Below are 44,595 nucleotides of genomic sequence, written 5' to 3'. Positions count from 1 at the left end.
TTTTAAATGCGTTAAAAGAGGCTTTCTTTTGCCCTCGTGCCTCCATACCTCAACAATCTCCTGAAGTTCGCGGGGGTCTCTGATTTTCCTGTCTTCAGCAATGCGGATAAAGATAATCCTATCAAGGAGTTTTTGAACAACATCGTTCAGGATTCTGATCCCGTTTAAAGACACAACGGGACAGGCATCAAGGTTTGGATTTCTCTTATGGATGTCCTTTGCAAGTTCTTCCCTCCATGCTGTCATGTCCTCAAGAAATGCCCTGTCAACAGGGATGCGGAGACGCTTGCTCTTGACATCTCTTGGAAGAAGTCTTTCAAGAGAGCCTTTCTCAACCTCTTCTTTTGAAAGAAGATAAAGTTTATCTATGTTTTCAAGATAATCGGTGTGCTTGAAATCAAAGATAAGCCCTTCGTTGGGATATTTGGGATTAGGTTTTAAAGATGCGTCAAAGAGTTTGAATTCCTCAAAATCGGTGAGTATGACAAAATAGACCTCTTTGGTTGACCAAGCGTATGTCTTTGCCTGAAGGATATGATGGACATTGTCTAGCGCAACAGACGGCGCCTTTGCCTCAATAAAGAATTTGGTTGCGCCGTCTATCCTGAAATTATAATCAGGCCTTCCTGATGTTTCTCCTTTTTCAAGGATGACATCTCTTTCAAATGGCGAAAGGCCTTTTTTATTTTCAATGTCCCAGCCGAGGGCCTCAAACAGGGGATTGATGAAATCCTGTCGAACCTGCGCTTCAAGATAATTTTTGGAGAGATAGTGGTGCTTGTCCTTTTCAAATTTGCTGATGAGGGAAAGGAGTTTTTCTTTAAAAGATTCTTTGGTCAAATGCTATCCCCTATTTCATGCCTCCACTGATGCCGCCGACCTGCCCAAGCCCTAATAGATTAAATGTTACCATAAAGAGCTTTTCTTCCAGTTTATCTGTAAATGTGACCGAAACACCCCAGCACTGTTTATGATAGTCAACCCCATATTCTGTTTCTATGCCTTTGCTGCCGCTGTATGAATACCTGTAATTGTATGTTAAATCTACAGTATCTGTTGCCTTAAACCTTGCGCCAGCGTCAAGATACTCTACATCATTTCTGATATATCGATATGAAAGATTCAAATTATCACCTCTCTTACTGCTAATCCCAAAAGATGTGTCTTGTTTTTCAAACCAATTATCATAGACATCATACTGCCTTTTCCAACTTGCTGACATCCAATCAAACGGCTTTAATATTGTCTCTAAAGTTACATCTGAAAATGGCTTTCTTTTATCAGTGGATGATGACAAATCCCTTGTGGCCTCGTTTATATCGTAACTTTGTTTAATATCCAGATATACAACATCCCTTGTATATGTTTTGTTATCCAAAGAAAATTTGCTGGTTAAGATTGTATTTACAGAATAGTTAAAGGTGTTGCTCCTAGTAATTCTGTCAACATCGTCAAATGAAGGTAGACTAGTTTGGTCATCATCAGGAATATATGTATATGTTATTTTTGGCCTGATTGTATGCTTTAATTTCTGTTCTTTACCATCAAGTGCATAAATCCGCACAAATGTTGTTGTAAGGTCTGCCTGCAGGTCATATATACCCCTGTCATAATAATGCCCTGTCATATTATCAACCCACCATAATGTTTCTCTGTAGCCAATAGATGGAGTAAACTCAAAATATCCATCAGGGGTTAATGGCAGAGAGATTCTTGGATGTATATCCAATCTCTGTCCTTTGGTGCCTCTGTCCCTTTGAAAATTAACAAATGATGATTCAAGGGAAAAATAAAACGGTGTTTTAATGACCTGCTGGTTTGTGCCTGTAAGGGTTATCTCAGGGAGTTTCTGTAGAACCGTGTCATCATCCGCACTTAAAAGATTATCAAAATACCTGAACTGTCCATTCAGATTAAATCTATCCCACCTTTTGTTTAATGAGATGTTGCTTTCAAGGCTCTCAAGCGACCTCCCCGTCAGTCCTTTGCTAAAATCTGTAAAATATTCACTGCTGTCAACTTTTTTATCTTTGGCAAAATCAATAAAGAATTCATCATCACTTACCCTGTTTATATCCACTTTCAAGGTAATGTTGTCAGGAAATGTCTGGTCATGTTTTAATTTGAGTATCCACCTGTTATCAGATGCCGTCTGGGGTTTTGAGAGGTTACTGCTTCCACTCCTAAACTGTCTGACCCTGTCTATATCATCCTCCTGAAATTGATAAACATAGAACTGCCCTTTTGTATTATTACTAAGTGTGTATCTGTATTCACCGCCCTTACCCAGTCCCCGTTTTGCTTCTACATCCAGATAGAATGTAGCATCTGTGTTATCAGATATTGCCCAGAAAAAGGCGTTATCCATTTTAAAGCCGCGAAGTTCAGAATAACCGAATTTTGGAAACAAAAACCCTGTCTGTCTTTCCCTTTTCACAGGAAGCACAAGGTATGGTGAATAAAGCACAGGTTTGTCATTTATATGGAGGAATACATTTCGTGCATTCATATACTGCCCGACTATTACATCTGCCTTGCTTGCAGAAAATTTCCATGCAGGTGATTCATCCTCTTTGCAATCACAGGTGGTAAATGCCCCGTTTCTTATATTGTATGACTCCTCACCCACCTTATTGATTTCACTTCCGCTTATATGTACATTTTGTTTTTTGTAAAACATCCTGCCGTTTTTGACTGTTCCTGTTTTTGTATCTATATTAAAATCAAGCCTATCTCCCTTTAATACATTACCGCCCTCATCAGTTAATTCCACATTCCCCTCTGCTGTGCCAAGACTTTCCAACATATCAATAGCCATCTTTGATGCCCTTATTGTTGAACCTTCCTGTGTAACAATCACATTGCCATTTGCATAATAGGTATTCTTTTCTCTATCATATGTTATACTATCTGCATCTATATATACAGGGAGTTTGGAAGATAGTTGAATGCCGTTTTCAGAAAAAGAGACACCATGGGTGAAGAAAAATAAGAAATGAGAAATAAGAACAGAAAAGAAAAAAAACCATAAATTAATCTTCTTGAAAAACATAAACATTATTAACCTCTTAACAGTTGGTTGCCTAAATTAACATATTACCAGCACCCTTACAAGAGGGAATTGACAGAAATCTTTAAAATCAGTAACTATTTCTGGATACCTGCTTTCCGCTTAAAACATGCGGGGACAATCTTCGCAGGTATGACGACTTTTTACAAGTTCATCATTTATAAATTGGAAAAAAAACAATATTGTGATAATTATAAATCCTAACTACCAAATTAAGGAGGTATTTTGGACAAAGATAAAATAGGTTCATTTACATTCGTTCTGCATTCACACCTTCCGTATGTCCTTTCCCACGGCAGATGGCCGCATGGAACAGACTGGCTCAACGAGGCTGCTGCTGAAACATACATCCCGCTCTTGAATGTCTTTAACCGCCTCATAATAGAGGGTATAAGCCCTAAGGTAACCATTGGTCTGACACCCATTCTTACAGAGATGCTTGCCAGCGATTCTTTTAAGACAGAGTTCAAGGCATATCTTGGACAGAAACTTGAGGCAGCAAAGAATGATATTGCCGAATTCGAAAGACTAGGACAGCCTGATTATTTAGCGGTTGCAAGAATGTGGCTTGATTTTTACAGGAACATATATAAGGACTTTGTAGAAAAATACAATCAGAATATTGTATCTACATTTGCGGAACTCCAGAGGGCCAACCACATAGAAATAATCACCTGCGGGGCAACCCATGGTTATTTTCCACTTCTCTCAAGGGATGAAAGCATTCAGGCACAGGTAAAGCAGGCAGTTTCATCTTATATAAGGCATTATGGCAAAAATCCGAGAGGTATATGGCTTCCTGAATGTGCCTATAGACCGCGGTATGAATGGAAACCACCTGTTCCGACAGAAAAAAATACAAAGCCATATATGAGAAAAGGTGTTGAAGAATTCTTAAGTGAAAACAATATTGAATACTTCTTTATTGATTCCCATCTTCTTAAGGGTGGAAAGGCAATAGGTGTGTATCTTGACAGGTTTGATGCCCTTAAGTCTTTATGGACAAGATTTTCAGAGCAGTATAAACCTCCGCCAGAGGATACTGAAAAGACGCCCTATAGCATCTACTGGGTTGGACCTGCAGTTGAAGGTAAAATGCCTGTTGCCATATTTACAAGGGACCCGAAAACAGGTGTGCAGGTCTGGAGCGGTGAACACGGCTATCCAGGAGACCCTAACTATCTTGACTTTCACAAAAAGAGGTTCCCTGGCGGACTGAGGTACTGGCAGGTAACTGATTCAAAGGCTGATTTGGCTGACAAAACAGAATATGTGCCAAATAGGGCACTTTCAAGGCTGCCCTGAATGGCTGTATCATGTAATCAAGGCATTTCATACTGACAGCAGGGTAGAAATGGTAACTGCTGGAGAATATCTTGATAAGGTAAAACCTTTGCAGGTTATATCCCTGCCTGAGGGCTCATGGGGCGAGGGCGGGTATCACTGGATATGGCTTAATGACACAAACCAGTGGACATGGAAGCACATCTACGAGGCAGAAGGCGAGATGATAAAACTTGCAAAAAAGTTTGCCGATAAAAAAGATGACAATCTGCTGCAGGAGATATTAAAGCAGACGGCAAGGGAACTCCTTATACTTGAATCTTCAGACTGGCAGTTCTTAATATCAACCCTTGCTGCGAAAGATTATGCAGAGATGAGGGTTGTCCGACACTATGACGATTTTAAGAGACTGTCACAGATGGCATGGAAAAAGGGTAAGGGGGAAGAATTGAGTAAAGAAGAGACGAACTTTCTTGAATACTGTCAGAAAAGGGACGATATATTCCCTGATGTGGATGTAAATTGGTATAAAGAATTATATGCGTGAAGAAAAGTGGTTTGAAAAGAGTATCAGGCAACTTGAGGTAGAAGATAATGCCATTGCACTCACACTCTTTGGTGAGCATGGTGAAAACCTGAAACGGCTTGAAAAAAAACTTGCCGTCAGACTGGATACCAGAGGGAATATCGTTACAATTCAAGGTGAAGAAGAAAGGGTTCTTCTTGCGGAAAGACTTCTGAAGGAATTAAGCAATCTCCTTTTAAAAGGCTACAATCTCCATTCCACGGACATTGATTATGCAATAAGGATGTGCAGCATTGAGAAGGATGCACATCTCACAGATATATTCATGGACACGGTCTATGTCTCTTTTAAGAAAAAGGTTATTGCACCTAAAAGTATTGCCCAGAAGGGATACATAGATGCTATAAGGAAATATGATATTGTCTTTAGCATAGGTCCTGCCGGAACTGGCAAGACCTATCTTGCAATGGCAATGGCTGTTGCAGCCCTTTCCAGAAAAGAGGTTGAGAGGATAATACTTACAAGACCTGCTGTAGAGGCAGGCGAAAAACTTGGTTTCCTGCCTGGTGATATTACTGCAAAGGTTGACCCGTATTTAAGACCCCTTTACGATGCCCTTCATGACATGATGGATTTTGAAAGGGCACAGAAGTTAATAGAGAGAGGGATTATAGAAATCGCACCGCTTGCATTTATGAGGGGCAGGACTCTCAATGATTCATTCGTAATAATGGACGAGGCACAGAATACAACAAGCGAGCAGATGAAGATGTTTTTAACAAGGCTTGGCTTTAGTTCAAAGACAGTTATCACAGGAGACATAACCCAGATAGATTTACCTCTTGCAAAACCGTCAGGGCTTGTGGAGGTTCAGAGGGTGCTTTACGGCATAGAAGGGATAGAGTTTGTATATTTCTCTGAAAAGGATGTTGTCCGACACCCGTTGGTTCAGGATATTATAAAGGCTTATGACAGGGTTGGGAAAAAACGGGAAAGGGTTTCTGAAGACGAAGAAGTATAAGATGGATATTATAATCTCATGTAAAAGGGTAAAGGTAAAAAGAGACAGCATAAAAGGAGTTATAGCAAAGATACTCAAAAATCTTGACTGTCCTGATAATGCTGAAATAAGCATACTGTTTACTGACAATGATTTTATCAGGGAATTAAACAAAAGATACCTGAAAAAAGACAGACCAACAGATGTCCTTTCCTTCCCAATGGATTCTGTAAGGGGAAAAAACGGTTCACGGTTCACGGTTCACGGTTCAAGGTATCTTCTGGGTGATATTGTCATATCCGTTGAAAAGGCAAAAGAGCAGGCAAAATCTATGAATGTCCCTATGGATATGGAGATTAAAAGGCTCTTGATACACGGCATTCTGCATCTGTTTGGATATGAACATGAAAAGGGCGGCATAAAGGCAAAGAAGATGAAAAGGGAAGAGGAAAGGCTTATATGCGACCGTACATAATTGTTACAATATTACTTTTAATCCATATCAGCAGCAACGGATATGCCTATGATGTTACTGCCTCTCCTTCCTTCTGGATAGATAGGCTGGATAACCATGATGCAGTTCTGATGGATGCCGATAAAATATATAAATTTAATGACTCCACCATTACATCAATTGACCAGATGGCAAAGATTGAAGAAATGTATAGAACAATATCAGGCAGCAAAATAAAGCAGTATCTCACTCACGACCCTTTGCCTGTTGATAAGAAGAGGTTTGATAAAAACGGCAGAAAAATAGGACAGCGGTTCTTCAGAGAATTGGAGGAAAACATAAACCTTGAAGGTGCAGAAGATATAACAGAAATAAGATTTGGCGTTATAACAAACACAGCCGACATAAGGGCATTCCCAACAATTGAACCCATTCGGGAATATCCGAATTCAAAAGACTTTGACACTATCCAATACTCAAAAATATATCCGCCTTCCATTGTTGCCCTGCTTCATGTGAGTAAAGACAAAAAGTGGGGGTTCTTCCAGGCCAGTTTTGTGAGAGGCTGGATTAGACTGAATGATGTTGCTTTTGCAAAAGATAGAGATGAAATACTTCCTGACAATAACCAATTCCTTATAATCACAGGAAGTTTTGTTGATGTTTATGAAGACCGTGAACTTAAAAAGATTTTGGAAAGACTGCCCATGGGCACACGACTTTCAATAACAGGAGAGGATGAAAAAAGATGGATTGTAGCATTTCCATACAAAACTAAAGACAGCAAACTTCTTATTCGGGGCAGTGCATACATCAGTAAGACATCAGATGTAAATAAAGGCTTCCTGCCATATACAAAAAAAAATATCATACAACAGGCATTTAAAACACTGGGTGAAGGATATGGCTGGGGTAATATACATGGCAAAAGAGACTGCTCCTCGTTTATTAAAGATGTATTTGCAACAGTCGGGATATACCTGCCCAGAAACTCAAGACAGCAGATTTCAACAGGTAAACTGCTTGGACATACTGACAATGGCAGTTCGGCTAATGACCTAAAGGAAGCCGTCAAATCCGCTGTCCCTGGTATAACACTGATAGGTCTTAATGGTCATATAATGCTGTATCTAGGAAAGTTTGACAACAGGGATTATGTAATCCATTCATTATTCGGTTATGGTGATGCAGATGGTTTCAAGGCAGTAAACTCTACAGTTGTCACTGATTTAAATCTGGGTAGCCGTACAAAAAGCGGTGCATTTATAAATAGACTAAAAGGGATAACCCTTGTAACCAATGAACCACAAACTAAAGACTCTCCTCAATAAACTCTACAAATCATTTGATATAAACTCCATCTCCCCTGACCCCCTTGAATTTGTCCATAAGTTTAAAGACCCAAAAGACAAGGAGATTACAGGACTGATTGCCTCATCCCTTGCATACGGCAAGGTGGAAGGCATCCTTAAAAGCATAAACTATATTCTGGATGTAATGGACTGGTCTCCTTACAGATTCACAGTAAGATTTAACCCTCAAAAACATACACAATTATTTAACAATTTCTCCCATAGATTTAATAAAGGTAGAGACATTGCCTGTCTTATATATTTTGTAAAACAGATGATAGAGGAAGGCGGCTCTATTAAAGGATTCTTTCTGAAAGGTTATAATCCTTATGATAAGAATATAAAACCTGCCCTTATAAGTTTTTCTGACAGGGTATTGAAATTAGATTCCATGCCTATTTATGGCAGGCGCAAACTTCCTCAAGATGCTGGCGTAAGATTCTTTTTCCCTTCTCCATCAGATGGGAGTCCTTGCAAAAGGTTAAACCTGTATTTAAGGTGGATGGTTAGGGAAAAGGATGTGGATTTAGGTTTATGGAAAGAGATACACCCAAACAGACTGATTATACCGCTTGACACTCACATAGCCCGAATATCAAAGTATATCGGACTTACAAACAGAAAATCCCCTGACTGGGAGATGGCAGAGGAAATCACAGAGAACCTAAAAAGACTAGATGCGGACGACCCTGTAAAATATGATTTTAGCCTGTGCAGGCTTGGTATTCTGGACAGATGTCCGAAAAAGAAAGATCCTGAAAAATGCAGGAAATGCCTGATAAAAGGCATATGTGTGATGTAAAAAAACTTACTATTTATTATGCCTGCGGGCATGTGGAGCATGCACTTGAAGAAGATGATGCAGCAGGGCATGATGAATCCTTTTCAGGACTCTTTTTAGATGGGTCATTCACCTTTGAGGCATAATCACTTTTATGCCAGCCGCTTCCCTTCAGCACAAATGCAGATGGTGAAATGACCTTTTCAATTTTGTTAGAAGAACAGCGCTGGCATTCTTTTAAGGGTTCATCAGAAATCTTCTGTGTTACCTCAAATTCCATGCCGCAGGATTTGCAGACATACTCATATATTGGCATTTATACATCCCTCCCTTTTATCCTTGATGCTGTTTAATGCACTGTCCCTTTCATATGCTCGTTTTCAAAGGTTTCCCTCTCCATACAGAATGGGTCTTTTACAAACCTTGCCTTACAGTCCTTACAAAGTATAAACACCCGTTCCTGATAAACATCCTCCTCAATCGTCTTTGTATCAGTATCTGACATATCTTCAAGAATGTCTAACATGCCGTCTTCTATATCACCTTGATATTCCTCAAGATAGCCATCAAAATCAGCAAAACTCTTTATCTCAATAACATATTTTATGCTGCCCGGCTGAAGTTCTTTGCTGCAGCATTGGCATCTTATCTTGTTCATGACCTGATTATTCCCTCTCTTTTTGGAATTTAGCGGTTTCAAATATATACACAAATATTTGCCTTGTCAAATTAAATATAGGTATGGTAGATAAAATCAAAACTCAAAAAGCAAAGTTAAAAATTACAAATCAAATTTTAAAAGTTTTGATTTTTTATGACTTCAACTATTGATACTATCTTATCAAGGGATGCCTTCCTCTTAACTACAGAACTGAGGATATTCTGGCTTATCGCTTTTTTTTACGGTGTGTGCCTTTTTTTATATCTGATATATCTCTTCACAAAAAAGAACTCTATCGGAAAGACGGCAGCAGGTATTTTATGGGCAGTGGTTGTTATCCATGCAGCGCTAATAATCTTCAGAACCATAGAGGCACAACGCGCACCATTCCAGACATTATATGAAAGCCTTTCATGGTTTGCATGGACTGCCTCTTTCACATACATTTATGTTTCAAGAAAATGGGAAGGCATACACCTTGCAGGGATACCTGTAACCCTTATGTCAATGGGCGCATCACTTTATGCACTCCTTTCAAGAAACCCTGCTGTAGAACCGCTTTCACCGCCGTTGCAGAGTTGGTGGTTTGAATATCATGTAATCCTTGCATTTCTCTCTTACGCTGTATTTGTGGTGAGTTGCAGTATAGAGATGGTCTATCTCTTTATAAATCCAAGACTGAAAAGAGGGAAGTCTTTTGATTATGGACTGGATATGAATAATATAGAGGTGTTTCACAGGACATCATTTAAACTCGTGCTGTTTGGCTTTCCCCTGCTTACATTCGGCGTATTCTCAGGCGCTGCATGGGCAAATGAAGCATGGGGAAGATATTGGAGTTGGGATCCGAAGGAGACATGGTCGCTTATAACATGGACCGTATTTGCCATGTACCTTCATGCAATGACTATCCCAAAGTGGAGAGGTCTGCCTGCATCCTTGCTGAATATTCTTGGATTTATATGTATGCTGATGACATTCCTTGGTGTCAACTGGCTTTCTAAACTGCTGGGCATCCCAAGTCTGCATATTTATGCAGTATGAAAATGCAAATTCGTAATAACTATCTATACAAAAAGTTCTCTTCCATAAAGACCTCAATTCTATTTCTGGGGATACTGGCTGTATTCTATCTTGCAGGGACTATATTTCCGCAAGGTGGAAATATTGAAGACTATATAAATGAGGGCGGCAGGTTTGTATTGCTTGTGAAGATATTCGGACTCATGAACCTCTTTTCAACCCCATTGTTCCTTATAGTCAGTCTTTTATTGTTTGTGAACCTTACAATATGCACATGGGAGCGGTTTCTTATACTATGCAAAGAAACACCTCTTGACACAGGATTTATCTCAACTCACATAATACAGTTAAATGGAAAAGATGAGATTGATGAAATATTCATAAAAAAACTTGGTTTTAGAAAATTGTATTCTGACACCAGCAAAACCATTATGATAAAGGGGTTATCTTATAAATGGCTTACATGCCTTTACCATCTTGGAATATTTCTCTGTTTCATCGGTTTTTTCCTGACATACCTTTTTGCATTTGAAGATGAGATTATAATATATCCTGATGAGATAAAAACAATCCAGCCATCTGTACAGAGCAGATTTAATAAACTATTCGGCAAAAAGGCAGAAGAACTGCCATTTAAGGTCAAACTGGCTGAGTTCACAACCGAATACAACCAGATGCCCTCTATAGACTATCCAAAAGAAAGACTGTCAAGGCTTGCAATTGCCCTTGGCTGGCAGGATAAACCAATAAAATATAAAATAAAGGATGAATCGCTATTTCCAAAAGACTGGAAGAGCAGGTTAATGGTGATTAGAGATGACAAACTAATCATTGAAAAGATTATTGAGGTAAATGACCCATTAGAATACGGCGGCTTTACATTTTATCAGGCGGCATTTGAGCAGAAGTTAAAGGTAACAATGGACAAGAGTCCTATTGGAATTGAGGTAGAGATAGGGAAAGAGGCAATACTTCCCGGCATAGAAGATGCCCTTGTTTTTAAAAATCTAAGGGTCGGCACACTGTTTAGAAAGGATGGCAGGACTGAAAAGATTATTCCCTCTGTAGATGTATATATGGTAAAAGGCAAAGGACTAATGGCAAATGGTATAAAGGATAAAGAAAAGATTGGGAAACTTGAACTCGGCGGTTATTTGACCATTGAGGACAGGGCAGTAGACATCAAGGAGTTTATGGAGGCAACAATATTGAGTTATCGCTATGACCCTGGTGTAGCAATACTCTGGTTTGCAGGTATACTGGTGCTTGCTGCAATGGCAATGAGGATATATATGACTTGGTATATGATTATGTACAGGATTGACAGGGAGTCCAAAGTGCCGCTATTAAGACTATCCATAAAGGCAAGGGGGCTTCTGGCAGATGAAGCAGGAATAATAAGACAGATAAGACATTTCACCCGAAAATACCAGTAAGTTAAAAGGCACCCATCCTTGTTTGCCAAGCATATTGTCTCCTGTGCCTCTGCTATTTATACAACCTTTCTGTCCAGACTCCTGTACTGAACCGCCTCTGATATGTGGGGCGACCCAATATTTTCACTTCCTTCAATATCTGCAATAGTCCTTGCAACCTTTAATATCCTTGCATACGCCCGCGCAGAAAGTCCGAGTTTATCTATTGCCATTTCAAGAAGTCCTTTGCTGTCACTGCCTATTTCACAGAATCTTTTGATATGTCTTGATGACATCTGGGCATTACAGTATATCCTTCTGCCTGATTTTGTATGGAGTATAGAAAACCTTTTATCTTGTATCTTCCTTGCCGTATTGACCCTCTCCTTTATTTCAGACGATTCTTCCCCTCCCCTTTCATCAGATAATTCCCTGAATTTGACTCCCGGTACATCCACATGGATATCTATCCTATCAAGGAGTGGTCCTGATAGTTTTGCCCTGTATCTCCTGATTTGTAATGGGGTGCACTGACATGTCCTGCTTAAATCTCCGAAAAAACCACAAGGACATGGGTTACATGAAGCAACCAGCATGATGGATGTTGGATATGTAATTGAAACGGCTGCCCGGGATATTGTAACCTTGCCGTCTTCAAGGGGCTGCCTTAATACCTCTAAAACATTTTTATGAAATTCAGGGAGTTCATCTAAAAACAAAACTCCGTTATGTGCAAGAGACACCTCACCTGGTTTTGGAATCTGCCCCCCTCCAATGAGACCTGCATCAGAAATAGTGTGGTGGGGGCTTCTGAAAGGTCTCGTTGTGACAAGCACCTGTTTGTTATTCAATAGTCCTGCAACGCTGTGAATCTTTGTTGTTTCAATCGCCTCATCCATAGTTATATCAGGAAGAATGGTTGGAATCCTCCTTGCAAGCATTGTTTTCCCTGAGCCGGGCGGCCCAATCATTAAGATATTATGCCCTCCTGCCACTGCAATCTCCAGTGCCCTTTTTACATGCTCCTGCCCTTTCACCTCATTTATATCCAATAAGGCATCGCCTTCCCTTTTGAAAAAGGCATTGACATCTACCTTACATGGTTTAATTTCTATGCCCCCATTAAAAAACTCTGCTAACTGGGAAAGGCATTTAACAGGAATAACATCTATACCTTCAACAATGGCTGCCTCTTCTGCATTTTCCTCCGGCAGTATAATACCTTTTAATCCTAAAGTCTTTGCAGTGATTGCCATAGAAAGCGCACCCTTTATAGGTTTAATATCCCCATTTAATGAAAGTTCACCAACTATGAGATATTGATTAAGTTTATCAGTCTTAAGCAGTTTCTGCGCGGCAAGTATGCCGATTGAAACAGGCAGGTCAAAACTTGTGCCTTCTTTTTTTATATCAGCAGGTGCAATGTTTACAGTAATCCTCATGGTCGGGAATTCATAACCTGAGTTTTTTATTGCTGCCTTGACTCTATCTTTACTTTCCTTAACAGCATTGTCAGGGAGTCCGACAGTAGAAAACACAGGTAGTCCGGGAGAGATATCTACCTCTACCTCAACAATATATGCATCAATGCCGATTATAGCACTGGATAGGATTTTAGAAAGCATCTCTTCTTCTTTTATTTGACATGTTTGGTAGTATAAAATCTTTTTTGTAAATTCAAAAATGGTATAATTCTCAAGCAGTTACAACACATCAAAAAAGGAGGATTATACCCCTGTCTGCCGACAGGCAGGCATAAGAAAGAGATTATCAAAGAAGGCAGAGAAAGTCATCAAGAAAAAGCACAGAAAAACAGAAAGGGCAGGAGGGCAGAAAAGGGGACGACAGAAAAGGACAGAAAAGGGGATTTATTTTCTTGGACAGAACTGTTGGGTCTGGAGTAAATTATTTTCATGCCAAGGACAGCCAGAGTAGTATTATCCAACTATCCCCATCACATCATTCAAAGGGGGCACAATAGACAGATAGTCTTTGCTCCCAAAAGAAAGAGGAAAATAAATCCTTTTTGTCCCCCATCTTATTTATTCTTAGTGCGTTTAATGCTATATTTATAATGGAGATGATGCTCAATCTGTAATCCCTTGCCAAAGTGTCAAGGTTTTTACCCCGACGCCTTGTTCCCTTTTCGCTTTTTACAGACGCTGATTTGCTGCCAGATTAAAATATACATTATTTTTCTTTTTTAATGAAGGGTTAAATTAGGCAGGTCTGCGACAAGCAGACAGGTTAGTTGCGGGGTTTATATTTATTTATGACAGCTGCAGTCCGCACCGCAATCTTTACTGACCTCAAGACCATGTTTTTTCATCTTTCGCCATAAGGTAATGCGGCTTAATCCAAGGAGTTGTGCAGCCATTGTCTTGTTGTTGGAAGAATTTTTTAATGCCAAAAGTATCTTGTATTTCTCATCATCAGGATTTGTCATCCCATTTTTTAAGCGGCCGTTTGTTTCATTCTCTTCATAGTTAAGACAGAGATGGTCGGGCTGTATGATTTCCTCGTCAGCGCTGCATACGCACGCGCTCTCCAATACGGATGTAAGTTCCCTGATGTTCCCATGCCATGGATGTGATAAGATTAGTCTCATAGCCTGCGAACTTATCCGTTTTTTACCGCCTAAAAAGTTGTTGACAAGCGTGGGAATATCCTCTTTCCTTTCCCGAAGCGGCGGCATGAAGAGCCTTATTACAGAAAGCCTGAAAAAAAGGTCCTGTCTGAACTCCCGATTCTTTGTCATCTCCCAGAGTGGTTTATTGGAAGAAGATATAATCCTTACACGGTTTATCCTCTCTTTTGTGGCGCCGAGCGGCTGATATCTTTTGGTGTCCAGAAATGTCAATAGTTTAGATTGACAAGTTAAAGGCATGTCCGCCACCTCATCCAGAAAGAGTGTTCCGCCGTCAGCCGCAGCAATATAGCCCTTTTCCTCAGTGTTAGCGCCTGTAAATGCCCCCTTTTCATAACCGAATAACTCTGATTCAAAGAGTGTCTCGGGGATGGTTGAGCAATTTATGTGGATGAACGGGCCCTCCCTTACCTGACTCTGCTGATGGATAAACTTTGCAAGAACTGTCTTTCCTGTTCCTGTCTCGCCGAATATGCTTATAGGGGAATCTTTTTTTGCAGCAATAATCGCCCTCTGAATCGTTATGCCCATGGTTTTATTCTTTGTTGCCCAGAATGACTCATCTTCCATTATATTGCAGCAACTGCTGCTCTGCCTTATAAAATTCCAGATACTCCCCACAATCCTGCCTTTCTCATCTTTTATAGGGTAATAGATAAATGTCCCTGCCATCTTGCCATTTGCGGTCTTCAAATTTCCGCTGGATACCCCGAAACTTTTGGGCGGACAGTCATAGAGAGGGAACCCGTCAAGAACAGCATCACACCACACTCCTCTGGCAATATCATTGTCATTCAACCTGCATTTCTCTTTAGCCGCACCGCTCATTGAAAGTATATTGCATTTTTCATCCATTACAAAAAAGATAGCGCTTTGAGAGATAGACTCAAAGGCAAATGGACTATTTGGACTAATGGCAGGGATACCCATATCATCACCTCTCTGTAAAATAGCGATTAAAACCCTCGCTATTTTACAAACCCAAAAATGAATGTCTATTTTTGGGACCTCTGTTTCAATTTATGTTGCATCATATGTTTCATCTGTAACAATGTCAAGAGATATTTTTAAAGAAAAAGTCTTATAAATCAACTAGATATACATTGGCATTATAATTGCTATTTTAATAACAAATGGAAAGGAGGTGAGGTTATACAGGTGTGTCTTATTTTAAGTAAAAAAATTAGCAGCAAAAAAACACGAAAGGAGGTGTCAGCATGTTTAGAAAAAAGACTTTAATCTGTGTTCTTCTCGCAGTGGTTTTCGGGAGTGTAGGGCTGGTAAAGGCAGCTGAAGATATGAAGGCAAGATACAATCCAGAAGCCTTTCACACAAACCATGATGAGAACGGAGTGGACTGTGAAAAATGCCATTTGCAGCCTTATAAGTCAAATGGCTGGGTGAGTGCAGATAAGAAAGGTGTGGGCGGAACTACCGTAGGAAAATCTGCCATGCCTCAGAATTTAAGCAGAAAGGTTGATAAGACAGAGTGTCTGGAATGCCATAGATGGGGCGCGGATAACGCAAGGACATTTTATGGCGGCGAACCTGCTGAAGCAGGCGACCGCTATAAAAAATAAGTAGAGGTTATAGTGTGCGGTGAAGCAAATGATTGGAGAGATAGAGAAAAAGAAGAACAAACAATACTTGCAAGTAAAATAGGAGGGGATGATATGTCTAAAAAGTATGGCTTTGCCATAGACTTAAGAAAATGCACAGGATGCTATGGATGCCAATCATCATGCAAGATGGAGAATAAAGTGCCTATGGGCAACTCCAGGGCAAGGGTCGGCATCTATGATGTTGGCGAGTATCCAAACAACAAGAGGTATTTCCTGCCTGTGCTGTGTAATCACTGCGAAAATCCGCCGTGTATCAAGGCGTGTCCTGTGCCAGGCGCTACATTTAAGCGGAGCGATGGGGCAGTGCTTGTAAGAGAAGACCTCTGTATCGGCTGTGGTTACTGTGCTACTGCATGTCCGTATGATGCCAGATACATAAATCAATCTACAGGCAAGGCAGACAAATGCACATGGTGCGCGCACAGGCTTGATGCAGGTCTGGAGGAGCCGGCATGCGTGAGGAACTGTATAGGCAATGCAAGGTATTTCGGAGATTTGAATGACCCGAACAGCAAGGTCTCTAAACTCCTTAAAGAAAATAAAACTGATGTCCTGAGGGCTGAGTTTAAAACAAAACCACAGACTGCTTATATCATGGATGGAAGGGATAAACTGATTGATATAAGCGGCACTGCCGAGGAGGTGAAGTCATGAAAATATCAAGAAGAAACTTTATAAAATTAGGCGCAGCAGTTGGAGCAACAGCCCCTCTCGGATTTAATGTCCTCAATGCCTTTTCCCAGTCAAATCTTAAACTGCAGGCAGGGAGCGAGCAGGAATTAGAAGGTAAATTTACAGGTTATGATGTGAAATATACCTATGATTCCTACTGCCCAAGTGAGTGCGGGCTGGAGGTCTGTACAAAGGACGGCAAGGTAGAAAAGATTTATGGAAACTATGCAGACCCCTACAACCACGGCAAGATGTGCGGCAAGGGGCCATTAGGGTGCGGTCTAATAAACTCAACAGGCAGGATACTACATCCTATGATGAGGACTGGAAAGCGCGGGGAAGGGAAGTTTAAAAGGGTAAGTTGGGATGAGGCATTGAATCACATAGCCAAAAAGATTGTGGAGATTAAAAAGAAACACGGCGGCGGAGAGTCAGTGATTGTTGACACAGGCGACATGACGGATACACAGCCTTACTACCGCATGGGCCGCGGGGCTATTGCCTGCCCTCATGTTGTTGAGCACGGCAGTATCTGCGATGTGCCGAGAAGGTTCGGTCCCAAGAACTTCATAAACGGCAAGAGGTGGGAGCCTGATTTGATGAGGCCTGTCCTTGTCCGACAGTCTGACGGAAGTCTGAAAGAAATGGGGTATGATGACCTCCCTCTTCCGAAATATATCGTGTATCTCGGCTGGAATCCGTTCACTGCCACAAGGATCCATTATGAAAGCAGGGGAACAGTTACAGCAGCGCTCAAGGGCTGCAGGGTAATCGTTGTTGACCCTGCCATGTGCAATACCGCTGCATGGGCAGCCAATAACGGCGGAGAGTGGGTGCCGATAAGACCGGGCACCGACAACCACTTACTGGGCGCTATCTTGAGGTATATCCTCGAAAAGGGATACGAGGACAAAGACTTCATAGCAAAATACACAAAGGGTTTTGATGAGTTTGTGAAGGAGTTCAAGTCCTACTGGAATAAGACCGACGGCAACGGGCTTAAATACTTCTCTTTAGAATGGGCAGAGGAAAAGACCACCATCTCAAAAGACAAGATAAAGGAAATCGCCGAGCTCATCGGAACCACAAAGCCTGGCGCAGTTGTCTGGGGCATGAACGGCATCGGCCACAGATTTGCAGGCTATATAGCATCCATGTTTGGCACAGCCATTGATGTTGTAACAGGCAACATTGAGGCGCCGGGCGGGGTCATTGACTGCAATCAGGTAAGAATCAGCAAGGACGGCTATGCCGGACACTTCCAGGGCAGGGAAATCACGAGAACTGTTAATGGCAAGACTGTCAAAGGCAAGCAGGGCGATTTGCACATGGATGAGATGAGCGATTGGCCTGCAGGCTGGGAGGATGTGGTTGGCGACCATCCAAGGAGGATCCTTGAAGGGGTAGAAATCAAGTATGGTCCTTTTAAGGGCTATAAATATCCAATCAAGGCAAGGTTCGAAATCGGCGGGAATACAATGATAAGCGGAAGCGCTACATGGAAATGGCAGGAGGCGCTTACTGCAGTTGACCCTAAGACAGGCGAGTATCTTCTTGATCTGAATGTCAGCATAGACTCCGTCTACCTTGAGAACGCTCTGTATGCTGATGTAGTGCTCCCTGCGGCAAACTATCTGGAGAGGTATGGCATTGCAGATATATATCCAAGTTGTCCTGTTGCTGTTTTAAGGGATCAGGTGATAAAGCCGCTCGGCGAGGCAAAGACTCAGGTTGAGATAATGAATGCCGTTGCAAAGGCGCTCTATGACAATGGCGATAAGGATGTTGACCCGAAGGAGTTCTGGCTCAAATATAAGCATGATGATATATTCTGGACTGAGGCAATTGAAGGGACGCCTGGTAAAAAGAATGTGGGCGAGCCTCTTCCATATCCAAAACTTCCTAAGGGCTATACACTCATCGGCACACCGGATTCCCTTGAGGCAGGAAGGGTGAAGATAGACAATGAGAAAAAGGTGATTCAGGGCGAGCCGATAACAGTGGATTGGCTGAGGAAGCATCAGGGTGTTGCTGTATGGCCTATGGCGTGGAGAAGGTATGAGCAGGTAATTCAGCACAAATCTGGCAAGATTGAGTTTGTCTGGAGCAGGATGGAGAATTATAATGAGCATATAAAGGGCGGCGCAAAACCATACGGGTTCGAAATCCTTGAAAAATACACAGGAGTAAAATGGGATAAATACCCGACCACATTCTTCTGGTTTGACCCTCCTTATAATCCTGCAAGTCCGAGATATGCAGAGATGGTAAAGAAGTATCCGTTCCAGTTGATTTCTGCCAGGGTGCATCAGGGCATGACAGCCACATACGCCAATCCGCAGCAGGCAGAGACGCCCACTGACAGCATATGGTGGCCATTGAATAAGGAGTTTGAGGCTGAGGTGGCAGACTGGGTTACAGAGAAAAACGGTATGGGTATGCCGCAGGGAAGCATGAAGGTGGCAAAAAAGAGGTTTACAAAAGGCACCCACTGCGTTGGTGCATGTGCTATGAATCCAAAGGATGCAGAGGCAAATGGGGTAAATACCGGAGATGTAATTACGATTGAGAATATGCTTGGCAAGACACAGAAGAGTGTTGTCCTTGTGACAGATACGGTTCGTCCGAGTGTGTTGAAGATGCCATACGGAGGAGGCGGTCGTTTCTCGCCGGGTGTTGGCACGACCTACCAGCAGAAGGATTACACTGCCAATGTGAACCAGTTGGTTGACCCCAACTTACTGTCACCGATAGTTGGGTTCCCCGGATATGTGGATATTATTGCCAGAATTGTTGCAGTAGAAGCGCCTTCTGCTAAAGTTATCTGATTAAAGATAGGTATTTGCTTTTCATTCCCCAGTGCCGCTCCAGCAGTAAGCGGCGCTGGGGAAATTTTGTAAGGTGGAGAAATATGGATAACTATCCTGCTGTCAAACAGGACATATGCATAATGGAGAATAGATGCGCTAATTGCGTATTGATCTGTCCTGAAAAGGCGATTAAGGCTGCAAGCAAGGGAAACAGAAAATCTGCATTCATAAACCATGAATCATGCACAAGATGCGGCTTATGCTATCAGGTCTGCCCTGTAAACGCTATAGATGATATGGACGCAAATAGTTCCATGTTAAAAGGGATAAAACTTTCGGAAGAAGGCAAAAAAATAATCTTTATCTGTGAAAGAACAGGCTTTAAATATAATGGCGCTGACAAAAATTTGGCAATCTATACCTCTCATATCTCCAGTATCTCTTTTAGGGGTTTAACTGGAATTCTATCAAATGGCAGTTCCGTAAATTTGATTGGATGCAATGAGTGCAAAGAAACAGGACATCTTAAAAAACTTGCAGAGTTCTTTGCCAGAAACGGCTATGAGCGGGCATTTAAAATCTCTGATAATGTAGATGGCAATGATAATGACAGAGGATATTTTTTTAATGAGGGGTTATTGGGGCGTTTATTTAATTCATCCTCTGACAGGCTGCCATTTCCCGGAACCGCATGGATAGATATAGGAGAGAGATGCACCCTATGTCAAAACTGCAGTAATGTATGTCCAACAGGCGCGCTTGCATTAAAAAGGGGCAAGGGGCAAGGGGCAAGGGGCAGGGAAGATGAGAAGATATTCCTAGTATATAATCATAGTTTATGCAAAGGCTGTCCTGTTTGTGAAAAGGCATGTCCTGAAAGATGCATAATTATAGATAGAAGGTTAAGATTGGATAAATGGTTTAATGCAGAAACTAAATGTGAAAAGGGTATCCTCCTTTGCAGAGGGTGCGGGATGCCGATGGCAGCAGACAGCGTGTTTATGAGGGTAAGGCAGAGGCTGCTTTCACAAGGGTTGAATGCAGACCATATTGAATACTGCCCTGACTGCAAACTTAAAAGGAATAACACTTACAAAACTGATAACGCGAAAACAGCAGCGCTCTTTATGAAAAACACTGCTTAAGACTGATGGTCTCGTAAAAAGTCGTCATACCCGCGAAGCTTGTCCCCGCATGTTTTAAGCGGGGAGCGGGTATCCAGATGCGGTGCAACTATTTGGAAAGACTAGATTCCCGTTTTCACGGGAATGACAAAATGTATGTTTTCAGACTTTTTACGACTTCATCAAGACTGCCCTGCTGGAGATTCTGCTTCTGGCAGGGCTTAAAAAAAGGGGGGAGAGATAATTTCTGGTATCCAGCCAAAACACTGTTCGTGCCTGACAGCCTATACAGCGTGTTGCGGTTTAAGATGCCAGTATAACCTCACTTCCATAGGCTCTGCCCCCCTTTTTTTTAGAGACAACAGGATAAAAGGTTTTAGAGCTTTGATAGTTTTTTGCTGGTTTTATTTAAAACCTTGCAATTGTGCAGGCAATATATTAAATATTTGGAAGATATATGTGAGGTGCAAACAATGAAAAGGATATTGAATTTTATTGCTATTGTTTTTTTAAGTATAGTTTATCTGACCCTTTTTAGCTATGTTGCCGATGCATTTCAAACAAACGAACAGATACAGGGGTGCGGCAAGGAATGCACTGACTGTCATAAGATTACACTAGAAGAGGCAAAAAATATATTAAAGGCAGAAGTGAAATCTATAGGCATGAGCCCTGTTAAGGGGTTGTGGGAGATAAGGGGAATTCAGGAAGGGAATGATTTTACTGCGTATCTTGATTTTGCAAAAAAATATGTAGTGCTGGCTCGGTTTATCCCTATCTCTGACATAGGAAAACCTGCGTCTCAAAGAAGGATTGACCCAAGCCAGATACCTCTTGAAGATGCGCTTGTAATAGGAAGTCCAAATGCCCCGCTCAAAATCATAATCTTTGATGACCCTGACTGTCCGTATTGCAGGGAACTACACAAAGAGGCAAAAAAGATTATTGAGAAAAGGAAAGATATTGCCTTTTACATAAAACTATATCCACTTCAATCTCATCCAAAGGCATATGAAAAATCAAAGGCAATCCTGTGCAAAAAGTCTGTAAAGATGCTGGAAGACGCCTTTGAGGGTAAAGAACTGCCCAAGCCCGGTTGCGAGGCAAAAGAGATAGACGAAAATATAAAACTCGCCAAAACCCTCGGCATAGACGGCACGCCATTTATAATATTGCCTGACGGGAGAGTAATCCCAGGCTATGTTGATGCAGATGCACTCCTCAATATATTGGAGGCAAAGCAGTAAAGAGAGGTTGCTTTAGTGGAGTACTATCCTATATTTATAAATATAAAGGGCAAGCCCATTTAATTCTTTCTCCACCCAACTTGCCTTCCTTTCGGCATTGTTATCTCCTGAATATTATATTTCCCCTTTATTTTATTTTGTCAATTAATGGACGCCCCGTTTAGTTTTGGCATTACAAATACAAAAAAGGGGATGATGAAGGGGAGATACAGTTTAAAAGGACGTTAGAGTCTCTTGGTATTGGTGTGGGGGTTTACCCCTGATGTCTACTTTTGGTCTTTCCCAAATGTCTACTTTTGATTGTTACGGAACAAGAGTGCAGATTTTGTTTGACTTTCATCCTCTATTTAAGGTAAGGGATTCAAAATACTATAATTTTATATCATGGTGACCTCTGGAATATGTTTTAGAGGTAGAATAGGGAAGGGGGTGAAAATCCCTCACGGACCCGCCACTGTGAGCGGTAACGAAATCTGCACAAATGCCACTGGTTTTCACTGGGAAGGCGACAGAGAGTAGGCTAAACCGCAAGTCAGGAGACCTGCCATGATATACTTCACACACCTTCTATGGTAAAGAAGGTAAAGGATATGGATTAAAAAAACGGTTAATCCCCAGTTCCCAAAAGGACTGGGGATTTTTATTTTAAGGAAAAGGAGATATTGTGTCAAACATCACGGCTGTTCTTATCCTCGGACATGGAAGCCCTGTCAAAGAGGCAAATAATACACTTGTAAGGGTTGCAGAGTCTGTCAGAAATAGAGGCGGTCATGCTGTTGTCCAGCCTGCGTTTCTGCAGTTTGCCCAGCCTGATTTTCAGGGCGCTGTTGATATTCTGGTAAAAAAGGGCATCAGAAATATAATCGTGCATCCATATTTTTTATATATGGGCGCCCATGTGACAAAAGACCTGCCTTTTGAAGTAGAAACTGCAAAAAAGAAATACCCTGATTTGAATATTATCCTTGTGCCGCATCTCGGCTATCATGAGAAACTTGTGGATGTGGCAGTAGAGAGGATAAGATCAGTTCGGAGTTCGGAGTTCGGAGTTCAGAGTAAAAAACTGAAAACAAATCTCCCAACCCCCAACTCCCAACTCCCAACTGTAGCCCAGCATCCCATAGAGGCAGAAAGCTTTCGCCTTATAAGCGAACAACTGGATGAGTCAAAATTCAATTCACCAGAACTGCCGATAGTAAAGCGTCTGATTCATACAACTGCGGATTTTGAATATGCTGACTTGGTCAGGTTCGGCAATAATGCAATTGAAACAGGCATAGATGCAATTTCAAGAGGCTCTGATATAATTACAGATGTGAAGATGATAGAAGTTGGGATAAACAAGGAAAGGCTGAATAAGTTTGGCGGCGCTGTGAGATGTTTTGTGGCGGATAAAGATGTGGCGGAGTTTGCGAAAGAGGCAGGCATCACGAAAACAGCGGCAGGAATGAGAAAGGCGTTTGAATGCGGATTTTCTTTAACTCCAAACTCCAAACTCCAAACTCCAAACTCCAAAATTGTTGCCATTGGCAATGCGCCGACTGCGCTCCTTGAGATTGTAAAAATGATTAAAACACAAAATATAAAACCTGCGATTGTTATAGGTGTGCCTGTGGGTTTTGTTGATGCAAAAGAATCCAAGGAAGAATTGATGAAACTTAATGTGCCTTACATCTCAATCAAAGGGAGGAAAGGCGGCTCTACAGTTGCAGTGGCGATTGTAAATGCATTATTGATTATGGCAGAAGAAAAGTTATAGGATAAGGAGGTGATGGCGGGGGAATTAGAAATTAGAAATTAAAACAGGAGGAGATTATGAAGAAGATATTTAAGCGAGATTTATTGCTGTTGTTGTTCGCCATTATTTTAACACCGTCATTAGTTTATGCCCATACCGGCATTGGGCATACAACCGGATTTGCATACGGATTTAGCCATCCGCTTAACGGCATAGACCACATCCTTGCAATGCTCGCAGTCGGCATATGGGCAGCGCAGACAGGCGGCAGGGCTGTATGGTCTATCCCCCTTACCTTTGTCAGCATAATGATTTTAGGCTCTGTTTTGGGCATGTTCGGTGTTGCTGTGCCGTTTATTGAACAGGGGATTGTCATGTCTGTATTGATTCTCGGTGTTCTTATCTCTGCGGCAGTAAGTTTACCTCTGGCATTAAGCATGACAATTGTTGGCCTTTTTGCAGTATTTCATGGGCATGCACATGGAACAGAAATACCTGCAGGATTATCAGGACTTAACTACAGCATAGGTTTTGTCCTTGCAACCTCTTTACTGCATTTATCCGGTATCGGTGTCAGCATCTTATTCAAAAAACTTGATAGACCTCAACTGTTTCGTTATGCCGGCAGTGTAATCACGATAGCCGGGATTTATCTGGCTTTTGCATAAAAAGGTTGTGATTAAGGATTTCAAAATTTCAAATTAAAAAAGGAGGAATTTAAAATGGAAAGAATATTTAGCAAAGATTTTACATTTTCAAGGGCATTTCTGCCGGCATTGGTTCTTGCAGCAGTGGCATGTTCAATGGTTGTAATCCTGTATGGTGTTGATACCATTATCCCAATGGTTCATGACACATTCCATGATTTCAGGCATGTTTTAGGGATGCCGTGCCACTAAAGAACAGTTGTGAGTTAAGAGTTAATGAGTTTAAGAGTTTAAGAGTTTAACTCCTTAACTCCGCAACTCCAGAACTCCTAAACTTAACATAGGAGGTATATATGCAATTTCAATCTATTGATTGGAGGAAGGGCATTGTTTTGGGTGCCGCTAGCGGCATACTCTGGGGGTGGATTGCCATTGGTGTTAATGTAATTACTAGTGCATTCCCATTTGAACAGACCCCTTTACAGCACATAATTACATTTGGGGTAGGCGGTGCTGTGTTTGGCATTGTTGTGAGCGGTTTTTTAAATCTCCTGCAAGGATGGCTGCCATTTAAGAGTAGTATCACAAAAGGGGTTTATATAGCCATCTTCTTATGGATTGTTTTATTTGGAGGGGCATATGGTCTTGCCCTGACAACTCCAGACAGGTATAACTTCAATGTGCCTCAGGCAATACAGGGGCTTGTGCTTGCAGTGGTTTTAGGTATTATGCTCGGATATTTCTGGAAAAGGTTTAATGAAGAAAGAGCTTCGTAAAGGCTATACAACAGGTGCATGCGCAGCCGCTGCTGTCAAGGCAGCGGCTTTAGCATTTTTGACGCAAAAAAAAGTTAAAGATGTTGAGATAACCCTGCCGATTGGAAATGTTGTTATCCTTCCTATTTACAGATGTGAATTAGGCAAAAATAGAGCCTCTGCATCTGTCATAAAGGATGCAGGCGATGACCCTGATGTAACAAATGGGGCAGAGATTGTTGCAGAAGTCAGAAGTCAGAAGTCAGAAGTCAGAAATAATAAGGCATTTCAATTCACGCATCACGCCCCCGATACAAACATTCGGGGGCAGGCATCACGCATCACGGTCTTCGGCGGCAAAGGCATCGGCATTGTTACCAAACCGGGGCTTGCAATTCCAGTCGGCGAGCCTGCAATAAATCCTGTGCCAAGAAAAATGATTAAGAATGATGTTAGGGAGGTTTTTTCACGCATCACGCATCACGCATCACGCATCACAGTAGTTATCTCTGTCCCGCATGGCGAAGAAATCGCAAAAAAAACAATGAATCCCCGCCTCGGAATAATCGGGGGCATTTCCATATTAGGCACAACAGGCATTGTTGAACCATTATCTCTATCCGCATACCGCCATTCCATAACCTGCGCAATAGATGTTGCAATTGCATCAGGCTGTAAAGAACTGGTATTTTCAACGGGGAGGAGCAGTGAAAAAACTTTAGAAAAGGAATTGGAATTGCCTGAAGAGGCATTTATACTTGTCGGCGACCATATGGGGTATGCGTTAAAAGAGTCGAGAGTCGAGAGTCGAGAGTCGAGAATAAAAAAAATTATTATTGCGGGACAATTTGGGAAGTTCAGCAAACTTGCAGCAGGGTACTTTAAAACCCACTGCACAGATTCCAGCATCGAATTTGACTTTTTGTCCAACCTTGTAAAAAAGGCAGGGGCGAAATATGATATTATTGAAAACATCAAAAATGCAAATACAGCAAGGCAGGTGTTTTATATTTTAAAGGAAAACAATCTGGAAAACATTTTGAAAACAGTCTGTGAAAAGGTCAAAGAAAATGCAGCCGATATTGCAGCCACCGATAATATAAATTGCATATTGGTCGGATATGAAGGTGAGGTTATGATTAAAACATGACTTATATTATTGGCATAGGCATAGAAGGCAAGGAGAGCCTTTCAAAGAAGATACTAAAACTAATCGAGAATGCTTCTATTCTAATAGGCGGCAGGCGGCATCTTGCCTATTTTCCTGAGTTTAAAGGAAAAAGAATTGTGATAGGCTCTGATTTGAATAAAATCATAAAGGTTTTAACTCCTCACTCCTCACTCCTCACTCCTCACTATGCTGTCGTCCTTGCCACAGGGGACCCCAACTTCTTCGGTATTGCGGATTTTATCCTAAAAAGGTTTGGTAAAGACACGATAGAGATAATCCCAAATGCCTCTACTATGCAGGAGGCATTCGCAAGAATCAAAGAAAACTGGAATGATGCAAGGTTTTTAAGTGTGCATGGAAGAGGAAAGGTCAGGAGCCTGTCCCCGCAGGCTTTAAGCGGGGATCAGAAGTCAGAAGTCAGGGGTCAAAAAGATATAATTGATGAAATATCGGCATACAATAAAGTTGGCATTTTTACAGACCCTCAAAATACACCTTCAAAGATAGCAAAGGCACTCCTTGACAAAGGCATAAAAGATTATACTGCCTATATTTGTGAGGATTTGGGGACTGATAGGGAAAGGATTACAAAAGGAACACTATCCCTAATTTCCAAAAAAGACTTTTCACCGCTGAATGTGATGATACTGATGCGAAGTCAGGAGTCAGGAGTCAGGAGTCAGAAGGAAAAGGCTGTTTACGCATCACACCCCCGATACAAACATTCGGGGGCAGGCATCACCCCCGATACAAACATTCGGGGGCAGGCGTATCACGGTAGTTTCGGTATCCCAGATTCTTCCTTCAGCCATCCCAACGGCATGCTCACAAAAGAAGAAATCCGCATTATTAGTTTATCAAAACTAAAACTCAAACAGAACAGTATTGTCTGGGACATTGGCGCAGGCTGCGGTTCAGTATCCATAGAATCAGCACTTCTTGCAAAACAAGGAAAGGTCTTTGCTGTTGAAAAAGACAGAAAGATGATTACCTGTATTGAGAAAAATAAAAAGAGGTTTAATGTAAAAAATATGGAAGTAATAAATGGGGTTGCCCCTTCTGTGCTTAAAGGCATGCCCTCTCCGGATGCTGTATTTATTGGCGGCGGCGGAAAAGATATTGACAGGATAATAGATGTATGTGCAAAGAGACTAAAACAGGGAGGGAGGATGGTTATAAATGCCATAACCATTGAAACTTTATCAACTGCTGCCAAGTCTTTTAAAGGGTTAAAATGGAATACAGAGGTTACCTCTGTAAATATTGCAAAGACAAAGCCTGTCCCTGCATGCTTACAGCAGGGAGATGTCGCTGACCTTCACCTCTTTAATGCACATAATCCTGTCTTTATAATCGTTGGGGAGAAAAATCAATGAGTTCGCCTCACATCTCACACCTCACATCCCACGGTATTTTATATGGCATAGGTATAGGTCCTGGCGACCCTGAACTCATGACATTAAAGGCAGCAAGGATGTTAAAAGAGATTGATGTGATTGCTGTGCCTAAATCAAAGTCAGAAGGGGAAAGCCGCGCCCTTGATATAGTGAAACAGGTTATAGATATAAAGGATAAAGAAATCCTTGAACTCACATTCCCCATGAAAAAGAATCAGGATGAACTTGTGGACACATGGAAAGAGGCAAAGAGGCAGATTATAGAGCAGATTGAAAACGGCAGGGATGTGGCATTTATCACAATCGGCGACCCATTATTTTATTCTACATTTATCTACCTTCTTGAACAGTTCACAGTTCACAATTCACAATTCACAGTAAAGATAATACCCGGTGTTTCATCTATAAATGCTGCATCTGCCATAGCCTGCACCCCGCTGGTAAAAGGCAGTGAAAGGGTTGCAGTGATACCTGCAACCTATGAACACAACAAAATTAAACAAACATTAAAGGAATTTGACACTGTTATTTTAATGAAGATTAATAAAGTGATGGATAAGATTATCCCTATCCTAGAAGAGTTAAATCTAATGGAAAGCGCTGTTTTTATCTCAAATGCAGGACTAAATGATGAAGAGATTATCAGGGACATTAACCTTATAAAAGGCAGAAGACTAAACTACTTTTCCATGCTGATTGTAAAAAATGGCCCTTTCCAGAAACTGTCCTGTGTATGAGCCTTTGACCTGTGCCACATCTTCAGGCATTCCTGCAGCAACAATCATTCCTCCTTCATTCCCACCCTCAGGACCTAAATCAATTATATGGTCTGCTGTCTTTATGACATCCAGATTGTGTTCAATTATAACTATAGTATTTCCGCCTGCCTTCAAACTCTGCAGCACATCCAGAAGTTTCTGAATGTCTGCAAAATGCAGTCCTGTAGTAGGTTCATCAAGGATATATAATGTCCTTCCTGTTGCCCTCTTTGAAAGTTCCTTTGCCAGTTTGATTCTCTGTGCCTCACCGCCTGAAAGGGTTATTGCAGACTGACCGAGTTTTATATAACCAAGCCCCACATTAAAAAGGGTTTTAAGTTTCTCTCTGACAGACGGAATATTCTCAAAAAATTTAAGGCCCTCCAGCACCGTCATATCAAGTACCTCTGAAATATTTTTACCCTTATACCTTATATCAAGGGTTTCTCTATTATATCTCCTGCCATTACAAACCTCGCAGGTAATATATACATCGGGCAGGAAGCTCATCTCTACCTTTATTACACCATCGCCTTCACATGCCTCACACCTGCCGCCTTTAACATTAAAACTGAATCTGCCTGCCTTATAACCCATCATCCGTGCATCAGGGATATGTGCAAATAAATCCCGTATTGGTGTAAAAACCCCTGTATATGTTGCAGGATTTGAACGCGGGGTCCTCCCGATAGGTGACTGGTCAATATCAATAATCTTATCCAAAAACTCAAGCCCTGAGATTGCATCAACCTCACCTGCCCGCTCTTTTGAATGGTACAGCCTCTGTGCCAGCGCCTTATAAAGCGTATCTATAATCAGGGTGCTTTTGCCAGAACCTGATACACCTGTAACACAGGTTATAATGCCAATCGGGATTTTAACTGTAATATTCTTAAGATTGTTTGCCTTCGCACCTTTTATTGTAAGAAACCTTCCATCAGGTTTAGCCCTCTTTAATGGCAGAGGTATTTCCACAACCTTGCTTAAATATCTGCCTGTAAGAGAATCAGGGTTTTGCATAATTTCACAAGGTGTTCCCTGTGCCACAATCCTTCCGCCTTCTTCACCTGCACCGGGACCCATATCAATAACACAATCAGCAGACAAAATCGTTTCTTCATCATGTTCAACCACAAGCACGGTATTCCCCATATCACGGAGCCTTTTTAATGCAGATAAGAGTCTTGTATTATCCCTCTGATGCAGGCCAATGGACGGTTCATCAAGTATGTATAAAACACCCACAAGTCCTGAACCAATCTGCGTTGCAAGTCTTATCCTCTGTCCTTCACCTCCTGACATGGTTGCAGATGGTCTATCCAGTGTCAGATAATCAAGCCCTACATTGACAAGGAAGCCAAATCTCTCTAAAATCTCTTTCAAAACCCTTCTTGCTATCTCTGTTTCAGTCCTGCCAAGTTTAAGTTCTGTGAAAAATGACAGCGCCTCTTTTATTGACATCTTTGTAATATCATGTATTGACCTGCCGTCTATCTTTACAAAGAGTGCCTCCCTTTTCAGTCTTGAACCATTACATACAGGACATGGCTGGGTATTCATGTAAAGGGATAAATCTTCTCTGACACCAAAAGATTCTGTCTCATGATACCTTCTTTCAAGATTCTTTAAAATCCCTTCAAATGCCCTTTTGTAATAATGTCTCCTGTCCCCCTTTTCATAGTAAAATTCTATATCTTCATCACCAGAACCATACAAAAGGCAATCCTGAATCTTTTTGGGAAGGTCTTTGAATGGTGTGTATATGTCAAAATTATAATGGCTGGAAATGGCATCTATCATCTGATGAAAATATATGGATGATTTTCTCTCCCACGGGGCAATTGCACCATCCCTTAAAGAGAGTTCCTTATTTGGCACAACAAGGTCAGGGTCAAAATATAGTTTACCTCCAAGACCATTGCATTCAGGGCAGGCGCCATGGGGGCTGTTAAATGAAAACATGGTCGGGGTCATTTCAGGATAACTTATACCGCAGGCGATGCAGGCAAGGTTTTCATTGAAAAGTATCTCCTGCCCCCCTGCAATCTCTATCTTCACAATACCATCGGACAGTTTTGTTGCGGTCTCAACAGAATCCGTAAGTCTCTTTACAATCCCTTCCTTTATGATGAGCCTGTCTATTATAACATCTATGTCATGTTTTTTCTTTTTGTCCAGATGAATATCTTCTATTAAATCCATGACAATACCATCTGCCTTTACCTTTGTATAACCATCTCTCCTCAACTGCTCCAATTCCTTTCTATATTCACCCTTTCTTCCTCTTACAATTGGAGAATAAAGGATGGTCTTTGTCCCTTCAGGAAAATCCATAATCCTGTCAACCATCTGCTGGACAGTCTGGGCAGTAATCTCCCTGCCGCATTTGTAGCAGTGCGGTTTGCCAATCCTTGCAAACAAGAGTCTTAGATAATCATAGATTTCTGTAATAGTGCCGACTGTTGAGCGGGGGTTTTTTGATGTGGTCTTCTGTTCAATGGCTATGGCAGGGGATAGTCCCTCAATGGATTCAACATCAGGTTTATCCATCTGTTCAAGAAACTGCCTTGCATATGCGGACAGACTCTCCACATATCTGCGCTGCCCCTCTGCATATATTGTATCAAAGGCAAGGGATGACTTTCCTGAACCGCTGACACCTGTTATTACAACTAGTTTATCCCTTGGTATTTCAAGGTTAATCCCTTTAAGATTATGTTCTTTTGCACCTTTGATGATAATCCTGTCCATAATGAATCATATAATGTTACACCGCCTGCCAGATTTCTTCAAGTTTTAAAACAGTTTTAAAAAAGTTTTGTCATTCCGCAATAACAAACCTCTGTCCCTTCTCATCAAAATCAAATGCAATCCTTGCACCTGGTTTGAAATCAATCGTGTCTTCATAAATAACATCAAATTTATTAGGATTGTTTGACTCGCTTAACTTTATGACTACATTGTGCATGCCGGGTTCCACAATAATATTTTCAAATACAAATGATGAGCCGTTCTGCCACAACCCTGCAGGTCTGAAAGATTTTGCCATGACTATTTTATTGTCAATCTGCACCTCTGCATAAACAGGAAATCTCCTTAACACAATCTCTGATTTGGGTCTCATATGCCTTGGCAGTTTTTCCAATTCTTCATTAGATAAAGCCGCCTTGACCTTTGATGGCTTCCCGCTGTGCTTGAAACTAAATACCATAAGCGAATCCCTTTCTTTAAAAAATGTATAGGGGACATCAGAGAGATAGACTGTTATTGCAGCAGCAAGGGTTAATATAGAGATGCCCATTGGTGTAAGTCTGTCTTTTATAAACCTCTGCCTTATTATTTTACCTGAGCCCTTTTTTGTTGTAAGTTCATTATTAAAATCCTTAAGTGTAGTGAAAAAGTCTTTAGTGTGGATTTTAGACAGCCATACAACCCTTACTTTATCAATGTCAACTGTCTTTTTTTTCAGGACAGGGGGACGGACATTCAATATCCTCTGTTCAAGCCATCTATTGCCTTCTCTATAGTGGCAGTCATTAACCTCGCACCCTGCTATAAACATACCGTCTGCCCCTGATTTAAAGGCATGTTCCATCATTATTGGCTGAAGCATTGCAACACACGGCAATATCATAACACGGCAATTCGGCATATCTTTTAGTGCCCTTGTTTCAGGGTCTATAAGCCCTTTCATCTGGACACCATAGCCGCAGACAACTGCCAAAATCTTTGGTTCGGTTGATGCAATTGCGTGAAAATCACATGCACCTATACAGAGTCCGCAGGATGCACATTTCTTTTCAGCAACAACTGCCTCAAACTCATACGGTCTGCCGTCAGACCTTTTCCTCACATATATTGCCTCATAAGGGCAGTCCTTGAAGCAGAGTTCACACCCATTGCATGTTTCAAGTCTGACCTCTGCCTTTGGCAGTTTTTTAGTTCTTATAAGCCATGGAAGAAATGTCAGGACTAAAGTGCCGATGCCTGCAAAGAGCCATGAGTACCATACAGGCAGTGCAGCAATCATGGGGTAGGCAGGCAGATAAAGCCAGTCTATGCCAAACCTTGCTGCAGCAATATTTAAATCTGCTGGTATCTGGCTTGTTGCAGGGATTATAATACATACTGCTATGAGCAAGATGCCTATGGTTTTATTCAGTGCTGCAGGCGGATGAATAACAGGTCTGGAAATCCTTACTAGATGTATCCATGCTGCTATAAGTATCAGGGTAGGAATAGATAGATGCAGGAATATTATACCTATGAACAAGAGGTTTGAAACCATGGAATTACTCAAAAATGCCCGGGAAATGGGCTCCCCGAATATAGGGAGAAAATCAAGAAATTTGACAGTTATAGATGCTATGACCTGCGACCTCTGGTCCCATACCATCCAATAGCCTGTTACACCCTCTACCCAGAAGGTAACCATAAGCACCACACCTGTTACCCATGCCACCCATCTCCAACTGCGGAATCTATTATTTAAAAATTCCCGCACAAGATGCAGGAGCATGGCGATCATAAGCCCGTCAGATGAATATCTGTGAATGCTCCTCATTATGCCGCCCAGATACCACTGGTTGTTTGTCAGGTATTCAATAGATTTATATGCCTCATCAACACTTATCCTGTAATAAAAGAGGAGGTATATACCTGATACAAAGTCAAACCATAGAAAGAAGAATGCAATTGCCCCAAGGTAATACAATGGGTTAAACCTTGGAGAGAATATCCTATTGAATATCTCTTCTATAATAAGAAGACCTTTATGACCCATGGATAATACCTTATCAAACATTCTAACCTCCCTTGCCTATTGTTAAGGTTTTACGAAATTATGCAACATTTTAACCATTACAGAAAAATACTGATATGACTAAAATCATATATACCCTTTTGATAATATGGCAATTATTTGGGGTAATATTAAACTAAATCCCAAAAATAGACATTGTTTTTTGGGGTAAATAATTTTTATGTAAATAATTTTTATTGACAAGCAGGGAGTTCAGGCATATAATCTCGGCGGTTTTATAGTTACCCATCTGTGCAGATAATAGAAAAGATTAAAGAACTTCTGGCACAAAGATAGTGCAGGGAGAAACAATAAAAAGGAGGAAGAAAAGGATGAAGAAGGTAGTAACATTAGCATCAGCAGCAGTAATAGCATTTTCCCTTTCTGCGGGAACAGCCTATGCAGACGGCAAGGCAGTATACATGGCAAACTGTTTAGCATGCCATGGTGATAAAGGGCAGGGCAGCCCTGTTGGGCCTGCACAGAAGGGCAATAAATTTATATTAGAAAGCAAGGACGAGGATATCAAAAAGATAATCCTTGAGGGACGTGGAGGGAAGGCAAAGAAATATCCAAAGATACCAGGGGATATGCTTCCGATGAAAGGCAAGATTAGCGACAAAGACATTGCTGATGTTATAAAGTTTTTAAAGACAGACCTTCAGAAGTAATAACAGCAAAACATATAGAGGGGGCAAATTGTCCCCTCTTGCTTTTCAGTTATAGGTCAGCCGTCTCGGCTGACACAAAAAGTCTAATCCACCCTTTTCATTATACAGTTAATATGTCTTGACTTGAAGATTATCTCTTTAACACCTCTTTCAAAGACAATCGTCCGTTCTGCGATATCCATTGTCCTCCCATTTATCCTGCTGGTCAAAAGATATTCATTTACACCTGCCTTAAATGTATGGGTTATAAAAAATCTGAGTCCTTTGTAAAAAGGGATGATAATATCAAACAGATATGCCCTTATCCCTGTGATTATATCAAGATAGGGTGTTGTCCTTTGAAACTTCATCCTATCATCCACATAAAATGGTATCTTGTCTATCCCAAGACTTAAGATAAACAGTCCGCTCTTCCTGGTGCCGCTATACCGAAGGAATGAGATGGATGTATCTCCCTTAATAAAATAAAGCCTGTCCTTATGAAGAGATGATTCAATAAATAATAGACCATCTGAGTCCATGTCAAAGAGCCAGTCTTCAAAAAAGACTTTGTTGTTGAAATTGAGTTCGTATCTGCTTTTTTCTCTAAGTTCAAATCCTATTGCCTCTCTCACACTATTGTCAGCAGGGAGATTCATGACAGTTTGTTGTTCAGAAGGGATGCCGACAGTTATATATTCGTCATAATCTTTATGTCTTACAAGAAAGTCTGAAAAATGAGGCGGAAGTGTTGGCGACCACATAGATACTGCTGGTTGAAACTGGATATGCAGATGCGGGTAAGGGGACAATCCTGAACTGCCCGCATAACCCACTGTCTGCCCTTTTTTCACTACCTGCCCAATATTAACCGTAATGCCTTTTTGTCTGAGATGGGCTGCTACAGAAAAGAAATCAGGGCAGTGCTGAATGATAACATAATTACCCCAGTTGTATTGCAGATTTGTGGAGGCTACAGGGTTATCTGTTACAGATGATACTACAGCGGCAACTATACCGTCAGCAGATGCAATCACAGGCATATCATAACAGTAATGTTCATTAAGTCCTTCACCTGTGTTACTATATGGCTTTCCGTTTTTGCCAGGGACAACAAAGTCAAGCCCATATCTAAATATCCCCTTGTGAGTGTGGACGCCGTCAACACTCTGGCTGACAAACCACCACCCCATAAATGGCAGCGACAATCTCCTGTCTGTTAACAGATTTATCCTGCCTCCCTCTTTCTGCCTGATGGATGTCATGACATTCCCTTCAGGAGATTCAGGTATCTGCACCCTGCGGAGGTCATTATGCCATACACACCTGTCCATCATATAGAGTGTCAACAAGGTAACAAGGTTAAATGGGATGGTAAGCACAGGCAGTCCATAATTTAAAAGTATAGACGAAAAGGCGCTTCCTGTTATAACCGTAAATACAGAGGCAATGATACCTATAAACAGACTCTTTGCACTTAAGACAAAGAATATACCTGCAACTGCAATAGATGTGAGTATGGCATTGAAACCGCCTGCTGTCATAAAGAGGGAATATGCTGGAAATATGGACACGAAGGCAATGCATGCAAGATATGAGATTATAACGACAATACCCATAAGCCTTGAATACAGGAATAAACCTCCGAGCACCAATATGCCTGATAAGGAATTGGGGCTAAAGATTATATAGCCAATATTCGTAAGGAATGTTTCTATCTCAGGATAAGTGAATATAATATAGTTCTTAGTATTTCCCGCACCGTCACCGGCAAGAATGGCAAGCCATGTAACAAGGACAAAAGGGATACTCATATACGGGAGCGAAAACCTTTTCAAAAAAACAGACAACGTCCCTGTTACAACTGTCAACAGCGAAGAGAAAAGTAATATATATACAATCGCCTGCATGCCCCTTATCCCCATGTAAAGGGTCATGGACATGCCGAGAAGGACTGCATTAAACCCATACAGCCCTGCCCTGATTTCAAGCCTGTTTATACCTAGACCCAATGCAAAGGAGTTTGCAAAGATACAAGAAAGCAGGGCATTAACGGCTATACTGGGATGGACAAATGTGGATGATAGGATAAAGAGACCGACAAACCTGTTTTTTGCAAAGAGTATCTGCGAGTAACTGTATAGGACGGTATCAATAAAAAAGATGAACTTTTCGTTTTTAATCCAGCTTTTAATTTTCCTCATGGAGAGTTAATCTTTCAGGGAGTATTTCCTTTTCCTGCAGGTATGCTACATCCTCAGCCTCCCTTATAATATCCACACTGCCATCTTCGCCTATCAATATTACAGGGGGTCTCATCCTGATGAACTGCATCCACTGGCTTGTATTATAGGCACCGAATGGTCTCACTACAAGGGCGTCACCCTTGTCAAGGGGCGGAAGTTTTATGTAATCCCTCACCACATCTATCTGCATGCACAATGGTCCGTATATGACATGGTCCTCAAGAAATGCCCCCCTGTCCTGCACAGGCATCATTTCCATATCATACCAGAAACTCGTAACCATCAGGTTTACCCCTGCGTCAAGGATAATCGCCCGTATGCCTGATGGCAGCCTTTTTGTAGCAACTACAGTGGTTATGAGGGAGCCTGCCTCATCAACAAGCGCCCTTCCTGTCTCCAGTATCAATGTTGGCAGGTTGTCATGGGGAAATGCCTCAAGCACGATTTTACAGATATTCTCTGCATACGCATCAAAACTTGGCGCCATATAGGTTGTGGGAAGGTATGTTGACTTAAGCCTGTTTCTTGATGCAAAGCCGCCGCCAATATCAAAGTACTTTAGCACCACCCCGAATTCATCTTTTAATCTGGAGGCAAATGCGCACATGCCCATCACCTCATTTAAGTAAAACTTTGGTTCAAGAATGAATGTGCCGATATGGGCATGGATGGATACAAGTTTAAGTTTTCCGCCTGAGATAATACGCTTTGCAACCTCATAAGCCTGTCCGCTCTCCAGATTTGAACCAAACCTGTCCCATGCAGGGTACATGCCTGTATCCATATTAATTCTCATGCCTATCTCAATCTGTTTTCCTATAGAGGCTGCAAGTTTCTCCAGAAAATGGACCTCAACAAGGCTGTCTATATTTATTATCGCACCCTCTTTGACAGCGGTCATAAGGGACTGTTCAGGTTTGTATGGCCCATTATAGACTATCCTGTTTCCGCTTACACCAAGCCTTCTTGCCATCTCATACTCATGCTCTGATACTACCTCAGCCCATGAGCCTTCCTGATGCATTACACTACAGACAGCCTTAAGATAATTGGTTTTGTATGACCATGCAATCTGGCCCTTCGGGTATCTGAGTTCAAATGCCCTCTTTAATTCAGAGAGTTTCCGCCGCATGACGGTCTCTGAAAAGACCACAAGGGGCGAACCAAATTCCTTTAGCAAACCATCAACAGAAATGCCGTCTATATCAGTGCATCTGTTAAGTCCTGACGGCATGCCCATCTCATTCATCATACCGACAATATGTTTGACCATTGTGGGTCTTTCATAAGGTCTTTTGCTCATAATGTATCGCTCCTTTCGTATTTAGTATATCAAGGGTATCTACCTTTAATATGACTTCATCCACATATCTGTTAAATATCACGCCTATTTTGTATTCAGTAGTTTTTTTCACCTTCTCACCGCAGGCAATCTTAACTGTCAGCCACGGAAGATTTATGCCTGCTGCCTTTGCCAGATATATCCATGCAGGAAATCTAGGGTTGACCTCAAGGAGATTGTATTCACCTGTATTCTTATCCTTTATAAGTTCAAGTTCCAGAGGACCACGCCACTTCATTGATGCAAAAAACCTTTCAGTAATCTCAAAAAGCGAATTATCCTTTATGGTTATTCCTGACCATGCCTTTCCCTTGTCCGTAATATATAGTTTTTTCATACACACAGCGCCTATGTAATCCCCTCTGCCGTCTCCAACCGCAGTAATATTATATTCCTCACCCTCTATGTATTGCTGGAGGATTACAGGCATTCCCCATTTCTTTGTAATTTTGTTTACAAAGCCCATTGCCTCATTCATATTATTTGCCTTGTAAGCCTCATAGAACAGTCCCTTTACTATAAGTGGAAAACCTATTGTATCAGCCGCTGCCCCAAGTTTGTCCGTCTTTCTAATGCAATAGTCCTGCGGCACACTTATTGACAGCCTGTCTCCCAGTTTTCCTATGTTTATCTTTGAACATGACTCCAATTGTTCTCTGGCAGGCAGAAAGGTCATTATGCCGTGTTTATTGATGTCATTTTCTATAGACAGGAAATTATAAAGTTCAGAATCAAGTGTAGGGATGATAAAGTGAAGTCCAACCTCATTGTGCACCTTTAGAATATTATTCAAAAGATAATCTGCACCCTCAGATGGATAAGGAAGTAAATACGAATGAGAAAAGTAATCCTTTACATAAAGCCCTGCATCAAGGGCATCATAGCCGAAACCTATTCCCCTGCCCTTCCATGTGGTGACTTCACTAATACATTTCATCACCGCTATGCCAGGGGCAGGGCTGTCTGTTGAGTTCAGTCCTGTAACCCCAATATTAAACTTTCGGTACATCTATCCTGAACCCCATAGTTTTCAACAATGAAAGAAACTCTATTATGTCCTCAACTGCCCTGTCTTTATTAGTGTCAAACCCTTCTGCCAATCTTTCTGCAATCATATTTATATCATCACCGCCCTGGAGCATCTTTACAATTACCATCCCTGTCTTATTGAGGCGGTAGGTGTGTCCTGTTGACGGGTCAAAGACAAAACCTGTTTCGCTGACTGCTATGTCCATAAGTTGTTTCTTCATTCTATACTAAAGGCAATAAATATGTTTACATAAATTTTGGTAGCCGCAGGCTTTAGCCTGCGTTATGACGCACCCTAAAGGGTGCGGCTACCAATTTTGAGGATTTGATACCAGATTGTGTATGGACTATTTCCCTTTCTTTAGTTCATTTAAACCATCAAGGGAACTTACATACCCGGGCGCCAGTTGAAGAGACTTGTTGAAGAATTTTTCTGCCTCAACCTTGCTGCCCTTCTTTAGATAACTCCATCCCATGCCGTCATAAGGTGCAGCCCATATATCGTCATCCTTATGGAGTTCCTGAAGTTTTTTAAATGTCTGGATTGCCATATCATAGTCCTGCTTGTTGTAATATGCCGATGCCAGTGTCAAGACTGCCTCGCTGTATTTGCCAAATCCCTTTTCAGTCTTTGGCGATGATGACAGATATTGGGTAAATAGTTTAATTGCATTGTCATAGTTCTTTTTCTTGTAATGTATGTAACCCTCCAGCATATCAGCATCTGCATATTTAATGCTGTTTTTCCTGATAGTGTCTACTGCAGACACTGCATCATCAAACCTGCCGTAATTGTAGTATGACCACGCTATAGTAATATAGAGGTCATTCAATTCCTTCTTTTCCTTGATTAGTGCTGCCAGTTCATCATTATTAACACCTTGTGGGTATATATTTATAGCAGATGTAAGACTTGCCTTTCCTTCGTCAACCCTGCCAATCTTTATGAGGGAAAAACCAACACCTCTGTAAGGTTCTGCAATATAAGGATTTAACTGGACCGCCCTTCTAAACTCAATAAGGCTGTTTGCATAGTCCTTCCTCTTATAATAACTCCAACCAAGTGTTATCTCTGCATTTGCATCATATGGAAATGCCTTTACAGCATTCTTTAGATATTTTATTGCCTCATTAAAGTTATTTCTGTTGTAGGATACATACCCTATGCCCAGTATGGCATCGTAATCATTACTGTTATCCTTGAGAATAGAACCAAAGTATTTTTCTGCATCATCATAATTCTTAAGCATAAGGCTGCTCCATCCAAGACCCCTTGTGGCACTTAAACGTGCTTCAGGGGATAAGTTCTGTTCCTTTAAAAGATTGACAAAAAACTCTTTTGCCTTATCAGATTGCCCTGTGTAGTAAAACCTCCATCCATCCCCTGACTTGCCAAGCCTTGCATTTGCAACTGCAGATAAACCTGAATATGCATCTGCGTAAGTAGGGTCAACCTTAATAGCCTTGTTAAACTGTTCTTCAGCATCATTATATTTTTTCTGTGAATAATATACCCACGCCAGTCCGCTGTTTGCATCCGGCCAGTCAGGGTGTGTTTTAATGGCTGTTAGGAATGATTCTTCAGCCTTTGTATAGTCATTCTTGTAAAGATAAGACCATGCGAGCGTTGTTTGTGCATCGCTGTAAAGCCTGTAAGGGAATCCAGTCTCCTGGGCAAAGGATGTCTCGTACACAGGCATTAGGTTTGGGTTGATTGACAGGGATTTTTTGGAATATTCAATTGCCTCATTATATTTTCCAAGTTTAAGTGCAGCATAGCCAGCACCTCTCAACAGGTCGTCGTCAGAGGAATACTCACGAATACCCGATTCAAATACTAGAAGGCTGTTTTTGAAAAGTCCTGCATGATAAAGTGACCAGCCGAGATACGGATAAAGTTCCTTGTATTCTTTAGCACCCCTTATGGTCTTTAAAAACTCTTCGGCTGCCACATATCCAGGCAGGATGTTTATTGCAGCATAGAATTCTATAAGTGCGGATTTTCTATCGCCCTTTTTATTAAGGGCAAGTGCTAACCCGTAATGTGCATCAGCATCATACGGAGAGATGACCGTCTGTTTCTTAAACCCGTCTATAGCCTCATCATTTCTGTTGGCTCTGAAATAACCCCATGAAAGAAGGGACTGCACATCATACTGAACAGGATTTAGTTTTAATGACTGCTTAAATGACTCTATTGCAGCACTAAAGTTTTTGTTCTCAAATTCAATAAGTCCTATACCCTTATGGGCATCGTAATTATCTTGTAGTTTTAAAGAACCCTTAAATGCCTCTCTTGCCTCTTTATATTCTTTATTGCCTGAATGACTGTAACCCAATCCCAGATATACCCTCCACATCTCTTTTTCAGGGAGGAGGCCCTGTTTGTCCTGAACAACAGCATCAAAGGATTTTACAGCATTTTTGAAATCACCGGCATAGTATTGCGCCCATGCCTTGTTAAAGTTTTCGTATCTCTTTATACCAACAGCAGCAAGCCCTTCACTGGCGCCTGCATGATATGGAGATTTTCTTATGATGTCTTTAAACATCCTTTCTGCCTCTTCTACCCTCCCAATCTGAAATTTTGACCATGCCATTCCATTGAAGGCATCTATGTTATTAGGGTCAGTCTTATAGAGTTTTTCAAACTCTGTATATGCCTCACTGTATTTCTTTTCATTATAAAGTTTGCCTGCCTTCTGGATGTCCTGGGCAGACAACTGTCCAGAGGTAATGACTACCATGAAGGATACTACCGTCAATACGACCAAAATCTTTCTAATCATACGCGCCTCCCATGAAGAAATTGATTACTTTATTTGGTTTTAATCTGCCTTAACCCCTCTTGCGAACTTACATATCCGGGAAAGATTTCAAGCGCCTTTTTAAAGGATTTTTCAGCCTCATCTTTCATCCCTAGTTTTAGGGCGCTCCAGCCAATGCCGTCATAGATGTCATACGAGAGTTTATAAATATTAAGCCCTTTATTAAATTCTGTATATGCGCCTTTGTAATCACCCTTTTTATACATTGTCCAGCCCTTTGCTGCATAGACTTCCACCCAGTTAGGATATAACTGCAGAACCTTCTGATATTCCTCTATGGCACCCTTGAAATTTCCATCCAACAAAAGTCTGGCACCTTCTGCCATTACTGCCTGTTTAATAACAAATAACTGCCCCTTGCCTGCAATCGCCAGTTGATTTTTAGGCTTTATCTCCAACGCGGTGTTGTAATAGTAGTCTGCCATGTTGTAGTCCTTTTTGCCCATGTATCCGTTTCCAAGTCCAGCATAGATGTCTGCGTCCTTTTTACTGGAGTGTGTTTTAGCCTCCTCAAAGAAGGTTATGGCTGTGGAAAAATCCTTTTCCTGCAATGCAACGAATCCCCTTATCAGATTGCTGTCAGAAGAATACGGATTTTCAAACAATGCTGCAGCAAGGTATTTTTTTGCCTCTGGCAAATTGCCAAGTTTAAAATGATTATAGGCTATTCCTTCTATAGCGCCTACATGGGTTTTATCCTTTCCCCTCATGGTTTCAAAGATTTTAAGAGATTCCTTATAGTTGCCAAGTTTAAAGTCTGTCCATCCCAGACCCTCAAGGGCATCCATTGAATCTTTATTAAGTTTATTCAGTCTTTCAAACTGTGCCTTTGCATCCTCATATCTTTCAATCTTAAAATAACTCCATCCAGCCATAAGAAGTGCTGTCTTATTGTTTGGATTTTCAGCCAAAGCCTTTTCATAACTAGATGCACTCTCTGTATAGTTCTCTGCTGAAAAATACATATTGCCTTGAGACTCATACTGGGAGGCTATGCTGTAGCCAGAGACTAAAACTACTATGATAGTCATGGCAAGTGTCCTTACACTAATCATAAATTTACCTCCTTAAAATAGAAAAGCGAAAGACTTAAACCGATCGCCTTTCGCTTTTCGCTTTTCGCCTTATGAATTCTGTATTTTTAGAAACTCCAGAATAACTTTGTCATATATTCACTAACGGTGTCATCTGGCGCTGTGGCTGCGGCAGTCGTTGTTGTCCAGCCCTTTTCATTTGGTATAAACCATGCGCCTGAAAGGGTTAGGCTAAGACCCTTTGCCAATTGATGAACAAACGCAAGATTATATTCCTGCCCCAACTCATCATCCTGATAATCGTATGATGGATTGTTAGCTGTCTTTTCAGCAAGATAAAAGGTTGATGCAGAGGCATTTAGTGTAGACTTGGCTGTTAGTTTGTACGATGCCTTTAAACCAATCCAGCTTAGGTTGCCAATACCGCCAGCCTGTGAACGGGCGGGATGGGCAAGTTGGGCACCGCCATCTCCTGAATCACCCCCATCCAGAAATATGGAGGTATGGGTATATGACGGCGTTGGGGTTCTAAACTCTTTATAGTCACGGTCAGAAGCAGTCTGATTGTCATCACCACTACCATACCCATATATTGCCTCTAAAGTAAGTGGGGGACCACCTGCCTTTGCAAAGTTATAACTTGCCCTGACATCATAAGCATGCGCATTATAATCATAAGAAGACGAGACACCAGCAATATTTATATCTGTATCACCAAACATAGCGGCGCCTGTCAGTCGGACATTCCACGGACCTTGTGCAGCTGCTACTGTTCCGACAAGCCACATAGGTCTATCTTCTCTATATGTTCCAGCAGTAGTACTATTATTATCTACATAATAGTACCAGCCAAGCACACCGCTAAAAACAGAGCCAGCAGGGCTGTATGGGATAACCAGTGCATAAAGTTTAGCATCATCCTCTGATGCGTCAGATGTGTCAAAGACAGAGGCAATGAGAGTAAGGGCAGGGCTCACAGGATATGTGATAGTAAGTCCCTCCCATGTCCCCATATGTATAAATTCTCCAAGTGTGTAAGGACTTGTTGCCCAGTATTTACCTACCTTGACAACAGCGCCCCCTAATGGAAACTGAAGAAACATCTCACGGTTCCATCCAGAAGAATCCTGCCCCTCGCCCCACTTGTAACCTTGAGAGAATGGGGCAGCAGAGTTGATTTGCAGCCTTCCCATAACAGGACCCTCATAAATATCTATGTTCAACCTCAATCTATGCTCTACATAAGACCATTTTTCATCAGCACCTGGCCTCTGAAGGCTGCCGTTTTGTGACATATTTTCAACCATAAATCCCATTACCCTGTAATGACCGTTAAATTTAGCATCAGCAGCATATGAAGATGCTGTCAACAGGCTGGCAGCAAACACAGCAACTAATAAAACTAATAGTCTCTTCATTGTTTTTCTCCTATTTTGGGGGACAGTCCCTATTCTACGACTCTGCTCTGCTCCGTAAATTAGGGACAGCCCCCCTGGATTTATCCAGAATCTCTTTAAATTATTGTTTTTTTTAACAGTTCTAAAAAATCCTGTCAAGTATTTTTTCTTGGGAATATATCTTGGGAATATAGAATTGACAAACTGCCATTTTGTATCTACAATAGCCACATGGAGGATGAGGTGTGCAACTTGTTGGCATAAGGATGTGGTTGTAAAGATAAACCCCTTTCCGAAATAATTATTGAGGATAGAAGGTGATATATGAAATCCAAACCATGGTCAGGTCGTTTTACACAGGAAACAGATAAACTTGTTGAGGAGTTTAATGCCTCAATCTTACTTGATAAGAGGCTTTATAGGCATGATATTATGGGTTCAATTGCCCATACAAGAATGCTGGCAATGGTAGGGATTATTACAAAGAAAGAGGCAGATAAGATTATCTCTGGACTCAAGACAATTGAAAAAGAGATTGATGCAGGCAGGTTTAAATTTACATCTGATATGGAAGACATCCACATGGCAATAGAGAAAAGACTTATTAAGAAGATTGGCTCTGTTGGCGGGAAACTGCATACTGCAAGAAGCAGAAATGATCAGATTGCCCTTGATATGAGATTATATTTAAGGGATGAGATTAAAGAGGTTCAGGGACTTATAAGAAATTTACAAAAAACCTTTGTAAACATTGCAAAGAAAAATCTTGACTGCATAATGCCCGGTTATACGCATCTCCAGCGGGCTCAGCCAATCTTATTTAGTCATCACATCCTTGCATACTATGAGATGTTAAAACGGGACTATGAAAGGTTTGGAGACTGCTATAAGCGTGTGAATGCCATGCCCCTTGGCGCTGGTGCGCTTGCAGGAAGTCCGTATCCTCTGGACAGGGATTTTATAGCAAAAGAATTGGGGTTTGCAAAACCAACTGACAACAGCCTTGACTCTGTGAGCGACAGGGACTTTTGCATAGAGTTTTGCGGAGCAGCCTCAATTTTAATGAGGCATTTAAGCAGATTCAGCGAAGAACTGATACTTTGGTCTGCAAAGG

General features: G+C 41.3%; 37 protein-coding genes and 1 riboswitch. Of the genes, 22 read left to right on the top strand and 15 right to left on the bottom strand.

Annotated elements, in window-relative coordinates; genetic code table 11:
- Together HZC45_05875 and HZC45_05870 are read right to left on the bottom strand one after the other, a co-directional pair.
- Positions 1 to 840 (bottom strand): type I restriction enzyme HsdR N-terminal domain-containing protein (locus HZC45_05875; protein ID MBI5682677.1); only part of this gene is annotated, 840 nt, incomplete at its 3' end.
- 10 nt (positions 841 to 850) lie between these two features.
- On the bottom strand, positions 851 to 3,052 hold the full coding sequence (locus tag HZC45_05870; protein MBI5682676.1) for an LPS-assembly protein LptD: 2,202 nt from the start codon (positions 3,050 to 3,052) through the stop codon (positions 851 to 853).
- A gap of 243 nt (positions 3,053 to 3,295) precedes the next feature.
- Here HZC45_05870 and HZC45_05865 point away from each other — a divergent pair, with 243 nt between their 5' ends.
- From HZC45_05865 to HZC45_05840, 6 genes are read left to right on the top strand one after another with little or no spacing between them, the layout of a single operon-like run.
- Positions 3,296 to 4,375 (top strand): hypothetical protein, encoded by a 1,080-nt coding sequence (locus HZC45_05865; GenBank protein ID MBI5682675.1) that lies wholly within the window; start codon positions 3,296 to 3,298, stop codon positions 4,373 to 4,375.
- Positions 4,341 to 4,901, top strand: coding sequence for a DUF1957 domain-containing protein (locus HZC45_05860; protein ID MBI5682674.1), 561 nt, complete (start codon positions 4,341 to 4,343; stop codon positions 4,899 to 4,901). Before HZC45_05865 ends, HZC45_05860 begins: the two co-directional genes overlap by 35 nt.
- Positions 4,894 to 5,901 carry a PhoH family protein gene (locus HZC45_05855; GenBank protein MBI5682673.1) on the top strand — a complete coding sequence of 336 codons (1,008 nt, stop codon included), beginning with the start codon at positions 4,894 to 4,896 and terminating at the stop codon, positions 5,899 to 5,901. Before HZC45_05860 ends, HZC45_05855 begins: the two co-directional genes overlap by 8 nt.
- Before the next feature lies 1 nt (position 5,902).
- On the top strand, positions 5,903 to 6,355 hold the full coding sequence (gene ybeY, locus HZC45_05850) for an rRNA maturation RNase YbeY (protein MBI5682672.1): 453 nt from the start codon (positions 5,903 to 5,905) through the stop codon (positions 6,353 to 6,355).
- Positions 6,340 to 7,665, top strand: coding sequence for an SH3 domain-containing protein (locus HZC45_05845; GenBank protein ID MBI5682671.1), 1,326 nt, complete (start codon positions 6,340 to 6,342; stop codon positions 7,663 to 7,665). The genes ybeY and HZC45_05845 overlap by 16 nt, the downstream gene beginning before the upstream one ends.
- Positions 7,634 to 8,488, top strand: a complete 855-nt coding sequence (locus tag HZC45_05840) for a TIGR02757 family protein (protein ID MBI5682670.1) — start codon at positions 7,634 to 7,636, stop codon at positions 8,486 to 8,488. Before HZC45_05845 ends, HZC45_05840 begins: the two co-directional genes overlap by 32 nt.
- A gap of 16 nt (positions 8,489 to 8,504) precedes the next feature.
- Here HZC45_05840 and HZC45_05835 read toward each other — a convergent pair whose 3' ends face one another.
- Both HZC45_05835 and HZC45_05830 read right to left on the bottom strand, forming a co-directional pair.
- Positions 8,505 to 8,783: a zinc ribbon domain-containing protein gene (locus HZC45_05835; protein MBI5682669.1), complete on the bottom strand. Its 279-nt coding sequence runs from the start codon at positions 8,781 to 8,783 to the stop codon at positions 8,505 to 8,507.
- Positions 8,784 to 8,816: 33 nt separating this feature from the next.
- The gene (locus HZC45_05830; GenBank protein MBI5682668.1) at positions 8,817 to 9,125 is read right to left on the bottom strand and encodes a hypothetical protein; all 309 of its coding nucleotides are present in this window, start codon (positions 9,123 to 9,125) and stop codon (positions 8,817 to 8,819) included.
- 156 nt (positions 9,126 to 9,281) lie between these two features.
- Between HZC45_05830 and ccsB the strand changes: the two genes are divergently transcribed.
- Together ccsB and HZC45_05820 are read left to right on the top strand one after the other, a co-directional pair.
- Complete coding sequence (ccsB, locus tag HZC45_05825; protein MBI5682667.1) at positions 9,282 to 10,172, top strand: c-type cytochrome biogenesis protein CcsB; 891 nt, start codon at positions 9,282 to 9,284, stop codon at positions 10,170 to 10,172.
- A 2-nt stretch (positions 10,173 to 10,174) separates the two neighbouring features.
- On the top strand, positions 10,175 to 11,587 hold the full coding sequence (locus HZC45_05820) for a cytochrome c biogenesis protein ResB (protein ID MBI5682666.1): 1,413 nt from the start codon (positions 10,175 to 10,177) through the stop codon (positions 11,585 to 11,587).
- Positions 11,588 to 11,643: 56 nt separating this feature from the next.
- Here the strand turns inward: HZC45_05820 and HZC45_05815 are convergent, their stop codons facing one another.
- Together HZC45_05815 and HZC45_05810 are read right to left on the bottom strand one after the other, a co-directional pair.
- Positions 11,644 to 13,191 (bottom strand): YifB family Mg chelatase-like AAA ATPase, encoded by a 1,548-nt coding sequence (locus HZC45_05815; GenBank protein MBI5682665.1) that lies wholly within the window; start codon positions 13,189 to 13,191, stop codon positions 11,644 to 11,646.
- A 641-nt stretch (positions 13,192 to 13,832) separates the two neighbouring features.
- The gene (locus HZC45_05810) at positions 13,833 to 15,143 is read right to left on the bottom strand and encodes a sigma-54-dependent Fis family transcriptional regulator (GenBank protein MBI5682664.1); all 1,311 of its coding nucleotides are present in this window, start codon (positions 15,141 to 15,143) and stop codon (positions 13,833 to 13,835) included.
- 287 nt (positions 15,144 to 15,430) lie between these two features.
- On the opposite strand from HZC45_05810, the gene HZC45_05805 reads away from it, so the two are divergent.
- The 12 genes from HZC45_05805 (at position 15,431) to cobI (ending at position 28,133) form a co-directional block, all read left to right on the top strand.
- Positions 15,431 to 15,793 (top strand): hypothetical protein, encoded by a 363-nt coding sequence (locus HZC45_05805; protein ID MBI5682663.1) that lies wholly within the window; start codon positions 15,431 to 15,433, stop codon positions 15,791 to 15,793.
- 78 nt (positions 15,794 to 15,871) lie between these two features.
- Complete coding sequence (locus HZC45_05800; protein MBI5682662.1) at positions 15,872 to 16,489, top strand: 4Fe-4S dicluster domain-containing protein; 618 nt, start codon at positions 15,872 to 15,874, stop codon at positions 16,487 to 16,489.
- On the top strand, positions 16,486 to 19,335 hold the full coding sequence (locus HZC45_05795; GenBank protein ID MBI5682661.1) for a molybdopterin-dependent oxidoreductase: 2,850 nt from the start codon (positions 16,486 to 16,488) through the stop codon (positions 19,333 to 19,335). Before HZC45_05800 ends, HZC45_05795 begins: the two co-directional genes overlap by 4 nt.
- Before the next feature lie 83 nt (positions 19,336 to 19,418).
- On the top strand, positions 19,419 to 20,462 hold the full coding sequence (locus HZC45_05790; GenBank protein ID MBI5682660.1) for a 4Fe-4S binding protein: 1,044 nt from the start codon (positions 19,419 to 19,421) through the stop codon (positions 20,460 to 20,462).
- A gap of 452 nt (positions 20,463 to 20,914) precedes the next feature.
- Positions 20,915 to 21,688, top strand: coding sequence for a DsbC family protein (locus HZC45_05785; protein MBI5682659.1), 774 nt, complete (start codon positions 20,915 to 20,917; stop codon positions 21,686 to 21,688).
- Positions 21,689 to 22,056: 368 nt separating this feature from the next.
- Positions 22,057 to 22,252, top strand: a riboswitch (cobalamin riboswitch).
- 100 nt (positions 22,253 to 22,352) lie between these two features.
- Positions 22,353 to 23,447 carry a precorrin-8X methylmutase gene (locus tag HZC45_05780; protein ID MBI5682658.1) on the top strand — a complete coding sequence of 365 codons (1,095 nt, stop codon included), beginning with the start codon at positions 22,353 to 22,355 and terminating at the stop codon, positions 23,445 to 23,447.
- 56 nt (positions 23,448 to 23,503) lie between these two features.
- Positions 23,504 to 24,094 carry a HupE/UreJ family protein gene (locus HZC45_05775; GenBank protein ID MBI5682657.1) on the top strand — a complete coding sequence of 197 codons (591 nt, stop codon included), beginning with the start codon at positions 23,504 to 23,506 and terminating at the stop codon, positions 24,092 to 24,094.
- Between the two features lie 54 nt (positions 24,095 to 24,148).
- Positions 24,149 to 24,325, top strand: coding sequence for a CbtB-domain containing protein (locus HZC45_05770; protein ID MBI5682656.1), 177 nt, complete (start codon positions 24,149 to 24,151; stop codon positions 24,323 to 24,325).
- A 101-nt stretch (positions 24,326 to 24,426) separates the two neighbouring features.
- On the top strand, positions 24,427 to 24,849 hold the full coding sequence (locus HZC45_05765; protein MBI5682655.1) for a hypothetical protein: 423 nt from the start codon (positions 24,427 to 24,429) through the stop codon (positions 24,847 to 24,849).
- Entirely contained in the window at positions 24,830 to 25,978 is a 1,149-nt protein-coding gene (gene cbiD / locus HZC45_05760; protein ID MBI5682654.1) for a cobalamin biosynthesis protein CbiD, read from the top strand. The genes HZC45_05765 and cbiD overlap by 20 nt, the downstream gene beginning before the upstream one ends.
- Positions 25,975 to 27,375, top strand: a complete 1,401-nt coding sequence (gene cbiE / locus HZC45_05755; GenBank protein MBI5682653.1) for a precorrin-6y C5,15-methyltransferase (decarboxylating) subunit CbiE — start codon at positions 25,975 to 25,977, stop codon at positions 27,373 to 27,375. Before cbiD ends, cbiE begins: the two co-directional genes overlap by 4 nt.
- Positions 27,372 to 28,133 carry a precorrin-2 C(20)-methyltransferase gene (gene cobI / locus HZC45_05750; protein MBI5682652.1) on the top strand — a complete coding sequence of 254 codons (762 nt, stop codon included), beginning with the start codon at positions 27,372 to 27,374 and terminating at the stop codon, positions 28,131 to 28,133. The genes cbiE and cobI overlap by 4 nt, the downstream gene beginning before the upstream one ends.
- On the opposite strand, the gene uvrA is transcribed toward cobI, so the two are convergent.
- Together uvrA and HZC45_05740 are read right to left on the bottom strand one after the other, a co-directional pair.
- Positions 28,071 to 30,905 carry an excinuclease ABC subunit UvrA gene (gene uvrA / locus HZC45_05745; protein ID MBI5682651.1) on the bottom strand — a complete coding sequence of 945 codons (2,835 nt, stop codon included), beginning with the start codon at positions 30,903 to 30,905 and terminating at the stop codon, positions 28,071 to 28,073. The two genes, cobI and uvrA, sit on opposite strands and share 63 nt — an antisense overlap.
- A 70-nt stretch (positions 30,906 to 30,975) precedes the next feature.
- Positions 30,976 to 32,958, bottom strand: a complete 1,983-nt coding sequence (locus HZC45_05740; GenBank protein MBI5682650.1) for a hydrogenase iron-sulfur subunit — start codon at positions 32,956 to 32,958, stop codon at positions 30,976 to 30,978.
- 329 nt (positions 32,959 to 33,287) lie between these two features.
- Here HZC45_05740 and HZC45_05735 point away from each other — a divergent pair, with 329 nt between their 5' ends.
- Positions 33,288 to 33,626, top strand: coding sequence for a c-type cytochrome (locus tag HZC45_05735; protein ID MBI5682649.1), 339 nt, complete (start codon positions 33,288 to 33,290; stop codon positions 33,624 to 33,626).
- Between the two features lie 83 nt (positions 33,627 to 33,709).
- Here the strand turns inward: HZC45_05735 and HZC45_05730 are convergent, their stop codons facing one another.
- The 7 genes from HZC45_05730 to HZC45_05700 all read right to left on the bottom strand — a co-directional run bounded on the left by HZC45_05730 (position 33,710) and on the right by HZC45_05700 (position 43,502).
- A complete protein-coding gene (locus HZC45_05730) occupies positions 33,710 to 35,809 on the bottom strand; it encodes an urea transporter (GenBank protein MBI5682648.1) in 2,100 nt (699 codons plus the stop codon).
- Positions 35,796 to 37,154, bottom strand: a complete 1,359-nt coding sequence (locus HZC45_05725) for a diaminopimelate decarboxylase (GenBank protein MBI5682647.1) — start codon at positions 37,152 to 37,154, stop codon at positions 35,796 to 35,798. Before HZC45_05725 ends, HZC45_05730 begins: the two co-directional genes overlap by 14 nt.
- A complete protein-coding gene (locus tag HZC45_05720) occupies positions 37,135 to 38,202 on the bottom strand; it encodes an ATP-grasp domain-containing protein (protein ID MBI5682646.1) in 1,068 nt (355 codons plus the stop codon). The genes HZC45_05725 and HZC45_05720 overlap by 20 nt, the downstream gene beginning before the upstream one ends.
- On the bottom strand, positions 38,186 to 38,443 hold the full coding sequence (locus HZC45_05715) for a PqqD family protein (protein MBI5682645.1): 258 nt from the start codon (positions 38,441 to 38,443) through the stop codon (positions 38,186 to 38,188). Before HZC45_05715 ends, HZC45_05720 begins: the two co-directional genes overlap by 17 nt.
- A 126-nt stretch (positions 38,444 to 38,569) precedes the next feature.
- Positions 38,570 to 41,011 (bottom strand): tetratricopeptide repeat protein, encoded by a 2,442-nt coding sequence (locus tag HZC45_05710; protein MBI5682644.1) that lies wholly within the window; start codon positions 41,009 to 41,011, stop codon positions 38,570 to 38,572.
- Between the two features lie 29 nt (positions 41,012 to 41,040).
- Positions 41,041 to 42,105: a tetratricopeptide repeat protein gene (locus tag HZC45_05705; GenBank protein ID MBI5682643.1), complete on the bottom strand. Its 1,065-nt coding sequence runs from the start codon at positions 42,103 to 42,105 to the stop codon at positions 41,041 to 41,043.
- An 86-nt stretch (positions 42,106 to 42,191) separates the two neighbouring features.
- Positions 42,192 to 43,502, bottom strand: a complete 1,311-nt coding sequence (locus HZC45_05700) for a hypothetical protein (protein ID MBI5682642.1) — start codon at positions 43,500 to 43,502, stop codon at positions 42,192 to 42,194.
- A 303-nt stretch (positions 43,503 to 43,805) separates the two neighbouring features.
- Here HZC45_05700 and argH point away from each other — a divergent pair.
- On the top strand, positions 43,806 to 44,595 hold a 790-nt coding region (gene argH / locus HZC45_05695; GenBank protein ID MBI5682641.1), incomplete at its 3' end, for an argininosuccinate lyase.

Source organism: Deltaproteobacteria bacterium (genome assembly GCA_016223005.1).
Taxonomy (GTDB): Bacteria; Desulfobacterota; GWC2-55-46; order UBA9637; family GWC2-42-11; genus JACRPW01.
Note: the sequence above shows the minus strand (reverse complement) of the source record. Positions and strands in the feature narration are given on the sequence as shown.

Excerpts from the sequence above, each read along its gene's own strand:
- HZC45_05715 (MBI5682645.1), bottom strand. The coding sequence starts at position 38,443 with ATGAAGAAACAACTTATGGACATAGCAGTCAGCGAAACAGGTTTTGTC.
- cbiE (MBI5682653.1), top strand. The coding sequence starts at position 25,975 with ATGACTTATATTATTGGCATAGGCATAGAAGGCAAGGAGAGCCTTTCA.
- HZC45_05835 (MBI5682669.1), bottom strand. The coding sequence starts at position 8,783 with ATGCCAATATATGAGTATGTCTGCAAATCCTGCGGCATGGAATTTGAG.
- HZC45_05860 (MBI5682674.1), top strand. The coding sequence starts at position 4,341 with ATGTGCCAAATAGGGCACTTTCAAGGCTGCCCTGAATGGCTGTATCAT.
- HZC45_05795 (MBI5682661.1), top strand. The coding sequence starts at position 16,486 with ATGAAAATATCAAGAAGAAACTTTATAAAATTAGGCGCAGCAGTTGGA.
- HZC45_05870 (MBI5682676.1), bottom strand. The coding sequence starts at position 3,052 with ATGTTTTTCAAGAAGATTAATTTATGGTTTTTTTTCTTTTCTGTTCTT.
- HZC45_05710 (MBI5682644.1), bottom strand. The coding sequence starts at position 41,011 with ATGATTAGAAAGATTTTGGTCGTATTGACGGTAGTATCCTTCATGGTA.
- HZC45_05775 (MBI5682657.1), top strand. The coding sequence starts at position 23,504 with ATGAAGAAGATATTTAAGCGAGATTTATTGCTGTTGTTGTTCGCCATT.
- HZC45_05740 (MBI5682650.1), bottom strand. The coding sequence starts at position 32,958 with ATGTTTGATAAGGTATTATCCATGGGTCATAAAGGTCTTCTTATTATA.
- cobI (MBI5682652.1), top strand. The coding sequence starts at position 27,372 with ATGAGTTCGCCTCACATCTCACACCTCACATCCCACGGTATTTTATAT.
- HZC45_05820 (MBI5682666.1), top strand. The coding sequence starts at position 10,175 with ATGCAAATTCGTAATAACTATCTATACAAAAAGTTCTCTTCCATAAAG.
- HZC45_05840 (MBI5682670.1), top strand. The coding sequence starts at position 7,634 with ATGAACCACAAACTAAAGACTCTCCTCAATAAACTCTACAAATCATTT.
- HZC45_05810 (MBI5682664.1), bottom strand. The coding sequence starts at position 15,143 with ATGGGTATCCCTGCCATTAGTCCAAATAGTCCATTTGCCTTTGAGTCT.
- HZC45_05705 (MBI5682643.1), bottom strand. The coding sequence starts at position 42,105 with ATGATTAGTGTAAGGACACTTGCCATGACTATCATAGTAGTTTTAGTC.
- HZC45_05700 (MBI5682642.1), bottom strand. The coding sequence starts at position 43,502 with ATGAAGAGACTATTAGTTTTATTAGTTGCTGTGTTTGCTGCCAGCCTG.
- HZC45_05725 (MBI5682647.1), bottom strand. The coding sequence starts at position 37,154 with ATGAGCAAAAGACCTTATGAAAGACCCACAATGGTCAAACATATTGTC.
- ybeY (MBI5682672.1), top strand. The coding sequence starts at position 5,903 with ATGGATATTATAATCTCATGTAAAAGGGTAAAGGTAAAAAGAGACAGC.
- HZC45_05805 (MBI5682663.1), top strand. The coding sequence starts at position 15,431 with ATGTTTAGAAAAAAGACTTTAATCTGTGTTCTTCTCGCAGTGGTTTTC.
- HZC45_05770 (MBI5682656.1), top strand. The coding sequence starts at position 24,149 with ATGGAAAGAATATTTAGCAAAGATTTTACATTTTCAAGGGCATTTCTG.
- HZC45_05830 (MBI5682668.1), bottom strand. The coding sequence starts at position 9,125 with ATGAACAAGATAAGATGCCAATGCTGCAGCAAAGAACTTCAGCCGGGC.
- uvrA (MBI5682651.1), bottom strand. The coding sequence starts at position 30,905 with ATGGACAGGATTATCATCAAAGGTGCAAAAGAACATAATCTTAAAGGG.
- HZC45_05790 (MBI5682660.1), top strand. The coding sequence starts at position 19,419 with ATGGATAACTATCCTGCTGTCAAACAGGACATATGCATAATGGAGAAT.
- HZC45_05785 (MBI5682659.1), top strand. The coding sequence starts at position 20,915 with ATGAAAAGGATATTGAATTTTATTGCTATTGTTTTTTTAAGTATAGTT.
- HZC45_05720 (MBI5682646.1), bottom strand. The coding sequence starts at position 38,202 with ATGTACCGAAAGTTTAATATTGGGGTTACAGGACTGAACTCAACAGAC.
- ccsB (MBI5682667.1), top strand. The coding sequence starts at position 9,282 with ATGACTTCAACTATTGATACTATCTTATCAAGGGATGCCTTCCTCTTA.
- HZC45_05815 (MBI5682665.1), bottom strand. The coding sequence starts at position 13,191 with ATGCTTTCTAAAATCCTATCCAGTGCTATAATCGGCATTGATGCATAT.
- HZC45_05855 (MBI5682673.1), top strand. The coding sequence starts at position 4,894 with ATGCGTGAAGAAAAGTGGTTTGAAAAGAGTATCAGGCAACTTGAGGTA.
- HZC45_05730 (MBI5682648.1), bottom strand. The coding sequence starts at position 35,809 with ATGAGGAAAATTAAAAGCTGGATTAAAAACGAAAAGTTCATCTTTTTT.
- HZC45_05735 (MBI5682649.1), top strand. The coding sequence starts at position 33,288 with ATGAAGAAGGTAGTAACATTAGCATCAGCAGCAGTAATAGCATTTTCC.
- cbiD (MBI5682654.1), top strand. The coding sequence starts at position 24,830 with ATGAAGAAAGAGCTTCGTAAAGGCTATACAACAGGTGCATGCGCAGCC.
- HZC45_05765 (MBI5682655.1), top strand. The coding sequence starts at position 24,427 with ATGCAATTTCAATCTATTGATTGGAGGAAGGGCATTGTTTTGGGTGCC.
- HZC45_05845 (MBI5682671.1), top strand. The coding sequence starts at position 6,340 with ATGCGACCGTACATAATTGTTACAATATTACTTTTAATCCATATCAGC.